Genomic DNA, 55,014 nt, shown 5'->3' on the forward strand with positions numbered 1-55,014 from the left:
CGTGATCGCGGCAGTCAGCGACGTCTTGCCATGGTCAACGTGACCGATCGTGCCAATGTTGACGTGCGGCTTATTGCGCTCAAACTTGCTCTTTGCCATGTGAATTGCTTCCTGTGAACGTGAAGTAGTTTCCCCGGCGAACCGGTTTGGTGTCGCCGTTTAAGGCTTTGTAAGCGAATGCGCAAGACTTAATTGTGAAAGCGCCTGCGCACGCGCTTCAAGCGTGCCCCGAGGCCCGCATATGGTGTGTTGTTTGCGACATTTAAACCCTTGGAAGGATGACATCGACACAAGCCGCGCGGAGCGCCTTCCCGCTATTCTCGATCACTAATTAAGATATTTCCATCACAACTTCTTTACCTGCACCGCCATGATGGCTTAAGGACAATCCATCGCCGGGGGGAGACGGGCGATCCCGATGCGGCGCCGGGCGCGCCATCCCATGCCTTATCTCGTTCCGTCGCTTTCCCCCGCGACCTTTCTATCCGTTTCAGGACCATTCCATGGAAATCTTCACAGCCGCCGGCTTCACGGCATTCTTACAGGTCATCGCGATCGATCTCGTTCTGGCGGGCGACAATGCCATCGTCATCGGCCTTGCCGCCGCCGGTCTTCCCGCCCATCTTCGCCGCAAGGCAATTCTGGTGGGCATCATCGCCGCCACCGTTTTGCGCATCGCCTTTGCCGCCGTCACCGTGCAGCTTCTCGCCATTGTCGGACTGCAATTGTTCGGCGGCCTGCTGCTCGCCTGGGTGTGCTGGAAGATGTGGTCCGAACTGCGCGAAGCTGCCGGCTCCATCGAAGACGAGGTGACCGACGACGAAGCCGATCTGACCAAAGGCCACAAGACCTTCTTTCAGGCCGCAACCCAGATCGTCATCGCCGATGTCTCCATGTCGCTGGACAACGTTCTGGCTGTTGCCGGCGCCGCACAGGAACATGTGACCGTCCTGGTGATCGGCCTCATCGTCTCGATCGCCCTCATGGGGCTTGCCGCCAACTTCGTCGCCAAGCTGCTGCACCGCTATCGCTGGATTTCCTATCTCGGTCTGATGGTCATCATCTATGTGGCACTCAACATGCTCTATCACGGCGTGATCGAAGTCTTGCCCTATATCAAGGCCTATCTGGGCTGAGCCGCCCCGCAGAAACGCCATTTGAAAGGCCCGGAAACGTGAAGGTTTCCGGGCCTTTTTTACGCGCTGCCGAGCGCGATGAACGTCTTCGAAAACCCCTTCGACCCACCGGCAGGCACACCTCGAGAATCACGCGATTCAACCGCTGCAACATCCGGGCAAGGCAGGGAAATCGTAATTTCTCGCCTATGGGTTCTGGCAATTGAGGTCAGCCACAAGCAAGCCTAGGGAGCTAGTAATAAGTCATAATAATAAAAAGAAAGGTAAAGCTGCCAATGGCTTATGACTGGAGCGGCGGTCGTACCCGTCGCCTTCGAAGGGTGAAACTCGGCGTTGTCGCAAGCTCCCTCATCCTTCTCGCGCTGCTGGCGTCGCTCGTTCTCGTCTGAACGCGACGCAAGCGCAGACCAACACTGACCGGCGGCACGGCAAGGTTTCATAACCGCCCTGCCGCCGCTCCTTTAAGCGCTGCCGCTAGCGATCAGGACTTCTTCTTTTCCACGCAGTGAACCGGCTTCTTCATCTCCGGATCCGCCATCAGATCGTAAAGATCGGCCTCCTCACCCTTCGACCACCAGACGTAAACGCCGCCCTGATATCTGGCGCCTGAGCCTGAAATGACATTCGCGGCAACGATGACGCCATCCTTCAGCCCCAGCCGCACGAGGCTGATATCGCCGGCATTGAAATAAACGGCGTCCACCGTGTCGGCGTCGCATTGATAGACAGCCTCGACCTTCTCGATCGTCGTGTCCTTCGGAAGCGGAATCACCAGATCGTCAGCCAGAGCGCTGGAAGCGACCGCCGACGACAGGATTGCAAGACACGTGATGGCGATGGATTTTCTCATGTTGACCCTTTCCTGATCCAGTCGAAACATAAGGTCACGACAGCAAAGCCAAAATTGGGCGGGCCATTCCTGACTTTTGGAATTTGCGGGAACATGAACGACGGGGACATACCGAAGCGTATCGACGACACGTCTATCCGCTGTCAGCTCATGCCGGAAGGCACACCCGGTGCCCTTATCGATACATCCAATAAGCGGCGCCAAGGATCACCGCCCACATCAGCAATGATATGGCCAGCACTGTAAGATAGTTTCGAAATCGTCTGGTCATCCGCCCACATTGCCGGTCGGCCGTCACGGGACAACTCGCACCGTTGAATTGCTGGATGCGGGTCGAACCGCAGGATCAACTCTTTCTACCAAGATACTGAATCACGGACTATTCACAGATTTTACCCGCCCGAAAACGGGGTTGCCCCAGGGCTCCGGATGTTACCGGCTGTAAGAGTTAACTCCCGGCCAAGCCTGACCATCTTGCATGGCCATAAGAAGCCTTGCCCACCTTTGCCCTATCTGGTGGCGGCGATGGAGAGCGCATGAACACACCCTCCCCGGCTGAACGGTTCCCACCTGCCAATATGATTCTGGAATCAGTCTGATGGTCGGGCGACGGCAGTCGGCCGCCGCCCCGTCGCTTGTCAGCTCTTCAGCGCCGTGTTGCACAGGCTCCAGTAGCCGCCGCCCTTCTGAATCCACTTCAGATCGCCGAGCGTGCCGTCATTCTTGTTCTTGTGGTAGGAGTCGACACAGGTCTTCAGGCGTGCCTTGCCAGGCGTTTCGCTTGAATATTTCTTATCGACAGCACTCGGAAAAGCGACGCCCTTCGGGGCCTTTGTCGTCGCTTTTTCGGGTTCTTTGTCGGTTGTAGCCGCGACCTGCTTGTCGTCGGCCGCATCTTCGGCCGCCGCATCGGCACCGCAGAATTTGGCGCGATAGTCGTTCCACTTGACGTCCTTCGCGGACCCGTCGGCTTTCGCCGCCTGATACTTCACGCTGCACTCCTTCATGGTGAGTGCGGCTGCGGGGGAGACGAACGCTGCCGATGCCAGCAGCGCAAAGGATGAGAGAATGACAACCCTGTTAAACATTGAAGACTCCCGTTTGCATGATTGCCGGCCGACTATCAGACCGGATTTTCCGCTTGTCAACGAGCAGTGCGGGAAGGACGGAAAGTCGAATTGACGGGGGAATGAAACGTGTTCAGAGGACACGGCATCTTCCTGATGAAGACGGCATCATGCCGGCTCACATTTGCGCGTGGACGCGTAATGCCCAACAGCCGCAGCAAGCGACCTCTCCAATCCCGCCGCCTCACCTTTTTTCAGTCGCGAAGAATCACGTGTTCGTGTGACGTCAACCCTGTCACGGAACGAATTTCCTAAATTTTCGTTAGCATCCCGAACGAATAACGAGGATTTATCGATGTTGAGGATGCCGAAGACTATCTCCGCACTCGCTCTTGGCGTCGCATTATCTGGCGCTTCTGTCATGCCCGCCCACGCACTGAGCCTTATACAGCCGGCCTATGAACCGCCGGAACAGGCGCAGAATTCGAACCAGCGTGGCTATCCCGCGTCCGCCTTCGCCGCGGGCAAGGGTGAGGAAGCCACATCGAATGGTTATGCCCTGTCGCAGGCGGAGATAAACCACGTCAAATGGTGTGCGGCGCGATACACCTCCTACCATCCGACCGATAACAGCTACATGGCCCCTGCGGGGACGCGCACCCCGTGTCTTTCTCCCTATTAACGCCCGGCTGGGAGAACAGCCTGTTGCGCACGCAGGTCCCGCAGTTCGCTCCAGTTACGATACGCTTTTAGCCGCCTCGTCGATCAATCCGGCGACGGCGGCAGGATGCGACGCAAGGGATGCGTGGCTTGCTTCAAGCGAAATAACCTGACGAGCCCCCAATCGAGCCGACATGAGATGCTGGTTCTCCGGGGAGATCATCCGATCATCGGTTGAAATCTGATACCAGGTCGGCTTCGCCTTCCAGGCAGGCTTTGAGATAGCATTTCCAAAAGTCGAGGCGAGCGGCGCCTTCTGGGTCACCGCCATGACCAGCGCTTCGTCAGCGCTGAGATCCTGGCAAAAACTCTCATGGAACTTGTCTGCGCGCAGCCAGAGATAACCGTCGTCATCAGGCGCAAGATTCGCAACCGCCGCAGGCGGATGCTGCTGAGTGATGCCTCCGGGGCTCTCGCCTGCATCGGGGGCGAAGGCGGCGATATAAACAAGCCCGACAACATTCGGCAGATTGCCGACTTCCGTGATGACAGCGCCACCGTAGGAGTGTCCAACAAGCAGGACGGGCCCATCCTGTTGCGCAACCATCTTGCGGGTGCGCTCAACATCGTCGGCGAGTGATGTCAGTGGTAATTCGACAGCCTTGAGAGTGTAACCTCTGCCGGCAAGATCGACGATTACTTTGCTCCAGTGGGCAGCCCCGCCCCAGAACCCATGCACGAGAATAATCGTCGGCTTCGAACCCATGTGTCACTCCTCGGTTGGAATTACGACACCGGTCGTTGGCCGCTCTTGTCGGACATTCGCTAGCGTCGAGTGATTACTGCACTTGCCGGGACAGGAATAATCGGCGCATCCTGGCCCCGCGAGAGCAATGTAGCATGCTGTTATGGTGCCGGTCGAAATCATATGTAAACACGATAGCGTCACCTGTGGGCTTGGCCCGGCGAGCGCTGATTACGCAACTGCGTGAATTGAGAGTAACATCAGATAGTCGACAGGCAAGCCCATATGGGCTCCTGCTCCAAAAACTCTATCGATGTTGGAAAGAGCCGTTGGATTTCCAGCAAGATTTTTGACGGGCGACTTCAAGTCGTGACATTTTGAGGGCGAGGTCGGCCCGGCTTCCAACCGCTTTAATCAATACCGCGATTTCTAACACCAGAATTGCTGGGTGCCCTACACGATCTCGCGCGCGTCGGAAAACGCTGCAAACAGTATCTAATGAAGGCTTTGATCGTACCGGGAGAGTAAATGGAGCGGGTAGCGGGAATCGAACCCGCGTATTCAGCTTGGAAGGCTGCTGCTCTACCATTGAGCTATACCCGCGGTGGTGATTTTGATCCGTGCAGAATGGTGGAGGGAGTTGGATTTGAACCAACGTAGGCGTAGCCAACGGATTTACAGTCCGTCCCCTTTAACCACTCGGGCATCCCTCCAGCTTTCTGCTAGGATCGAGCTACCAAGCTCTTCAGATTTTGCCGCGGCGAAGCGCCGTTGCGTCGTCTGTGGCGCGTATATGACGGCCTCGTTCGTTTCTGTCAACACGCCCTTTCACGAATTTTCGGGAAAAAATTCAAACATGTTTACAGTCCTGTGGATTATCGCGGGGGCTGGTGCGCGCCTCCTAGCGGAGATATAAGGCGCCATGAGCAAAGACGATCCAAACAACAAATCCACCCGCGATACGCACTACGCCACCCTGCGCCGCGCCGTACGCGACGCCAAGCGCGAAAGGGGAGAAATCCCCACTCCGCCGCAGCAGAGGCGCAGGAACCGCGATGCGGACGACTGGAAGCCGCCGCAGCTTGCACCGGATCAGGTGCATCTTTACGGCCTGCACACCGTGCGCGCCGCACTCACCAATCCCGAACGGCAGATCGTCAAGCTCTCCGTCACCCAGAACGCGCTTGCGCGTCTGGATATCGGCGAGGCGGACGCCCAGCCCTTCCCGGTCGAGATGGTTTCCCCGCAGGATATCGACAAGGTGCTCGGCCCCGAGGCGATCCATCAGGGCGTGATGCTGGAAACGAAGCCATTGCCGGTCAAGAGGCTCGGCGCGCTGAAGGACAGCCCGCTCGTCCTCGTGCTCGATCAGGTTACCGATCCACACAATGTCGGCGCCATCATGCGCTCGGCGGTGGCCTTCAACGCCGGTGCCGTCATCACCACCATGCGCCACAGCCCGACCGAGTCGGGCGTCTTGGCAAAATCCGCCTCCGGCGCGCTGGAACTCATCCCCTATATCCAGGTCACCAATCTGGCGGATGCGTTGGGCGAGTTGCACAAGCTCGGCTTCTTCTCAGTCGGGTTGGATTCAGAAGGCCCCGCCCCCATCGAACAGACCTTCAGCGGCGCAAAAGTCGCGCTGGTACTGGGAGCCGAAGGCAAGGGCCTGCGCCAGAAGACTCGCGAAACCGTCTCGGCGCTCGCCCGTCTCGATATGCCCGGCGAGATCAAATCGCTTAACGTGTCGAATGCGGCGGCCATCGCCCTTTACGCAACGCAGCAATTTCTGGGCAAAGCGTCGTCCTGACGCTTTCCCTTCCTTGCGAAATCACAAAGCGCAACGCATGCTGCGCTTTTTCGCAAGGAGCAAATTTCAACATGACCGAGCAGACCATCAAACCGACCGGCGAGCTGACGCTCAGGACGCTTGCCATGCCGGCCGACGCCAATCCCGCCGGTGATATTTTCGGCGGCTGGGTCATGTCGCAGATGGACTTGGCAAGCGGCATCCGCGCAGCCGAACGCTCGCGCTGTCGCGTGGTGACGGCGGCGGTCAAGGAAATGGCTTTCGAACTGCCGGTGAAGATCGGCGATACGCTGTCCATCTATACCGATATCGCCCGCGTCGGCCGCACCTCCATCACATTGACGGTTGAGGCCTGGGCACAGCGGTCGCGTTTCGACAAGCTGGAAAAGGTCACCGCCGGCACCTTCATCATGGTGGCGATGGACGAAAACGGGCAACCGACGCCCATTCCTCCGGGGGAGTAGGCACGATGGAGGCCGCCGTCAACGCCGCGGAAGCCTATTCGCACATCCGTGCCGTCATGGGCATGGTGGTCGGCCTCAGCCTCGCCCGTCTGCTGACCGGCCTTGCCGGTTTCGTGCAACATCCAAAGAAGGAACGCATCTATCCGCTGCATCTCGGCTGGGTGGCGTTCCTGTTTCTGATGCTTGTGCATTTCTGGTGGTGGGAACACCGGCTTTCCGCCACCGGCCACGTGCTGGGCTTCGGCGCCTTCCTGTTCCTCATCCTGTTCTGCTCGCTGTTTTATTTCCTCTGCGTGCTGCTGTTTCCCACCGACATGAAGGAATACAAGGGATATGAGGACTACTTCTTTTCCCGCAAAAGCTGGTTCTTCGGTTTTCTGGCAGCGCTTTTCGTCACCGATGTCGGCGACACACTGCTGAAGGGACAGGACTATCTTGCAACGCTCGGCCCGGAATATCTCATCCGTACCGCCATTTACGTCGTTCTTTTCACGTCCGCTGCCTTCATCGGCAATCGCCGCTTCCACCGGTTCCTCGTCATCTTCGCATTGATCTACCAGATCGCCTGGATTTTCCGCACCTACGACCTGCTGGCCTGAAGACCGTAACGCCCTGACGCCGTCATTGTGTCGCGGTGACATTTCGCCGCGATTATGGCATTCCGGCCTTATGGGACATATTCGCAGGATCATGCAGGACAGAAGCTCGGCTGGCGCCATCGCCACGCTGGCCGTCCTGCTTTTCCTCCTGCAGGGTCTCGCCAACGGCCTGACCAGCGGCAACATGGCCATGGCCGCGCTTGCGGCGGATGAGGTCATCTGTTCCAGCCACATGCCGGAAGGGCCCGCAAAGCAGGACCCGGCGGGCAAAATTGCCGCCGACTGCTGCGGAACGCTGTGCCGGCTGGCATCGGCCACCATTGCCACTCTTCCGGTTACACCTGTCGAACGCGCAGACAGTGTCGTTACGACAGACGAAGTCGCCTTTTTGAACTTCGATGCGGCATTGCCGCCATCGCCGCCCAATCTGGAATCACGCCCCCGCGCCCCGCCCGCGCCTCCGCAGAACTGAAACACGCCCGGCCTGCCGGCAATCACTCTTCTTGCGGAGACATCCATGTCCGTTACGACCTCTTTCGAGGGCGAGCGCGCGCCTGCGCATTCCTCGTCCATCAATCTTTACCGCGCCGTGTGGCGCTGGCATTTCTATGCCGGTCTCTTCGTCCTGCCCTTCATGATATCGCTCGCCGTCACCGGCGCCCTTTATCTTTTCCGGGACGAATTCGATAACCTCATCCATTCGGATTTGAAGCGGATAGAGGTGGTGCAAAACGCACCGAAAGCGCTGCCTTCCGAAATTGTTGCCGCTGCACTTGCTGCGGTTCCAGGCACTGCCGTCAAATATACGACCCCGACCGATCCCGGCGCATCGACGGAAATCACCGTCAATACGGCGGATGGCAAGCGCGCCGTCTACGTCAATCCCCATACGGCTGAGGTTGCCGGCTCCCTGCCGGATCGCGGCACCGTCATGTGGACGATCCGCTACCTCCACAGCCTGAAATATTTCGGTACCTATGCCCGTTATCTGATCGAAATCGCCGCCGGCTGGTCCATCCTGCTCGTCGCCACCGGCATCTATCTCTGGTGGCCGCGAAAACAGACCGGCGGTGTCGTCACCGTGCGCGGCACGCCGAAAAAACGGGTCTTCTGGCGTGATACCCATGCCGTCACCGGCATCTTCGTCGGCTTTTTCATCGTCTTCCTCGCCGTCACCGGCATGCCCTGGTCGGGCGTCTGGGGCGCGAAGGTCAATGAATGGGCGAATGGCAGCAATTTCGGATATCCGGCGGGCGTCCGCACCGATGTTCCTATGTCCGGTGACCATCTCGATCACGTAGCCAAAACAAGCTGGTCGCTGGAACAGGCAAAAATTCCCGAATCCAGTGCGTCCGCTACCGGCCAACCGATCGGGATCGATGCGGCCATGGCGCGTTTCGACGCCTTGGGCCTCGCTGCCGGTTATGCCGTCGCACTGCCCACCAAATCGTCCGGTGTCTATAGCGGCTCCGCCTATCCTGACGATCTGACGCAGCAGCGCGTCGTCCACCTCGATCAATATAGCGGCGAGCCGCTGATCGATATGAGTTACGCCGATTACGGCCCGCTCGGCAAAGCGCTCGAGTGGGGCATTAACGTGCATCTGGGCCAGCAATTTGGCCTCGCCAACCAGCTCGTGCTTTTGGCCGCCTGTATCGGCATTGTGCTGCTTGCCGTCTCCGCCGGTATCATGTGGTGGAAACGCCGCCCGCAAGGCTCGCTCGGCGTTCCGCCCCTGCCGCAGGAAAAACGTGTGCTACGCGGGCTCCTCGCTGTACTCGCCATCGGCGGCATCCTTTTCCCGCTGGTGGGTGCGAGCCTGCTGGTGATGCTGGCGCTGGACCTGATCGTGCAGTCTCGCCAGAAGCGGCGGGCCGGTTAAAAAGACGTCCTCTAAAATGAAAACAGCCGGGCGAAATCCCGGCTGTTTCCCTCGATATTGACGAAAGCTCGACTTAGAACATCGTATTGTTGTTCGCCGCCGTCTCCGGCACAGGCTGGATCACATCCCAATGCTCGGTGATCTTGCCATCCGTGACGCGGAAGATGTCAACGATGGCCCTGCCGCGATCACCGTCGCTCTTCGTCGAATGAATATGCAGATAGACGAGATCGCCATCCGTGGCGCTGCGGACAATCCGTGCTTTCGACTGCGGGTTTTCCTTAAAGAGCCCCGTAAAATAATCAACGAACGGCTTCTTGCCGTCAGGCACATTGGGGTTGTGCTGCTTGTAGCTGTCGACGACAACGGCAGCGCCCTTCTCCACCTCGTGCTTGTTGAAGACGGTGTCGTAAAATTCGATCACCAGCTTGCGGTTGGCTTCTTCCTGAGCCAGATCGCGATTTGCGGTTTGCGCCAGAACCGGCGCGGCCACCAAAGCGGGCACGAGGGCGAAAGCGGCGATGGCAAGACGACGTGTTACAAAATTCATGGGTAATACCTCTCAATAACCGACGGTGAAACGCTGGCGGGAATGCTGCGGCTTCTCGATTTCATCGACAAGCGCGATGGCATAATCTTCGAAGGAAATACTGCTGCCTTCGTCATTGCTGAGCAGGCTGTCCTTACCGATGCGGAATTTTCCGGTTCTTTCCCCCGGCACAAATTCGGCTGAGGGTGACAGGAAGGTCCAGTCGAGCTGCTTTTCCTGTTTCAGCAGGTCTAGAAACTCCGCACCCTTCGTCGCCTCGGCCTTGTAGGCGGCGGGGAAATCCGGAAGATCGACCACACGCTGGCCGGGCGCGATTTCAAGGCTGCCGGCACCGCCGACCACGAGATAACGCTGAACACCGGAAGCACGCACGGCCTCGATGAGCTTCAGGGGATCGCTGGCAGTGAAGTGCACCGAGCTTATCACAGCATCGTGACCCTTAAGCAGCTCAGAAAGCCCCGCCTGATCGAAGACATCGCCCTTTTTGGCCACCACATTCGGCAGGCTGGCGATCTTCTCAGGAGCGCGGGCAATCGCCGTTACCTGATGCCCCCGATCGGAAAGTTCCTTCAAAATACGGGAGCCGGCATTGCCGGAAGCGCCGACGAGCGCGATTTTAGCCATGGCTTCTGTCCTTTCGTCACAATCGTTATCGGTCCAGATAATAGACCGCGAAAGAGAGCTATGATATCGCAACCATAGCCGCAAGAAGTCAGCGGCGGCTGATCTGGTCACACGGCGATGACCTTGAAGGGTGAAAACGGGCAAGGGGTAAGAAACAGTGTCGGACACGCAAACAAAGGAATTCTTCACCTTCGAGCAGCCCTGCCCGATCCGTGACGTACTGGACCGCATCGGCGATCAGTGGAGCCTGTTGGTTCTGGGAGAACTGCAGGGCGGCGTGCTACGCTTCAATGAACTGAACCGCAGGATCGACGATATTTCCAAGCAGATGCTGTCGCGCACGCTGAAGCGGCTGGAAGAAGACGGCTTCATCCGCCGCACGCTTTATGCCGAAGTGCCGCCGCGCGTGGAATATGAACTCACCAATCTCGGCCGCTCATTTCTGGTACCGATGCAATTGCTTGTGCAATGGGCCGACGAGAACCACGTTCGTATCTGCAAGGCGCGCCTGCAATATTCCGAAAACGACAATCGCAGCTGATCGCACTGCCGGCACGGGCCGGGTCGCAAACCCCATACCTAGGCCAGACGATAGACCTTGCAGACCAGCCCTTCCGGCTGACGATAGGTCGTGAAGCCTATCGCCTCGTAATAATTCTGCCCGAGCCTGTTATCCGCGCCGATGCTGGCATCGATATTTTTCAGGCCGCGAGCCTCCGCCGCCTTTCGGGTAGCCGTAAAAAGCGCGGACCCCACGCCCCTTCGCGCCGCATGCGGACTGACATGGGTGCCGATGATACCCCAGCCTTCCGCCACGCCGTAGGGATTGTCCGCCCGCGCGTAACGCAGCGACTGGAAGCCCAGAATACGCCCGTCCTCGTCCTCGGCGACCGAACACTCGATACGGTCGGCATGCCGGATGTAATTTTCCAGCACCGCACCGATATCAGTCGGTGCCTTTCGGAGGCCTGCCGAGAATATCTCGTTCTGGACCGCCGCCATGCCAGCCGCATCATCGTCTCTCGCAGGCCGTATTTTCATCAATGTATCGACCTCATAGGTTGCGACTGCTGGCATATGGTCCCGGGCCGAGCCTCACCATGCGGATCAGGACCGGAAAATGAAGGATGCCCCAAAAGCGATCAGGGCAAAACCGATCACATGATTGATGGTGATGCTCTCCTTCAGCCAGAAGATCGAGAACAGCGCGAAGACCGCAAGCGTGATGACTTCCTGGATGGTCTTGAGCTGCGCCGTGGAATAGACCTCCGAGCCGATACGGTTCGCCGGCACGGCGAGCATATATTCGAAGAACGCGATGCCCCAGCTTGCGATGATCGCCAGGAAGAGCGCGCTGCCCTTGTGCTTGAGGTGGCCATACCAGGCGAAAGTCATGAAAACGTTTGAGGCGACGAGCATCAGGACAGGCCAGATGTGGGCGGGACTGATCGAGAACGGCATGATGGTTCCTGAAAATAGGGAGGGATGTCATGAAAGGCAGTTTGAAAACGCAACCATCATTCTGCCGGTAGAGATTTGCTCTAGCGCATCGCAGCGAAAACCGGAATCGATTTTCGACAGGTTTCGATAAAGCTGCATTCAGCCGCTATGCAACGCATCCGCCTGAATTTTGTTCCGGACGCTTCGTTTCCTTTTTGTACTCATTTTTTCACGGCCTCCCCTTCCCTTTGCGCGTGACTCCCTCCATATTTCGCGCATGGCCAGATCACCGAAAAATCCCCCGTCCTCGCCCTCCGGCTTTGAGGAAGCCCCGCAATCGTCGTTCGAAGGCGCGCCGCTCAGCGGCAGCGTCGCCGACTGGGTGAAGCAGCTGGAGGCGGAAGCCGAGGCGGGCTCGGTGGAAACCCAGCGCGAAATTGCCTCGAAAGCGGGCAAGCATCGCAAGAAGATCGAGATAGAGGCCCGCAAGGAAGCGGAAAAGGCAGCCTCCAAGACGGCGAAGAACACCACCGCGTCCAAAACCGCGCGTGGCGTGTCCATCGGCGCGTCGAGCGATCCGAAAACCCGTGCCGCCGCTGGTCTTAATCCGGTGGCCGGCATGGACGTCTCGCTGGAAGAAGCCGCCAATCTCGCCCCGGGCGCCGTCACCGCCACCGTGGACGCATTGTCCAAGCTGATCGAGAGCGGCAATCCACTGTTCAAGGACGGCAAGCTCTGGACGCCGCACCGCCCCGCCCGCCCGCCAAAATCGGAAGGCGGCGTCGCCATCCGCATGGCCTCGGACTACCAGCCCGCCGGCGACCAGCCGACCGCCATCGCCGACCTCGTTGAAGGCATCGATTCCGGTGAGCGCAGCCAGGTGCTGCTCGGCGTCACCGGCTCGGGCAAGACCTTCACCATGGCCAAGGTCATCGAGGCGACGCAGCGCCCGGCCGTCATTCTCGCACCCAACAAGACGCTGGCGGCACAGCTCTATTCCGAGTTCAAGAACTTCTTCCCCGATAATGCGGTGGAATATTTCGTCTCCTACTACGATTATTACCAGCCAGAAGCCTATGTGCCGCGCTCCGACACCTTCATCGAGAAGGAATCCTCGATCAACGAACAGATCGACCGGATGCGTCACTCCGCCACCCGCTCACTGCTGGAGCGTGACGACTGCATCATCGTCGCTTCGGTCTCCTGCATCTACGGTATCGGCTCGGTGGAAACCTATACGGCCATGACCTTCCAGATGCAGGTTGGCGACCGGCTGGACCAGCGCCAGCTTCTGGCCGACCTCGTGGCCCAGCAATACAAGCGCCGCGACATGGATTTTCAGCGCGGTTCGTTTCGTGTGCGCGGCGATACCATCGAAATCTTCCCCGCCCACCTTGAGGATGCCGCTTGGCGTATCTCGATGTTCGGCGACGAGATCGATTCCATCACCGAATTCGACCCGCTGACCGGCCAGAAGACCGGCGATCTGCAATCGGTCAAGATTTACGCCAATTCGCACTATGTCACCCCGCGCCCGACGCTGAATGGCGCGATCAAGTCGATCAAGGAAGAGCTGAAGGGCCGCCTCGCCGAGCTGGAAAAGGCCGGACGCCTGCTGGAAGCCCAGCGGCTGGAGCAGCGCACCCGTTACGACATCGAAATGCTGGAAGCGACCGGCTCCTGCGCCGGCATCGAGAACTATTCGCGTTACCTCACCGGCCGCAACCCCGGTGAGCCGCCACCGACTTTGTTCGAATATATCCCTGATAACGCCCTCCTCTTCATCGATGAAAGCCATGTCTCCGTCAGCCAGATCGGCGGCATGTATCGCGGCGACTTCAGGCGCAAGGCGACGTTGGCCGAATATGGCTTCCGCCTGCCCTCCTGCATGGACAACCGGCCGCTGCGCTTCGAGGAATGGGATGCGATGCGCCCGCTCACCGTCGCGGTTTCGGCCACCCCCGGCTCATGGGAAATGGAGCAGTCCGGCGGCGTCTTCGCCGAACAGGTCATCCGCCCGACCGGCCTCATCGATCCGCCGGTGGAAGTACGTTCCGCCCGCAGCCAGGTGGACGACGTTCTCGGCGAAATCCGCGAGACCGCCGCCAAGGGTTACCGCACGCTCTGCACCGTGCTGACCAAACGCATGGCCGAGGACCTGACCGAATATCTGCATGAACAGGGCGTGCGCGTCCGTTACATGCACTCTGACATCGACACGCTGGAACGCATCGAGATCATCCGCGACCTGCGCCTCGGCGCCTTCGACGTCCTCGTCGGCATCAACCTGCTGCGCGAGGGCCTCGATATTCCCGAATGCGGTTTCGTCGCCATCCTCGATGCCGACAAGGAAGGCTTCCTGCGTTCGGAAACCTCGCTGATCCAGACCATCGGCCGCGCCGCCCGTAACGTCGACGGCAAGGTCATCCTTTATGCCGACAACATCACCGGCTCGATGAAACGGGCGATGGAGGAAACCTCCCGCCGCCGCGAAAAGCAGATGGCCTATAATGCCGAACACGGCATCACGCCGGAATCGGTCAAGGCGAAAATCTCCGATATTCTTGATTCTGTTTATGAGCGCGATCACGTAAGGGCTGATATTTCAGGCGTTTCCGGCAAGGGCTTCGCCGATGGCGGCCATCTGGTCGGCAACAATCTGCAGGCCCATCTCAACGCGCTGGAAAAATCCATGCGCGATGCCGCAGCCGACCTCGACTTCGAAAAGGCCGCTCGCCTGCGCGACGAAATCAAACGCCTCAAGGCCGCCGAACTCGCCACCATGGATGACCCCATGGCCAAGGAAGAAGCGCGCGCTGTTGAAGGCGGCGGCACGGCCAGGAAAAGCGCTAAAAACGCTCGCCCCGAGTCGATCTCCCCCCCTGAGGGGAAGATGTCCGGCAGGACAGACGGGGGTGAGCCACCCGCCGCAACCTCCCTCTTCGCCAAACCCGAACTGGACGAGATGGGCCCCGGCTCGGATGCTGGAAAGCCGCTGTTCCGCAGAAACTCGCTGGACGAAATGACAGTGGGCAGAACCGAAAAACCCGTGCGCGGCACAGTGCCCGACAAACCGGAAACCGAGCCCGGCAAACGGTTCTCACCGCTGCTGGAAGGCCAGCCGGAGCGTGCGACGGACGATCCAAGACCGCTGGTGCGCGGCAAGATCGGCGCTGGCTCCTACGAGGATGCCGGCGAACAGAAGCGCAAAAGCCGAACCAAGGGGAAGACCGGCCGTCCCGGCCGCTGATACGCAACGATCAATCAGGCGGGTGGCGATAAATTTGCCCCCGCCTCAGCGTTGTGCGTGGCAGAACAGCTTCCGATCATAGCCGAAGCATTTCCAACATCGGTTCACGGCCGCTTCACGTCCGGAAATGCGTAAAACACAAAGCACGTCGAGCGCCTCCGTTTAACCGGATACCGTTCTAACCCTCGCAGCGGCTGGCCCGCGTTGCAATCTGCGCTGCTCCAAACACCTTCACCAGATCCGCATCGATGGACATCGGAATGTAGTCCTCATTTTCCGCGGGCTTGATATAGGTCGAGAAATAAATCGGCCCACTCGGCAGGGTGCCGGCGACGCAGACGCGCAATATCTCTATCTCCGTGCTGCCGCGGATGCGCGGCCCCTCAATGCGCGAGTGACGCACCTTCTCCTGCAATGCGGTGAGCCGTGCCACATCCTCGGGCTTTATTCTCCACGCGGTTGTGCCCCATCCGGCCCGGTTTTTTGCCTTGAACCGGGCGCGGTCAGCTTCAGACATATCTTCTTCAATCAGCCCGAATGTTTCGACAGTCTTGTTCTTAACCCCATCGGTGGCGCTGCGGATGATCATCACCGCATCACCGGCACGGAGTGAAAGGAAGGTGGGAAGCTGCAACCCCACCCGCACATGCTCGAAATTCATCGTCAGAAAATCGAGTCGCATCAGCTTGGGAATACTGGAAATCGGCGTGGTCATGCAGCCGGAGAGAAATACGATCAAAATAAGCAATGGTTTGAAATGTGATAATGTCAATGTCATCATGAAACCCTGAAGACTGTGGCGCAATATGAACGGCCGCCGCATCGAGTTTCCCGAAGCTGAAGCCATTAGATCGCCCGCAAACTTGCAAGGAGAGCATTACCGCAACATTATGCCCTGACGACGCGGTTCCCACGAACGTGGATTATCGTCTGGGAATAGCAGCAGGGAGACACGGCATGCATCGAAAAAATCTGGCGGCCTTCTGCCTTTTGCTTTCCTGCGGACCGGCCTTCCCCGGACAGATCGAGGATGCAACTTTCCAGAGCGCCGCCCTCAACGCGCCGCTTCCCGTCAATATCTACCGCCCGGACGGCACGCCGCCTGAAAACGGCTGGCCGGTGCTTTATCTCCTGCATGGCCATGATGGCGACCAGAATAGCTGGCGCGATCTCGGCAACATCGAAAAGACCCTCGATACGCTCATCGAAGCAGGCGCCATCCGTCCGCTGGTGGTCGTCATGCCCGGCGTCAAAAACAGCTGGTACGTCGATTCCGCCGCCGTCGGCGGCCCCGGCGACTATGAAACGGCACTGACCGGCGATCTGCGCCACCAGATCGAAAAAACCCTGCCGGTTCGCAAGGATCGTGAAGGTCGCGCCATTGCCGGCCTTTCCATGGGCGGTTTCGGTGCCCTGCATCTCGCCTATGGCCACGAAGACCTCTATGGCGCCGTCGCCAGCCTGTCCGGCGCGATCTGGCAGAACGTGCCCGCCTCCGATCTCGACAAGACACCCGCCGAATTGAAGCTCATTCAGGACAGCGCCTTTTTCCACCAGGTCGACCGCACCACCATCACCAGCGGCATCGTGCTGCCTTCCACCGGTGACCATTTCTCCGGCGCCTTCGGCACGCCTTTCGATGCAAGGCTCTTTAACGAGAAAAACGTCTTCACCCTCGTCGCCCAGCACGTCGCCGAAAGCGAGGATCTGCCCGCAACCTATCTGACCGTCGGGGATGATGACGGCTTCTTCCTCTGGCGCGGCGCCATCGCTCTGCATGAGACCCTACAGGCCGACAAGCGCAAATCCGAACTGCGGGTGACCGATGGCGATCACGTCTGGTCAGTGTGGAAAATTTCGATCATCGACGCGCTGAAGTTTGTGGATAGTCTGTGGAAATAGCGTTAGCGCGTCTCTAGGAAGATGGTTCTTCAATTCCCAAAATAAACATCGCGAACAACACACTCGCGCAAACGCAAGTTGTGGAAGCCGAACTTACGAAGGAAGAAAATCAGCGCTTTAAGTTTCCTCTAATTTAGTTTTAAACTACTTTGAGTCGAAATGAGAAATCATAGGAGCGCAACTTGGTGGCCCTTTCTGAACGTTATTTTGGTGACTTGGAAGCATTTGACGAAGCTAATCAAAACGATTCGTTTTTTGAAAATACGTTTGTATTGCCAAGTTCGCTGAGCATGGAGGCGCTTAAGAACAATCGAAAGTTCATAATCGTCGGCCGAAAGGGTTCCGGTAAAACCTCAGTGCAAATGCACCTAGCCGATACAGTGAAGAAGAAAGGTTACTTCGTTCATCATTTTCGGTTTTTTTATGATCTCCGTACAGACGATTATGCAGACATTGCAAAAACACAAAATGAAATTTCGTTCTCCAGTGTTTTGAGTAACAAAAACCTTTTCCTACATTATGACTTCAGAGACATCTGGGAGAGAGTATTTTTCCAAAAAATCGCCAATACACTGACATCTGAAGGGTACTCAAATAAATTTACTGATTTTGTCGAGCCACAAAGTTCAATTTTATCAAATATATTTGATGGAATCAGCAAGACACTTACCGTTAAAATAAAGCCTAAGATGGGACCAATCGCTGCAGAGATTGGCATCGATCTAAGTAAGCTTGAAAGGCCAGACGAGCTACCGATAAAAGTATTTAATAAGATTACACGCGAACTATTTGCGAAACACTGCATTCAATTTCAAATGTATTTCTTCGTTGACGAATTGGTTTTTTCACGACTAGACGCTAGGGAGGATGAAATTACAATTAGAGCAGCCATGGTTAGAGATATAATTCGAACAGTGTGGGAATTAAACTCTTACTCCTACCAGAATAAGATGGAGTTTCATTTCATCTGCTCGATCAGACCCGAGGTCCGAAATATGATCAACGACCTGGACTCCGAGTCTGGAAAATATCTTGATGGAAAAGACGTTGAACTCAACTGGATCACTCGATCATCAGACAATAGACTCCTTATAGTTGATGTTTTGAGAAAAAAAGTAGAGTATAGTCACTTCAAGAAAACTGCTTTTGACAGTTTTTTTACTGAGAAAATCAAATTCGGTTCAAGACAGTTTTCCGTTGATCAATTTGTTAGAGAAAATATGTGGGGAAGACCTCGCGATGTCGTGAGACTTTTAATAGCAATTCAAAAAAAATCACCCAACGCGGAATTGATTTCAGAAATCGAGATTAAAGCAGGCCTTGATGAGTATTCCAGGATGTCGCTAAAAGAACTAGTGGATGAACTTGGCGTCACCTTTGGCTCTCAGGTAATAGACACACTTCGATTTGGAATCAGGAAAAAAAACTACAAAAGCGTTGATGAACTCTGGAATTCTTTGAACAATACAAAATTAAACGTAAATAGGGACCGATTTATAAAAGAATTATTTGAACTCGGATTCATCGGCGGACATCTCCCAGCGCAAGGGAAGTATTTTTGGTTTCATCGTGGTGAGAGTTACCTAAAACCAGATCATAACATTATCATACATCCTGGCCTCTGGAATGAGTTGAGTATCCGCGGTTAAGTCATAGAAATATCAGAAGTTCGTCTGGAACCAAATCCGCCCCCCATCGTTTCTTCCCCGAACGCAACGTTCAGCATACAAAGGGAAGAAACATCATGAAAATCAAGGTCATCGCGCTCGCTGCCGCGGCAGCGCTCTCCTCTTCCGTGGCTTTTGCCCAGACGGCCACCACGGCCCCTGCCGCCGGCGCGGATGCCGCTTTGTCCGGCCCCGGCATCACCATGGGCACCAAGGCCAACGGCCCGCTGAAGTTCGTGAATGTCCAGAAGACCGATCTCACCGCCTCCCAGCTCGACGGTCTCGACATCTACAATGCCCAGAACGAAAACATCGGCGAAATCGAAGATGTCGTCATCGGTGACGGCAAGGCGGTGATCGGCCTTGTGGCCAGCGTCGGCGGTTTCCTCGGCATCGACAAGAGCTACGTGGTGCTCGACCCGGCCTCGGTCGCGGTCAACAACGACAACGGCACCTGGAAGGCCTATGTCGACACCACCAAGGAAGCGCTGCAAAATGCGCCGAAGCTCGACTACGACAAGCTGGACGACTGATTACCCCTGCAGTCGCAAGCTTGCCCCCGCGATCCGTCATCGCGGGGGTTTTTCCTGCGTTATATTCCGGCGGGGCATCTGGTAATCCCATCGCACAGACCTTGCCTGACAGCCCGCCTCTCGCCTATCTTCGGCACGCAAATCACAAGGATCCATGCGTGCCCGCCAAGACCGTCTCCGCCCTCGCCACCAGCACCGTCATGATGTTGCTAAGCGCCGTTCCGCTGTCCGCGCAATCCACCGGCTGGAAACCCGCAGAGCAGATAAAAACCTATGCCATCAGCGGCAATACCGGCGGTGCACTGTACCAGTCGATCGGCGAACGCGGCCCGACCGCCGGCGTACAGGCGATCGCCCACACGACCTTCAAGCTGACCTGGCGGCGGGATTATCGTCCGCAGCCAGACGGCGCCTGTGTGCTGGCCACCGCAAGGCCCAATCTCACCATCATCTACACCTGGCCGAAAGCACCGGCGCAATTGCCATCCGCCGTTGCCGCCAGCTGGAAAACCTTCATTTCCGGCGTCGAAACCCATGAGCGTGTCCATGGCGAACATATTCTCGACATGGTGCAGAAGATCGAAGCCTTCAGCACGGGTCTGAGGGCAGAAAACGATCCGAAATGCCAGAAGGTGCGCGTTGTCCTGCAGCAACGGCTGGGCGAGCTTTCCAACGAGCAGCGCCAGCGCGGCCGTGATTTCGACCGCGACGAGCTTTCCCCCGGCGGGCGGGTGCACAAGCTCATTCTCGCGCTGGTCAACGGGCCCTGAAGAGCGATTACTCCGCCGCCTCGCCTTTCAGCAGCGGCTCGGACAGCACCATCGTCTCCAGCTCATAGGAATAGCCCTCGAGCATCGTATAGGCCTGCTCGATCGCCTCAATCTGGGCCTCCGCATTGCGGATGGCTTCGGCGATCGACTGGCTGCGGGCGCGCAGCATGGAACTCAGCACATCGGTCTCCGGCTTCCTGCCAAGACGATCCATGTGTTTGCGAACCCGGGTGCGGTGCCGCTCAAGTTCCAGAATATGGAAGCGGCTTTTGAGAATATCGTCAGTGAGCTTGCGACGCATGGCGGCCACGGGATCAAAACTTCCGGGTTCGCGCTCATCCAGAATGAATTCGTTGACCAGTGTTTCCAGCATCAGCAGACCCTTCAGGTCCTTGGCGTCGGCAAGCTGTGGATCGTAACCCGTATCGTCGAACACTTTGCGGCGCACCGGATCCTTCAAAAGCTCGTAAGCCGTTTGCAGGCGGGCGAATTGATCGGCGTCGCCACCGCTGTCGGGATGGGCCGCCTTGGCAACCTTGCGATAGGCCGACTTGACCGCCGCCTCGTCGGCATCACGCTCCACGCCAAGCAAAACATAGGGATCGATCACAAAAACACCTTCAAACGCAAACTGTTACCCGCATGCCCGATACCACCGTCACAAGACCTGCGGGCGGATCATAAGCCAAATCCGCCCCGCACGGCACCCCGCACCGGCGGTTAAACCGGCAAAGCCCACATAAAAGCCTCATGGCACGCCGCAGGACGACCGGCGGAAAAGCCCTTGATGCCGAAATTTGTCGGACCCAAGGCGACTATAATGACAGGCGGGACAAAATTGTGGAAAGCGGCAGCAAAACATGCCGCCACTCCACGCGCCGCCTTCGCGGCAGGCCACCGTAAAACACTTTTGTGAAGGCGTAAGGAGCGCGTTTTCAGGAGGTTATGGTGGAAACTCCCCAACGGGTGTAAGCTCGGCTTTTGGATCTGAAGGGAGGGATGATCCGATGCCGCAAACCATTACCCAGACCGTCACGGACTATGTGCACGCCATGGCCTATGCCGATGAGGGCCTGATGCGTGACGTTTTCGACCCGCGCGCCAGCATCGTCGGTACCTTCGAAGGGGAGACCGAATGGCTGTCGCTGGAGGACTTCGTTGACCAGATGCGAAAAAACGAACGCGGCCTGCCGGATCACGACCCCACATTCGAAATCATGGGCATCGACAAGGAGGGCGACAGCGCCTCGGTGAAGCTGACGACAAGTTTCGATGGCATGGATTTTTACGAATATCTGTCCCTGCTGGAACACGACGGCAACTGGTCGATCGTGCACAAGCTCTACCACATCAAGCGGTAGGTGCCGTCCGGAAAAGCAACGAAAGTGCGGATTGGGGCAGGTTCAAGCTATTGAAAATACTGGTGCCCCCGACAAGGTTCGAACTCGTGACCCCCTGATTACAAATCAGGTGCTCTACCAACTGAGCTACAAGGGCAATCCAGTGCCTTGCCAACTATCAGATTCTGACTTGGTGTAAAGCAAAAACTGATGACACTGCATCAGCGAATAGCTTTTCCACATCACCTGCTCTCGTCGTCCCCTTGACTATCATCGCGGCAAACGCCCGGAAAATAAGCGAAGTATTTACGCAGCGGCGGTAAGATGGCGATGAAACATAACCATTGCAGCGAGAACGACGCCTCAGATGCGCGCGAGCATACAGAAAATACAGCTGACAGGCACGATCGTCATCGCCGCGAGTTCAATACTGCTGGCCACTCTGGCCGCAGTGCCAAGTGTCGCCAATTACCTGCGTTACCGCACCAATGCTGCCCAGCTCACCCGTTTCGAAACTGCACTTCAGTCCGCATGGCTGATCTCGGCCGAGCGCGGCCCTGCAAACAATCTGATGGGCGCATCCGCCCCCGATCCGAAGCTGGTGGAAGGGCTTGCGGCTGCACGCAAGGCGACGGATGACAAGCTGTCGGAACTTGAAGTTTCCTTCACCGAGGAAATCAAGGCCCAGCCCGAATTTGCCAAATCACTCGCCGAAACCCGCCAGAAACTGGCGCAATCCCGCGAAGCCGTGGATCGGGTTGCCGCGCTGCCCCCTGCCACACGCAGCCAAAGCGCCATGTCCAGCGCGATTCTATCGATGTTCAAGGCGGCTGACAGCGTCAACCTGCTGCGCGGCAAGGTGGCACGCGCCGTCATCAAGGTCACGCCTGAAGTGGCGATCGATATCACCATGACCGGCACCGCCGGCGTGATGCGCGACAGGATCGGGCGGCTCGGCTCTTATGTGGTGATGAGCCTGCGGGCAAACAGGCAGGAAAAGCTGGGATATCGTGCCAGGTTTGACAATGAGATGCAGAGCCTGTTGTCGCTGAAAGCGTCGCTGATCAACTACACCGCCGCCTATCTCTCGACGCCGCAACTGGACAAGGCGTTTCAGGATATGGAGACCTATTATTTCGGTCAGGCGCTGCGTTATGCGCAGAATACCATCGTGATAACCATGCCCTCCGCCCAGCCGAGCATTCTTGAATTCTCCAGGAACTATATTGCCGGCATGCGCTCGTCCGATACGCTGCGCGACCTCATTCTCGCCGAAACCCGGGCAAGACTCGAGAAAAGGAAGAACGAGGCTCTGGTCTTTGGTGCAGCATCCCTTCTTCTTGCCGCCTTCGCGGTTCTGGTCCTGCTGCGGCTTACTTCCGTCTATAGAACGGCGCTGTTCCAGCCCATGCAATCCGTCCGGGCGCAGATCGCCGCGATCGCCGCCGGAGACCTTTCCGAAGCCCGTTGTGAAGACAGGGTTGCTCCGGAAGTGAAGAAGATGTTCGAGGAACTCGATTTCCTGCGCGAGCAGCTTCGCCAGAAGGGCGAAATGGAAAACCAGCAGCGCGCGCTGGCCGAGCAGCTTCGCACGCTCTCTGAAACCGATGCCTTGACGGGCGTCTTCAATCGCCGTGCGCTGGAAAGGGCCGTCCGTGCCATATTGAGCGGCGAGGAACAATATCAGTCGCTCGGCGTGATGATCGTCGACATCGACCACTTCAAATCGATCAACGATCGTTATGGCCACGCCATGGGCGACCTCGCGCTGCAAAAGACGGCGGGGCTTTTGCGCAGCGCGTTGCGCAAGAACGATATTCTGGCCCGTTACGGCGGTGAGGAATTCGTCGTCGTGCTGCAGAATGTCAGCCACGCCACTGCGACGGCAACCGCCGACCGGCTTCGCCGCCTGATCGAAGCGCAGATGATCGATGAGCAAAGCGGCCTGTCGCTGACGGCAAGCTTTGGCGTGGTGTGGCAGGAAGCGCGGGCGATAAACAGCTGGGACGAGTTGATCGCAATCGCCGACGACCGGCTTTATGAAGCCAAGCGCGCCGGCCGCAACCGCGTCTGGGCCACCTATTTCCCAAAGGTCGCCAACGGATAGCTGCTGGCATGGATTGGCAAGCTGCCGGCGGCTGGAGCATTTCCAGTCAGAACAGAAATCGTTTCTTACGTCGAAAAATGCGGAAATTCTCTAGATCAGGTCCAGCGTCATCACGACAGGGCAATGGTCGGAAGCCTTGGGGCGATCCCAGCCGGTGCGCGGATAACGCTCCACCTCCTGCCCCGGCGGAAAGATGGTGCGATACGGCTGGCCCGCCCGGATGATTTCAGGAGCCCTTGCCGCGTTGATTTCAGCCAGACGTGGTGAAAGCCAGATGTAATCCAGCTGGCACAGATGCTGCTCCTGCGGCCCACGCGAATGATAAAGCGTCCAGCGATCCATGACATCGCGGCGCATCATCGGATTGGTAACGAAATCATCGGCGGTGAAGACATCGAGCGCGCTCCTCGCCTCCTCGACGGGCGTGAAACTATAGCCATTGCGCCGGTCGCCGGAAATCGCCACCCGCTCCTGATAATCGTTCATATCGCCACAGATGGCGAAATTCTTGTTGCGCGTATTGCCGACGCCCCAGCGGTTTTCGATGATACGGCGCACGGCCATGGCTTCCGCTTCGCGGATCGGCATGGTGGCGAGCCGCGCATCGACCGGATCGCGGGAATTGGTCATGGATTTGAAATGCGTGACGTAAAGTGTCAGCGGCTTGCCGCCGATCCGGAGGTCGATTTCCAGGCAATCCCGTTTGAAAATCTTGTCATCGATCTGGTTGGTGGCCGAAAGCGTCGGATTGAAGAGATCGAGATTGCGATAGGTCAGCGCCGCATGGCTCTTGATGTCGACCACCTCGATCTTGTCACCATCTCGGGTCTGCTCGCGCATGACGACGGCGACATCGATGCCGCGGCTGTCATTGCCCTCGACCAGATATTTCTGCAGGTAGCCATTACCGACCATGCGGTAAAGATAACCATATTCGAAGGCCTGCAGCGCGGCCATGTTATCGACCTCCTGCAGGCAGAGAATGTCGGCATCCGCATCCGCTATGGCGAGCGCCGAAAGCTGGCGGGTATCGTCGGTGGAGGAGACTGTCCGCGCGCTTTCCAGCGCCTGATAGGTCGCCTCGTCCCTGATATCGAACAGCTGGATCGCCCTGTCGCGCCGCGTCTGGTTGCGAAAGCCGGTGAAATCAAAACGGGTGAGAAGATTTTCGATGTTGAAGGTGGCAAGCCGAAGCGACATGGTTCATTCCTATTGCTGGAAGAAAAGCTTAACCGCTCCGACCCTGTCTCGCCAATAGTCTAAAGCCGCCACGCCGCCCTGATAGCAACCGGCAGCCTATCACCAATGGCAACCGCTTCCCGCGAGTAAGCCCTGAGCGCCTGCCCATCCGGCAGGTCGAGACGGAGGGCATAACGCTCGCCCTCGTAAAGGACCGAGGTAACGGTGCAGCTGACACCCTCAGCATCCCGCACCACATCCTGCGGCCGCACGAGAATATCCGCCTGCGGCAGGTGCCTGCCACTCTCCATCGCCGCCCGAAGCGCCGTCCAGTCAAGATCGCGCGAAACCCCTTCCGTTACCGGCAGGGTCAGGATCGCCCCCTGCCCCACCAGCGAACCGACAAGCCTGCCTTCCGGCCGCGCATAAAGCTCCGCCGGCGGCGCCACCTGCAAGAGCTTGCCCTGCGACATGACGGCGACATCGGTTGCCAGCGCCATCGCCTCGGCCTGATCATGGGTAACATAGATCATCGTCGCGCCGGAGCGGATGTGGAATTCGCGGAACGTCTCCTCCATCTCCTGGCGCAGATGCCGGTCGAGATTGGCGAGCGGCTCGTCGAGCAACACCACGTCAGGCTCGGTAACGAGGCAGCGTGCAAGCGCCACACGCTGCCGCTGGCCGCCGGACAACTCGGCGGGGCGGCGATCGGCAAAGCTCTCAAGGCGAACGGCGGCAAGCGCCTGACGCACTTTCGCGCGATATTTCTCACCGGAAATGCCGCGCACCTTCAAGGGGTAACCGGCATTGTCGGCAACCGACATATGCGGCCACAAGGCATATGACTGGAACACCATCGCCATGTTGCGCCGCTCCGGCGGCACCATGCTGCCCCCATCGGCCAGCACGCGTTCGCCAAGCAGGATGGAGCCGTCGGTCGGCTGTTCAAAACCGGCGATCATCCGCAGCACCGTCGTCTTGCCGCAGCCGGAAGGGCCGAGCAAGGCAAGGAAGCCGCCGTCGCGCACGGTAAGCGACACGTCGTCAACGGCAGGCTTCGATCCGGCTGCGAAATTTTTTGACAGGCGGTTGAGGATCAGTTTCGCCAAGGAACCACTCCTTTCGGCAGATAGCGCCCCAGAATTTCGAGCAGCAACATGAGAAAAATCACCATGATGACGACAAGCACCGAAAGCGCGGAGGCGAGATCGAAGCTGCCGCTGTCATCGAGATTGTAGATGAGGACACCGAGCGTCTGCGTGCCGGCCGACCACAGGAGCGCCGAGACCGTCAGCTCGTTACAGGCGATCAGGAAAACAAGAATAACCGAAGCGCCCGCCGCCGGGCCGACCAGCGGCAGAATGATATCCGTGAGCCGCCGCCAGAAACCGGCACCGGACAGCCGAGCGGCCTCTTCCAGCGACGGATCGAATTGCAGGAAGGCGCTGACCATGGGTTTCAGGCTGACGGCAAAGAAGGAGGAGAAATAGGCGAGCAGGATGATCCAGATCGTGCCGTAAAGCGTGATGCCCAACAACGGAATGGGGGCCGCAAAAAGCAGCACGAAGGACACCGAGATGACCACGCCCGGCAATGCATAGGGGATATCCACCAGGGCCGACAGCAGGAACATGAAGCGGCTCTTGCCGCGCACCAGGAAATAAGCGGTCAGCACCGTCACCGCCAGCAGGCAGAGCGATGTGGCGGTTGCCAGAAACAGCGAATTGCGGAAGGCGGTACGGGTGACACTCTGGCGGTAGAGCAATTCCTCATAGGCATGCAGCGTCGCGGTCTTGAGACTGAGCGGCACGCCATAGGCAGGGGCGAGCGAGCTTGCCACCAGTGCCGCGAGTGGCGCAACCAGCATGAAGAACAGCACGAGCCACAGGGCAAACTCAGCCGGCACCCGCCAGCGCGCCAGCCCGAAGGTCGCGGCCTTGCCGGAAAGGCCGATGATGCGATAGTCCCTGCCCTTCATCGCCCGTTCCTGAAGCGCGAGCCCGGCGACCGAGATGATGGCGATCATGGTGGAGAGAATGGCGATATCGCCGAAGGTGCTGGTGCCGAAACTGGCGAAACGGCTGTAGATCAGCGTCGGCAGGGTAAAGATCGACCCCGGTATGCCGAGGATTGCCGGAATGCCGAAATTGCCGACATTGGACACGAAGGAAATCGCCGCCCCGGCTATCAGCCCCGGCGTGGAAAGTGGCAGGATGATATCGAACAGCACACGCCGCGGCGAAGCGCCCGAAAGCTTGGCAGCCTCGATGCCATCCTGCGGCAGCGCAAGCAGACCGGCGCGCAGCGACAGATAGACAAGCGGTGCATGCTGCACGCCGAGCAGCAGCGCGATGCCCGCAATCGAATAAAGCGGCTGCGGCGATCCCATCGGCGGCGCAAGACCGATGGCCTTTAACAGCGTACTCGACGGGCCGGTCATGCCGATCCACGACAGCGCCGTCACCTGCGGCGGGATCATCATCGGCAGCATGAACAGGAAGCTTAAGATCGACTTGCCACGAATGTCGCAAAGCGTCAGCAAAAGCGCGAAGGCGCCGCCAATCGCCAGCGAGATCAGCATGCCGAAAAACGAGGTGGAGAGCGTGTTTAGCGCCGCATCCCAAAGGGCTGGATCAGCGAGAAGCCGCCATATGTCACCATTGAGTGATGAAATGATGCCGGTATAGGCCAGCCGGCCGAGCGGCAGGGCGCTGAGGGCAAAAACGACACTCACCACAAAAGGAAACAGCCAGCGCGGCTGGCTGCTTCCATAGGCACTTGAACGGGACATGCCGCTATATCAGCCCTTGGAGCCGAAAATATCGGAGAAGGTCTTCAGGTCCTGCTCTGAGTTCTTCAGCGCATCAGCAGCGCTGAGCGGCAGAACCTTGATCTTGTCGCGGGCCGGGAAACCTTCCGGCATGCCGGCATCGGCACGAACAGGAATGTAGCCGAGCTTGACGAAGCCCTGCTGGCCTTTTTCCGAAAGCACGTAGTCAACGAACTTCTTGGCGGCTTCCTCGTGCTTGGTGCCCTTGATGATCGCGACCGGCTCGGTGACGGCCGAAACACCCTCTTCCGGGAAAACGAACTCGACCGGCGCGCCCTTGGCCTTTTCGCGGATCGGCATGTAATCGACGACCACGCCGTAAGCCTTTTCGCCCGAAGCGACAGACTTCAGAACCGCACCGTTGCCGCCGCCGGCAATGGCTTCATTGGCCTTCAGCTGCTTGTAATAGTCCCAGCCGAGACCATCGGCAGCAGCAAGCGTCTGCGCATGGATCAGCGCCGCACCCGAGGTCAGCGGGCTCGGCATGGTCACGAGACCCTTGGCTTCAGCCTTGGCCAGATCCTTCCAGCTCGTCGGCTTCATCGCGGCAGCGGTGTTGTACATGATGCCTGTCGTGATGAGCTTGGTGGAGTAATAGAAGCCGTCCGCATCATAAAGCGAAGCATCGATGTTCTTGGCTTCGGCAGACTTGTGGGCCAGCAACTGGCCAGCCTGCTTCATGCGCTCGAGCGTCACGGTGTCGGCGATCAACAGCACGTCGGCAACCGGATTGCCGGCGCTGATCTCAGCCATCAGCTTGGCCATGATCTTCGGCGTTCCGTCACGCACCCATTCGACTTCAAGACCGGGATTGGCGGCCTTGAAACCATCAACGGTCGCCTGCGCGTCCTCGTTCGGCTGGCTGGTATAGAGCACCAGATCGGCGGCATTGGCAGCGGTGGCGATGAAGCCGAGCGATACGATGGCGGTGAAAGCGGAAAGCAGCGTTTTCATGGGTCCAGTCCCTGTTGTTTGGTGGGACCGCTTAAACATGATTGCATAACATGTATGTGACAGGCAGGATTTTTGGGGTGGGTTCTCTTGGGGCCAGCGGGGTTGAGAAGAACAATGTTCCACTGGTAGTCGCGGCTTACCCCCCTCTGCCCTGCCGGGCATCTCCCCCACAAGGAGGGAGATCGGCAAGAGGCTCTCTCACAACTTCATTCTCAAACGTTGAGATGGGCGATACCTCGCCACGGGTCGATCTCCCCCCTTGTGGGGGAGATGTCTGGCAGGACAGAGGGGGGTGAAGCCGCACCCTCCACCGCTGCCGTAAGCCGATGACATCAAATCGCCGGCAGCACTTCACCCGTTTCCGCCTGAGCCGTCGTAATCAACCGGCCAAGTCGCTTCATACCCTCTTCAATCATCGCCTCGTTGGCGCAGGAGAAGCTGATGCGCAGCGTGTTCGTGCCCGAACCATCCGCAAAGAATGCACGGCCGGGAACGAAGGCCACCTTTTCCGTGGCGATGGATTTTGCCAGCAGGGCGGCGCCATCCATGCCCTCCGGCAACGTGACCCAGATGAACATGCCACCTTCCGGCTTCGTCCAGTGCGTACCCTTCGGCATGTACCTGTCGAGTGCGGCCAGCATCGCATTGCGGCGGGCGCTATAGGCGGCCTTGATCTTGGCCACCTGCTTGTCGAAACCGCGCGAGGCGACACGTTCGATGGCGATCTGGTTGATGGTCGAGGAATGCAGGTCGGCGGCCTGCTTCATCAGCACCAGCTTGCGGATAACAGGTGCGGAAGCGACGATGTAACCGACGCGAAGGCCCGGTGCGAGCGTCTTGGAGAAGCTGCCGCAATAGATAGTGCGGGTGTTCTCGATGCCGCCGGAACGGGCAATGTCGAGCGCCATGATCGGCGGAACCGCCTCGCCATCGTAACGCAGCGACTGATAGGCGGCGTCTTCGATGACGGCGATGTCGAGCTCGTCGGCCAGCGCCAGAACCTTTTCACGGCCGGCCAGATCGACGGTCTCGCCGGTCGGATTGGAAAAATCGGCCGAGAGATAGGCGAACTTCACCGCACCGCCATGCTTGGCAGCGGTTTCGCGGTAGGCCTCCGGCGTGCGGTTGCCGCCGGGATTGAGCTGATCGTAACTCGGCTCATAGGCGTTGAAGGCGGAAAGTGCGCCGAGATAGGTCGGCCAGGTGACCAGCGCCGTATCCTTCGGCGACAGGAACAGCTTGCCGAGGTAATCGAGACCCTGCTGCGAGCCGGAAACGATGAAGACATTGTCGGCGGTGCAGTCGATGCCGATATCGACCATCTCGCCCGCCAGCCATTCGCGCAGCGGCTTGTAACCCTCGCTCACCGAATATTGCAGCGCTGCATTGACCTGCGCGCCTGAAAAAATTTCGGCATAAGCCTGCTGGAATTCCTCTGCGGGGAAAAGAGCCGGGTCCGGAATACCGCCGGCAAAGGAGATGATGTCGGGCTGCTCGAGCAGCTTCAGCAGCTCGCGGATTTCAGACGCTTTCATGCGCGAAGAGCGCGTGGCGAAAATTTGTTCCCAATCTAGCATGGGTACGTTTCCTCTTGTGTCGTTTTTATGCGTGCATCTTTACAGAAATGTCGATATGTCAGCAATACTGACTTATCAGTTTTTCGAATTATTTCTGCCTCCCTGCACATTGCCCGCAGCCGGCCCTCCCTGAGGCCCGTTTTTGCGGACAAAGCCAAATACACCCTCCCGCAAAGCTTCACAATCTCACCTTTGCGATTGACGCGGCAAGCTTTTCCGGCTGGATTGCGGCCAAGCGCCGTCACGCGGCGAAAGCATCCATGGGAGTGAGACGACATGCTGAAAAATATCGATCCGGCGCTGAACGCCGATGTGCTGCACGCGCTGCGCGCCATGGGGCACGGCGATACGCTGGTAATCTCCGACACCAATTTCCCGTCCGATTCGGTTTCCCGTCACACAACGGTCGGCAAGGTGCTGCATATCGACAACGTCTCTGCCGCGCGCGCCATGCAGGCGATCCTGTCCGTCCTGCCGCTCGATACGCCATTGCAGCCCTCGGTCGGCCGCATGGAAGTGATGGGCGCACCCGATCAGCTGGAGCCGGTCCAGGCCGAGGTGCAGAAGGAAATCGACGCAGCGGAAGGAAAATCCGCACCGATGTATGGCATCGAGCGTTTCGCTTTTTACGAAAGAGCCAAACAGGCCTATTGCGTCATCACGACAGGCGAAACGCGGTTTTATGGCTGCTTTCTGCTGACAAAGGGCGTCATCCCGCCGAAGTGATCGCCTACTGGTAATGGAAGCGGCACTGAATAATTTCCAGCTTTTGCTCGCTTCCAGACCCGGACACCCGATAGACAAAGCGATGCTCGCCGGTAATTCGCCGCGACCAGTAACCGGCCATGTCGCCCTTCAAGGGCTCCGGCTTTCCAAGCCCCGAAAAGGGTGTGCGTTTGGCATTACGAATAAGGTCGTTGATTTTCTCGACCATGCGGGCATCGGTTCTCTGCCAGAACTCATAATCGTCCCACGAACTCAAGCTCCAGACGAGCTTCATTCTTCGGTCGGATCCCGCTCGACGGTGTCACCGCGTTCAAGCTCTTGCATGGAAGCACGAAGCCGAGACGCATTTGCCGGGTTGGATAGAAGGTGCAACGTTTCCTGCATGCTCTCATATTCGCCTTCGGCCAGAACGACGACGGCTTCCTTGCCTTGACGGGTAACCAGCAGGGGCGCCCGTGTCTCCAGAACCCGGTCGAAATGGGTCGCGAAGTTCTGACGGAATTCCGTAAATCGCACATTTGCCATAGAAGCCGCCTTTCGGAAATATGTACAGATTTATGTACGTATTTGACGACGAAAGTCAAGGTTAGGTAGTTTGGCCCAGAACGAAAAAGGCCGGAGCTTTCGCCCCGGCCTCCATATCTTCCACCAAACAATGAAGCTTAGTTGACAGCCTTGTCGACCAGCTTGTTCTTGCCGATCCAGGGCATCATGCCGCGCAGCTTGGCGCCGACTTCTTCGATCTGGTGAGAGTCGTTGTTGCGGCGGATGCCCTTGAAGCGAGCGCCGCCGGCCTTCCATTCCTGCATCCACTCGGTGGTGAACTTGCCGGTCTGGATGTCGTGCAGAACGCGCTTCATTTCTGCCTTGGTGTCGGCGGTGATGATGCGCGGACCGGTGACGTATTCGCCCCACTCGGCCGTGTTGGAGATCGAGTAGTTCATGTTGGCGATGCCGCCTTCATAGATCAGGTCGACGATCAGCTTCACTTCGTGCAGGCACTCGAAATAGGCCATCTCAGGCGCATAACCGCCTTCGACCAGCGTTTCGAAACCGGCGCGGATAAGCTCGACGAGACCGCCGCACAGAACGACCTGTTCGCCGAAGAGGTCGGTTTCGCACTCTTCCTTGAAGTTGGTTTCGATGATGCCCGAACGGCCGCCGCCAACGCCGCAGGCGTAGGAGAGAGCGAGTTCAAGAGCGTTGCCCGAAGCGTTCTGGTGAACGGCAACGAGGCAGGGAACGCCGCCGCCCTTCTGGTATTCGCCGCGAACCGTGTGGCCGGGGCCCTTCGGTGCGATCATGACGACGTCGAGCGATGCCTTCGGCTCGATGAGGCCGAAGTGAACGTTGAGGCCGTGTGCGAAGGCAATCGCTGCACCATCACGGATATTGCCGGCAATGTCGGCCTTGTAGATGTCGGCCTGCAATTCGTCAGGCGTCGCCATCATCAGCAGGTCGCCCCACTTGGCGGCTTCGGCAACGGTCATGACCTTGAAGCCGTCGGCTTCTGCCTTCTTGACGGTCGGCGAACCGGCCTTCAGGGCGATGACGACGTTCTTGGCGCCGGAATCCTTAAGGTTCAGCGCATGGGCGCGGCCCTGGGAGCCGTAACCAACGATGACGACATTCTTCGCCTTGATGAGATTGAGATCGGCATCACGATCATAATAAACGCGCATTTTATGGTCCTTCCCTAATGCTTGTCTCTCAGTTGTCTGAACCGGAATCTCAGGCGGGTTTGCCGCTGAGTTCCGAATGTACCTTTTCCGTCCCGTAGAGCGTCAGAAAGGCGACGACCGCCTTCTTTGCCCGGGCGGAAAAATCCTTGTCCGGCGCCTCGCCCAGCAGCATGCGCACATGCAGATCCGAAACGATGAGACCGTAAAAACCGCGATACGCCTCTTCAGCGTCATCGAAACGCAGGTAGCCGGAACGGCGACCCGCCTCGATCAGTCCACGGGCGCGGCGGTCGATCTGGCGACGGCCGCGCTCGAGCAGCAGATCGCCGAGCTTGGAACCATCGCGGCTCGCCTGCCCGATGGCCAGACGGTTGAGCGCCAGCGACACGTCACCCGCCAGCACATCCAGCAGATCATGCGCAAAAACCTCGAGATGATCGGCAAGCTGCGGCGCGGAAACGCGGTCGCCTGCCTTTTCGAAGGTGCGGACCTTGCTCTGCTGGAATGTAATCATCGCCGCCAGCAGGCCGTCCCGGTCACCAAACCACTTGTAGAGGCTTTCCTTGGAACAGTTGGCGGCGCGCGCCAGCCCCGATGTGGTGAGCGCTTTCTCGCCGCCCTCGACCAATAGACGCAATGCCTGGTCCAGAACGGCGTTCTGACGCGGCGAAAATTCCTGCGCTGTGATCGGGTCGGAAGCCAAGTCTTTTCCACTCCAGGGGCTCGATTAATGTACCGTACGGTACGGTTCGAGCGCCATTTAAGCGGAGGCTGCTTCCCGGTCAAGCGGATTCTTCGGAGGAGGACGAGAATTGACGCGCTGCGGCATGCAATGCGCCGCAGCATGAAGCGTGGCAGGCGCCGGCATTCAGTTCTCGATGTCGAACCGGCTTCTCGCCTTGCGTATCGCATCGTGATTATCGAGCGCCCATTGAATGACGACTTTAAGCGGCGTGTAGAGCGATGCGCCGAGCGGGGTGATGCTGTATTCCACGCTTGGCGGCTTCGTCGGAAAGACCTTCCGGTGAATATAGCCTTCGCGCTGCAAATCCCGCAGCGTCTGGGTCAGCATGCGTTGGGAAATATCCGGCACCATGCGCCGCAGCTCGCCGAAACGGTAGGGCTTCGATGCTATCGCCCCCAGCAGCAAAGTGGACCATTTGCCGCCGATCTGGCTCATGACGTCCCGCACGGGGCAATCGGCAACACTGGTGGCGGAAAACACCAGCCCGAAGGCCTCGTCCAGCCTGTTTTCCTGCCTCGCGGGTCCGACAACATCCATAAGCATGGTTCCCTTTTGGTAACGATCCGCACAGAACCTGCCTTCTTTACAGCCTCTAGGCAATTCCTATTTTAGTGCTGCTCTCTTTTTGAGACTACCGAAAGGATAAAAATCATGAGCAGAATTCTGGTGACCGGCGCCGCCGGACAGCTTGGACAGGCCGTCATCCGCCACCTCATGGAGACCTACAATGTCCCGGCCGCCAATATCGTCGCCGCCACCCGCGACATATCCCGGCTCTCCGCGCTTGCAGCAAAAGGCGTCGAAGTGCGATGCGCGGATTTCGACGATCCCGCATCGCTTGACGCCGCCTTTTCCGGCATCGACACGCTGCTGGTCATCTCCACCGATGCGCTCATGGTCCCCGGCCTTCGCCTCAGACAACACCAAACGGCGGTGGAGGCAGCCACAAGAGCCGGTATCCGGCATATCGCCTATACGTCGATGCCAAGCCCCGACAAATCGCTCGTCAGCTTCGCACCCGATCATCTGGGAACGGAAGCAGCGATCAAGGCAAGTGGCCTGCCCTACACCGTTCTTCGCAATGCCTGGTATTTCGACAACCACCTGCACGGCATGCCGCAAAATCTGAAAAACGGCCAGTGGTTCACGGCCCGCGGCAACGGCAGGGTCGCCGATATCTCCCGGGAAGACTGCGCCCATGCCGCCGCCGCCGCACTGCTGAAACCGGCGGAAAACCGGACCTATACGCTGACCGGGGCGGAAACATCGACGGCCGACGATCTAGGTTCCCTGATAAGCGAGGTGACGGGCAAGCCGCTTGCCGTGGTGCAGGTCACGCCCGAGCAGCTCAAGCAGGCCATAACAGCGACGGGATTACCTGAGATCATTGCCGGCATGATCGCTTCCGCCGACGCCAATATCGCCGCCGGAAACTTCGACATCGTGACCCGAGACTTCGAAACGCTGACAGGTGTGACGCCGCAATCCGCAGCGGATTTCTTCAGCGCGCATAAATCCGCACTGCTCGGCTGAAATGCCGGCCCGTTCCACCCCGCGCCGGGACGGAACGGGCTTTAAAACAGCGACCTTTGCTCAAGCCCGAAGGGTCGAAGGCGAAACAGCCTGTTCAGCCGCGATAATCTCACGCGAAGCATCAATATCCCGCGACGGCGACAATCCGTAAAAACGGCTATATTCGCGGCTGAACTGCGACGGGCTCTGGTAACCGACACGATGGCCGGCAGTGCCGGCATCCAGCCGCTCTGCAAGCATCAGCCGGCGCGCCTCATGCAGCCGCAGCTGCTTCTGGTACTGCACCGGCGTCATGGCCGTGATCGTCTTGAAATGATGATGGAAGGACGACACGCTCATACCGATATGCTCGGCAAGGTCTTCGATGCGCAGCTGGCGCGCGAAATTCTCCCGCAGCCAGGCAATGGCGCGGGCGATGCGGTTGCCCTGGCTGCCGGCCGCAATGATGTTCATCAGCTGCCCGCCGGCTGGTCCTGTCAGGATGCGATAGAGGATCTCCTGCTCGATCAGCGGTGCCATGGCGGCAATCTCTGTTGGACGATCGAGCAAGCGCAGCAGCCGGATCGCCGCATCCAGAAGCTCCGGCGTGGCGGCGTTGACGACGATGCCGCGCTGCGCATTCGCGGGCTCCGTCGGCGTATCGATCGGCACGCGGCGCATGAGATCGAGCAGCTTCTCGCTGTCGATGGCAAGCGCGATGCAGAAATGCGGCACCTCTTTACTCGCCTCCACCACCCGCCACGCGACCGGCAGGTCGAGCGAGGTCAGCAGATAGTCGCCGGCGCCGTAATTGATGGTATCCGTTCCCAATTGAACACATTTCGATCCCTGTATCACCATCGCCAGACAGGGACGGTAGCTACCGTGGCACGGCGCGCTCGGCGCGGTACGCCGGCTGATGCCGAGGGATTCGATTGCCGTCTGCACCTCACCGTCACGGGTGGCATGTCGTGCGGCGATGGAGGCGATCTCCTGATAGACATTGAACGGCAAGGACATGAGGGGAATCCCTTAACTGAAGGAAGAGATGCTTTAGATGCCACTTATCTAGAAAGCCGCCCTGCTTCCGCAAAGAGCATGCCCGCATATTTTTGCAGGATCGTGCAAAAAGCTCGGAGGATCGCTCTAACGCCGGCTTGCACTTCCATTGCATATTCCGCCGTCCCCAACTCCCGAAAGGATATTCAGATGGCTATTGCAAGAGGTTATGCTGCGACCGACGCGTCGAAGCCGCTTACCCCGTTCACCTTCGAACGTCGCGAGCCGAACGATGACGACGTCGTCATCGATATCAAATATGCCGGCATCTGCCACTCGGACATCCACACCGTCCGCAACGAATGGAAGAATGCCGTCTTCCCGATCGTCCCGGGTCACGAAATTGCCGGTGTCGTCAAGGCTGTCGGCTCCAAGGTCACGAAGTTCAAGGTCGGCGACCACGTCGGCGTCGGTTGCTTCGTCGATTCCTGCGTCGGCTGTGCCACCCGCGATCTCGACAACGAGCATTATATGCCCGGCCTCGTCCAGACCTATAACGATGTCGATCCGTTCACGAAGACCGCAACCCATGGCGGCTATTCCGACTCGATCGTCGTCAAGGAAGGTTATGTCCTGTCGATCCCGGACAACCTGCCGCTCGATGCATCCGCACCGCTTCTCTGCGCCGGCATCACGCTTTATTCGCCGCTGCGCCGCTGGAATGCCGGCCCCGGCCAGAAGGTCGCGATCGTCGGCATGGGCGGCCTTGGCCATATGGGCGTCAAGCTCGGCGCGGCCATGGGCGCGGATATCACCGTGCTGTCCCAGACGCTGTCAAAGAAGGAAGACGGCCTGAAGCTCGGCGCGAAGGAATATTACGCCACCAGCGACGCCTCGACCTTCGAGAAGCTGGCCGGCACCTTCGACCTGATCATCTGCACGGCCGGCGTCGCCATCGACTGGAATGCCTATCTCGGCCTCCTGAAGCCCAAGGGCAGCATGGTCGTGGTCGGCGCACCGGAACATCCGATCCCCGTCCACGCCTTCGCGCTGATCTTCGGTGCGAAGAACCTGTCGGGTTCGATGATCGGTTCGATCAAGGAAACCCAGGAAATGCTGGATTTCTGCGGCGAGCACAACATCGTCTCGGAGATCGAGACGATCAACATCCAGGATGTCAATGAAGCCTATGAGCGCGTGCTGAAGAGCGACGTGCGGTATCGCTTCGTCATCGACATGGCATCGCTCGACGCGTGAGTCTTGGATTGGGGCAAACCCGCTCCATCCACCCGCCGTCACCCCGGACCAAATCCGGGGTCCGGCCAGCCCAAGTCCTTGGGTTGAAAAACTCTTCTCGCCGCGCAGAAGCGCGGCGGCTGGATGCCGGATCAAGTCCGGCATGACGGAGGAGTAGTCTGGCGCAGCTGTCATAACACAAGGGCGGGAAGCCGATGCTTCCCGCCTTTTCCTTTGCCCGCCCGACCCTCAGGCCTCGTCCTTCAGCGTCTCTTTCTGGGTAATCAGTCGCGCACTGTGCTGGCCGCTCAGATAAATCCACAACCAGCTCCACGCCACGGCAAGTCGCGAACGCGTTCCGATCAGGAAGTAGATATGGGCAAGACCCCAGATCCACCATGCCAGCACGCCCTTGAGCTTGAACCTGCCGAAATCGATCACCGCTGCACGTTTGCCGATGGTGGCGAGATTGCCCTGATGGCTGTAGCGGAAGGGTGCAGGCGATGGTTTGCCGTCCAGCCGCGCCCTGATGACCTTTGCAACATAAGCGCCCTGCTGCTTCGCCGCGGGCGCAATGCCCGGCACCGGCTTGCCGTTTTCCTGATTGACGGCGGCCGTATCGCCGATGACGAAGATATCGGCATCGTCTTGCAGATTGAGATGAGGTCCGACGATGGCGCGCCCCGCCCTGTCGGCCGCCGCCCCTAGCCACTTCGCGGCGGGAGACGCCTGCACACCGGCGGCCCAGACAACCGTGCGGCAGGGATAATAAGTGTCGCCCACCGTCACGCCTTCATCGCTGCAGGCCGTCACCGGCGTACCGAGCAGAACCTCGACACCCAGTTTTTCGAGCGCTTCCTTGGCATAGGCAGAAAGATCCTCGGTGAAAACCGGCAGGACACGTGGGCCGGCCTCGACAAGCAGCACGCGGGTCTGGCGGGTGTCGACATTGCGGAATTCCGCCGGCAGCGCCTTGTGGGCCAGCTCAGCGATCATGCCCGCCATTTCCACGCCCGTCGGGCCCGCCCCGATGATGACGAAAGTCAGCTGCGCCTGCCGCTCCTCTTCGCTGGTGGCAAGTTCGGCCCTTTCGAAAGCCAGAAGCAGACGACGGCGGATTGTCGTTGCATCTTCCAGCGTCTTGAGACCGGGGGCGGAACGCTCCCACTCGTCGCGACCGAAATAAGCATGGCGTGCGCCGGTGGCCAGCACCAGCGTATCGAAACCGATCACCTGACCCGAACTTAAATGCACGGTCCGCGCCGCCCGGTCTATGCCGGTCACCTCCGCAAGCAGGGTCGTTACCTCCTTGCGGTCGCGGTAAAGATGGCGGATCGGCCAGGCGATTTCGGATGTCGCCAGCGCCGTGGTCGCAACCTGATAAAGCAGTGGCTGGAACAGGTGATGGTTGCGGCGGTCAATCAGTGTGATGCGGACAGGGGCCCCCTCCAGCCCATGTACCAGTTGTAAACCGCCGAAGCCTCCACCCACGACGACAACATGATGTTCTTGCATATGTCTCTGCCTTCAAAAGCTCGCGCACGGAGCATGCGCAGCCAGAGCATAGGCGAAAAAATTGACTTTGGTTATGAAATAGGCTGACCACAGGCCTGACAAAAACGCCGGACTGTTTCAGCCATGCCATATTCCAACGCATCCGCCGTCAATCCGTGACCGATAGAAACTTCAGCCAGATAAGGAATGCGTTTCATCAGCCTGGGCAGGTTTGCGACAGTCAGGTCATGGCCGGCATTGACGGCAAGCCCGAGTGCCGCAGCATGGTCCGCCGTCTGTCCGAGCTTCTCAAGAAGCGCCTCGCCTTTTTGCGGATCGTCAAAACAACCGCCATAGGGGCCGGTGTAAAGTTCGATACGCGCCGCACCCGTTTCAGCCGCCAGTTCCACCGGCTCGCGTTCCCCGTCACCATCGGCAAACAGCGAAACCCGCATGCCGCCAGCCTTCAGGCGTCCGACGACTTCCTTCAGGAAAATGCCGTGCCTGCGAAAATCCCAGCCATGATCGGATGTCGCCTGCGAAGGATCATCCGGCACCAGCGTTACCTGTTCCGGCTGGGTCTTTTCGCAAAGAACGAGAAAATCCTCGGTCGGATAACCTTCGATGTTAAATTCCGCCTTGGGAAAGCTGTCGTCGATCAACGCGCGTAGCACCGGCAGGTCTGAAAAGCGGATATGGCGCTGATCGGGGCGAGGGTGTACAGTCAGGCCGCTTGCACCCGCAGCGAGTGCCAGTTGCCCGAAATGCGCGACATCCGGCCACGGAAGATCGCGGCGGTTACGCAGCATGGCGATTGCATTGAGATTGACGGAAAGTTTTGCGGGCATGGCGTCTGGCTCCGGTTCGGAATCTGCATCCTGTTTCACGCAGGTTGACGCCGACCGCAAGGAGGCCGATAAAATTTTTTGGAACACGGGAACGAAAACACACAATACACGTTACGGTTCTTATGTAGCGTTTGGCATGATGTCTTGATCAGGAGACAGACCGTTGCGGGGGAACAAGTAACGGACGTCTTTTAAAAGCAGGCGCGCCGCCAAAGAGCGCAAAGGGGGAAACAATGCAGGATGGCCGTATGCCGTTTGAACACGGCGACGAGGACAAATCCAATATAAGGCTCAGCAGCTTTTTACCTGACATAAGCCTGCCCTCTTCCCTGCCCGCCGAACCGGTGCCCATTGCCGATATGGCCAATATCTTCGGAGTGACCCACCGAACGCTTCATTTTTACGAAGAGAAGGCGCTGCTGACATCGAAGCGCATCGGCCAGATGCGGGTCTACACCCATCGCAACGTCCAGCGCATGGCCGTCATCAATGTCTGCCGCGAGGTCGGCATTTCGGTTGCCGCCATTACCGAGATCATGGAAAAACTCGTCCGCTCCCTGTCGCAGGAAGAGGCGGACGACATTTTCCACGCCGCGCTAAGACAACGGAAGAGAGAATTGACGGCAGAGCTTTCAACTCTTCAGCGTCAGGCACAGCAGATTGAAGAATTGCTCGTCATCGATAGCGATGCGGATGGCTTTGACGGTGCGGAACGTGGTCCGGCCAAGGACATTGCCCTCACCGATACCGAACGGAAATGTCTGGAACTGATGGCGGAAGGTTATGCGCCGGTGCGGCTCGCCCGGGCTCTTGGCCTTTCGGGCAGCGATCTCAATGCGCTTGAGGCGAAGATCATCGGCAAGTTCAGTGCCAGCAACCGCTTTCAGGCGGTCGCCAAGGCAGTCCTGCTTGGTGTTATCCGCGCATAAAAGCGTGTCGAGGAAAGTACGTAGCGATTTTCCGCCCGGACAATGCGCAGACAAGGAGATTGAGCCCATGCTCAATCTCAACGAACGATCGTAAGCGTCTCCGCCGCGCGGGTAATGGCTGTGTAAAGCCAACGCTCACGTGAATCCCGAAATGCATAGCTCTCGTCGAAAAGAACCACATTGTTCCACTGCGAACCCTGCGCCTTGTGCACGGTCAGCGCATAGCCGAAATCGAACTCGTCATAACGCTTGCGGGTCGACCACGGAATTTCGGTCTCGACATCCTCAAACGCCGCCTTCAGCAATTTGATCTTGGCCGCACCGCGATCCATATCGTCATCTTCAGGCCGGATCATCAGGTTGATGCCGGGCTTCACCGTCTCGCGCGAGGAGCTCATGACCTGCCAGAGCGAGCCGTTCAGCAGGCCCTTGGCCGGATCATTCCGCAGGCAGACCAGCTTGTCACCGGATTGCGGATAATCGGCCGAAAAACCCTTGAGTTCACGAAGCCGCTGATTGTAGCGGCGGCGCGTGCGATTGGTGCCGACCAGCACCTGATCGGCTTCCAGCACCAGTGACTGCGTCACTTCCGACTTCGAGATCACCTGCGCCGAGCCATAATCGCCGCGCATGATCTCGCGGCCCTCGCGCACATCCATGGCAAGATGGATGATGGGATTGTCCTTCGCCTGACGGTGGATTTCCGAGAGAAGATAATCCGGCTCCTGCTCGGTGAAGAAACCGCCGCCCGATACCGGCGGCAACTGGCCCGGATCGCCAAGCACGAGGATCGGCGTGCCAAAACTCATCAGATCCTTGCCAAGCTGTTCATCCACCATCGAACATTCATCGATGATGATCAGCGCCGCCTTGGCAAGCGGGCTCTGGCGGTTGATGGAAAACATTGGCGCGACCGAGGTCTTACCGGTTTCCTCGTCTTCCACCGTTTCTTCACCGCGCGGACGATAGATCAGCGAATGGATGGTGCGGGCATTGGTCGCCCCGCGTGAACGCAGCACCTGCGCTGCCTTGCCGGTGAAGGCCGCAAACAGCACCTCACCATCGACATTTTCCGCGAAATGTTTGGCAAGCGTCGTCTTTCCCGTTCCGGCATAACCGAACAACCGGAAAACCGGCGTCCGGCCTTCCTTCAGCCAGCGGGAAACAGCCTTGAGCGCTTCGTCCTGTTGCGGTGAAAATAACATGCGCCCTCATCGCAGGATTCGAGCACCCTGCGCAACAGAAAAAGAACGAAAGATGAATCGTGACACCAGAATGCGGCAATAAAACACGGCTGGTTTTTAAACCACGGCGGCTATCATGCCGCCTATGAAGATATTGATTCTCGGCGCGACAGGTTTCATCGGTTCGGAGGTGATGCGCAGCCTCCACGGCAGAGGCCATTCCGTCACCGGCCTGGCCCGCTCCGTCAGACGCGCCAAAGACAAGTGGCCTTTCGCCAACTGGATCTCCGCCGATCTCGCCCGCATGACTCAAGCCCCGGACTGGGACGTGCTGGTCAGGAATCATGACGCCATCGTCAATTGTGCCGGCGCGCTTCAGGACGGTCTTTCGGATGACCTGGCCGCGACGCAGGAAAAAGCCATGCTGGCGCTTTACAAGGCGGCGGTGCAGGCGGGCGGCAGGCTGCTGATCCAGATATCGGCCCGCACGGCGGGAGCGGCAGCCGACCTGCCCTTTCTCGCAACCAAACGCCGCGCCGACGCAGCACTGGCCGCAAGCGGCCTGCCCTATGTCATTCTCCGCCCAGCCCTCGTTGTCGGGCGCAATGCCCATGGCGGCACGGCACTGGTGCGCGCGCTTGCCAGCTTTCCCCTCATGCTGCCACTCGTCAATGGCGCGATGCCGGTTCGCACGGTCGCAGTCGAGGATGTGGCCACAGCCGTCAACGCGGCGATCAATGGTGAAATCCTGCCGGGCAGCGATCTCGAACTCGCCGCAGAAGAGATGCTGACATTGCAGGACGTAATCACCGCGCACCGGCAATGGCTCGGCCTGCCCCCTGCCCCTGTCGTAAACCTTCCGGCTGCCTTCATGCGACCCGTCAGTCTGATGGCGGATGCCGCAGGCGCGCTCGGCTGGCGCTCGCCGCTGCGTTCAACCGCCATGACAGTGATGTCGGAAGGCATCGTGACGGAGGATGAGGCGCGACCGAGGACGTTGTCGCTCAGGCCCCTGACGCAGACACTGGCCGCCCACCCTTCCGGCGTGCAGGACCTGTGGTTTGCCAGATCCTATCTGCTCAAACCGCTGGTCATCCTCTGCCTGTCTCTATTCTGGCTGCTATCCGGCCTCGTACCGCTGCTGAACATCAACGGAGCGGCGACGCATTTTCTGCCCTTCATGCCGCAGGCGCTGGCGGTCGCGCTCACACTCGCCACCTGCCTCCTCGATGTCGCCCTCGGCGTCACCGTCCTGCTGCGGCCGCTCGCCAGAAAGGCGCTCATCGGCATGCTGCTGGTCAGCGCCGCTTACCTTGCAGGCAGCAGCCTGCTGGAGCCGGGCCTGTGGCTCGATCCGCTCGGTCCCTTGGTCAAGGTTCTGCCTTCCATAGCCCTGACACTTGTCGCCCTTGCCACGCTGGATGAACGCTGATGACGCTTGAGGAACTGCTGCGGCTTGCCCATGTCATCGGCGCAACGGTGTTGTTCGGCACCGGCGCAGGCATCGCATTCTTCATGGTCATGGCGCGGCGAACGGCAAACCCGGCGCTGATCGCGCATGTGGCAGGCACCGTCGTTATCGCCGATACGATCTTCACCGCCACGGCCGCGATCATTCAGCCGGTGACGGGTTATCTTCTCGCGCGCATCATCGGCTGGCCGCTGACCGAAGGCTGGATCGCCCTTTCGCTTGGCCTTTATGTCTTCACCGGCATTTTCTGGCTGCCGGTGGTGTGGATCCAGATCCAACTGCGCAATATCGCCAGAGACTGCGCCGCCACGGAACAGGCCCTGCCGGCGCAATGGTTCCGCCTTTACCGCATCTGGTTCGCCTGCGGTTTCCCCGCCTTCTTCGCGGTCCTCGGCATCATCTGGCTGATGCTCAACAAGCCGGATATTCCCCTGTTCGGCTGATGCCGTTCAATGGGCCGCCTGCTTTTCGACAAGCTGCGCCAGCTGCTCCGCAACCGTGTTCCAGCCATCGAAGAACCCCATCTCCGCGTGCTTATCGCGATCCCCGGGGTTTCTGTGCATGGCATAGGCCACATATTCCATGCCCTCCGGGTGATCACGGAAAGTCATCACGGCGGTGAGGAACGGACGGGCGGAGGGGCGGAAACCCGCCGTCAGCGCATCGGTGAAAACCAGACGCTCGCCATCATCCACCGCCAGAAAACAGCCGCTGATATGGTCACCGAATGCCGTGCCGTCCTCGCTGTAGCGCGTCTCAAAAGCGCCGCCGGGGTGAAGCTCCATTTTCTCGACGCGGCACTGGCCGGGATGTGGCACCCACCATTGTTCAAGGCTGTTCCTGTCCACCCATGCATTCCACACAAGCCGGCGCGGCGCCCTTATGATCCTTGAAATCTTCAGGTCGAGATCGGGATTAAAAGTCTCGGTCATTGGTCATTCTCCCCTTTGCCTGACGCTCTATCCTGTTGCGCCATGACGAATTGTTCGAGCCGGTCCGTGCGGCCTTCCCAAATGGCGCGCTGTTGCGACAGCCAGCCATCGAGCATGGAAAACCGCTGTTTCTCCAGCGAGCAGAACCGCACTCGGCCCTGCTTGCGCGTCGCGATCAGCCCGGCCTCTTCCAGCTGGCGAATGTGTTTCATGAAGGACGGCAGGGCCATGTCGAAGGGTTCGGCCAGCATTCCGATGCTCGCCTCCCCGCCGCCCAGCCTCAGGATCACCGCCCTGCGGGTCGGATCGGCAAGAGACTGGAAGATATCGTCGAGCGCGTCTGAATAGTTTTCCATAAGGCTAACTATCACGATAAAATACTTAGCTCAATGGATAAGTTTTAAAATCGCAAAAATCGTGTCGCGACAGGGAATAAACCCGCCGCCTGCGGTGTCTCTTGATCTGTTGGCGGCAAAGCCCGCCCGAACCAAGGAGGATATGTCCATGAAGATCCGCTTTATCGTTCCCGCCCTCATTCTGGCTTTTGCCGGAACGGCCTATGCGGCCCCGGCGGTCGAAACGGTCAAGACCGACAAAGGCAATGTACTTGCCGGCGAAAAAGGCATGACGCTCTACACTTTCAAGAACGACAAGAAGGGCGTATCCAATTGTTATGACAAATGCGCGGTGAACTGGCCGCCGTTTTTCGCAGCCACTGGCGCCAAGGCCGAGGGGGCCTATACGACCGTGACGCGCAAGGACGGCAAGATGCAATGGGCAAAGGACGGCATGCCGCTCTATTACTGGGTCAAGGACATGAAAAAAGGCGACGCCACCGGTGACGGTATGAACGGTGTATGGGATGCCGCAAAACCCTGATGGCATGAATGGCAAAACGCGGGGGAGCCTCTCCCCCGCAGCCGGCACCTTCGAAGCGGAGGTTCTGGCGCTGATACCCATGCTGCGCCGTTATTCCCGCAGCCTTTCCCGCTCGGATGCAGATGGCGAAGACCTTTTGCAGGACTGCGTGGAAAAAGCGCTCGTCAATAAAAGGCAATGGCGCGGAACGGGTTTGAAATCATGGGCTTACACGATAATGACGAATCTTTATCGCAACCGCCACCGCGCCGAGAAACGCCACCCGTCCGAAAGCCTTGATGGCCATGAGACCATCGCCGTCACCGATCAGCTATCCGATACGCTGGAGAATGATCGGCTGCACGGCGCGCTCGCGCTTCTTTCGCCTGATATGCGGGCGGTTTTGATGCTGGTGACGGTGGAAGGCTACAGCTACCAGGAGGCGGCCGAGATGCTATCGATCCCGCTCGGCACCGTCATGTCCAGACTGTCCCGCGCCCGCGAAACCCTTCGCCAGCAGTTGGCGGCGGACAATATCATTCCCCTGCGGAGACCACGATGAAACGGCCCGATGCCATAACCGAAGACGACCTGCACGCCTATGTCGACGGGCTTCTTTCCGACGATGACCGCGCGGCTGTCGAGGCGTGGCTCGCAGAAAGACCTGAAGAACAGGCCCGCGTGCAGGACTGGAAACAGCAGGCCGATATTCTTCGCAATGCCTTCGCCTCCTATGCCGCAGCCCATCCGCACGACGCATCGATGCTCAGCCCACCGAAACCGGACCGTACATGGCGGCTGAAGCCAGCTCTTGCGAAAATAGCGGCCGCCCTCATGATCTTTGCTGCGGGCGCCGCAGCTGGCCGGCTTCTGCCGCCATCCGCCTCCACACCGCAGGACGTGACGCTGGCGTCGTTGACGACGGATATTCCGGCACAGGCAAAATCCGCCTATCTCATCTATGCAAGCGAAGTGCGCCACCCCGTCGAAGTTGGTGCGGGAGAGCAGCAGCATCTAGCGACATGGCTCGGCAAGCGGCTCGGTTATCCCTTTGCGATCCCTGATCTTTCCAAGATCGGATACGATCTCGTCGGCGGGCGTCTCATTCCCGTCAGCGGCAAGCCGGGCGCGATGCTGATGTATCAGGACAAGACGGGCCGCCGGGTGACGGTACTGATCGGCCATAATGAGGAAAACCGCACCACCAGTTTCCGCATGGCGAGCGCCGACGGCATCGAGACTTTCTACTGGATCGACAACGAACTCGGTTACGCGGTGTCGGCCGAACTGACACGCGACGAGGTGCAGGCAATCGCCGAGGAATGTTACCGGCAATTCCCCACGTGAAGGCTGTTATTTCAGCATTGGCCAGAGGCTGATGACGAGCAGCACGGCCATGGTGATGTTGAACCATTTGAGCCGGACCGGCACGGACAGCCAGTCGCGCAGCGCAGAGCCAAAACCTGCCCAGGTGGACACGCTGGGAAGATTGACAGCGGCGAAGGCCACGCCAACCACCAGAACAGTGACGAAATATTGCGCCTCGTTGGTATAGGTCGCCATTGCAGTCACCGCCATTACCCAGGCTTTCGGATTGACCCACTGAAAGGCTGCGGCAGCAAGGAAGCTCATCGGCCGCGATGCGGCCGTTCCTTCATTCAGGCTGCGGGAAGTGCCGATCTTCCAGGCGATCCAGACGAGATATAGCCCGCCGGCGAATTTCAGCCCGGTATAGAGCAACGGCACGGAATGCAGCACCGCACCAAGGCCAAAACCGACGCCGATCAAAAGCGACAGAAACCCCACGCCGATACCCAGCATATGCGGGATGGTGCGGCGGAACCCGAAATTCACGCCTGACGTAAACAACATCATGTTGTTCGGGCCGGGCGTGATGGACGTGGTGAAGGCAAACAACACCAGTGCAGCGAAGGTTTCAACGGTCATGATCTCTCCTGTGAAAGAGACCCTAGCCACACGACCACTATCAAACCAGCCCGGCAGACCGATGGCCGGGGTCAATTTTTTTGATGGATCGATCCCGCCCGTGCCGGGTTTGAGAAGTCGGCACAAAGGGCTATTCTCCCCCGACAACCGCTGGAGCGAAACAATGTATGACGACATTCCTTCCGTTACCCTGCCATCCGGAAAAGAGGTTCCAGCCCTTGGCCTTGGCACCTGGAACATGGGAGAAAACAGATCGTCGGCGCCTCAGGAGATCGAGAGCATCCGCAAGGCGATCGATCTTGGCATGACGCTGGTCGATACGGCCGAAATGTATGCCGATGGCCGATCTGAAGAGGTGGTCGGCACGGCAATTGCCGGCCGCCGTGACGACGTGTTTCTGGTCAGCAAGGTCTATCCGTGGAACGCCAGCGCCAAAGGCACGGTGGAGGCCTGCGAGCGCAGCCTTGCAAGGCTCGGCACCGATCATATCGATCTTTATCTGCTGCACTGGCGCGGCGAACACCCGCTGAACGAAACCGTGGCGGCTTTCGAAAGACTGAAACGCGACGGCAAGATCGGCGACTGGGGCGTCTCCAATTTCGATACCGACGACATGGAAGAACTTTTCGCCGTGCCGGATGGCAAAAACTGCGCCGCCAATCAGGTGCTTTACAACCTGTCACGGCGCGGCCCCGAGTTTTCGCTGCTGCCCTGGTGCCAGGAGCGCGGTGTCCCGCTGATGGCCTATTCGCCCATCGAGCAGGGCCGCATCCTGAAGAACCACGAACTCATCCGCATCGCCAAGGCCTATCAGGCGACGCCGGCGCAACTGGCGCTGGCCTTTCTGCTGGAAAGAGACGGCGTCATCGCCATCCCGAAATCCGCCAGCGCCTCCCGTGTGGAAGAAAACCGCGGCGCGACCGATCTTGAAATAACCGACGAAGACTGGACGGCTCTCGACGCCGCCTTCCCGGTGCCAACGCGCAAGACAGCCTTGGAAATGCTCTGAGAGAACATGGCCTTAAGAGGCGTTCCGGAATCAGGTGCTGAAGCGGGTGAATCGAAATATGAGAACCAGATCGATACCGCGCGTGCACAGAAACCGGCAATGACGGCGCGGCAAACCGCGCCGTCCGGTAGATGCGCTACCCCGTTCTATGATGGTATGCGGTGCTCATAGTCTTTCTTGAGTTCCAGCCATGTATCCCAGAAGGGGCCCGGCTCTTTTTCCTGAAGACGGGCGGCGAGAATATCGAGATGCGTGTGCCAGCCGGCGCTGATATTGAGTTTGCTATTCCGATCCCCCAGCCGGCGGTGGATGAGCGTCAGAAGCACCTGCTTGCCCAGAGCCTGAAGCTCGATCGAAACCTCAGCGCCCTCACCCCAAGTGAAGACCAGGCGATGTGGCGGAACGACGGTAATGATGCGCGAGGCCATCTTGTGTTCTTCCGAAAAACCTTCCGGGCGGTGACCCGGCGGATCGGAAAGCTCGTCATTGCGCCAGACCAGTTCGAACGGTGCATCGGGCGCAAGTTTCATTTCACCGGATGCCAGCCAGCGGCGGCGAAGCTCGCTTTGTGTCAGAAAGGCCCAGACCCGGTCGATCGGCCCCGGCAACAGTCGTTCGATCTTCAGCGTCGCGGGTTCGACAAGTTGGCCATAGGCGTCAGGCACTGCAATATCAGTCATTGTCATTTCCTCCATTTGCAGGGGATTTTCCCTGATCTTCCTCCCTGAGCATCTGCTCAAGAATATCGAGGCGGCTGTTCCAGAACTGCCGGTAGTAATCCAGCCACTCCTGCGCGCTTGCCAGAGGTTCCGGCGCCAGGTGGCAGATATGGGTGCGCCCCCTCACCTCCCGGCGGATAAGCCCGGCATTCTCCAATGCCTTGATGTGCTTGGAGGCTGCTGCAAGCGAGATGTCGAACGGCGCGGCCAACTGGGTGACCGTCCGCTCGCCACGGGAAAGCTCGCGCAACATCGTGCGCCGCGTCGCGTCGCCAAGAGCATGAAAGACAGTGTCGAGTTGTGGAACAGATAATTCAACCATGTTGTTGAATATAGGCTGCCGATCCAGAAAGTCAACCATATGGTTGAATATAACTTCACAGAGCAAATTCCATAAAAAAACCCGCGACGAACCGCGGGCTTGATATTTCAAAGGCACTTGCTTCGAGTGCGGGGATCACATCCCCTGCGAGCCACGATTCATCGCGGCAATACCCGTGCGGCAGATCTCGATCAGGCCGAGCGGCTTGATGATCGCCACGAACTGATCGATCTTCGACGACTTGCCGGTGATTTCGAAGATGAAATGCTCGACAGTCGCATCCACCACCTTGGCCTGGAACGCATCGGCAAGGCGCAGCGCTTCGGCGCGAACTTCACCCGTACCGGCAACCTTGATCAGCGCCACTTCGCGCTCGATAGGCCGTTCCTGTCCCAGCTCGCGGGCACGAACGGTGAGGTCGAGAACCCGGTGCACCGGCACGATGCGCTCAAGCTGCGCCTTGATCTGTTCCAGCACGATCGGTGTGCCGCGCGTGACGATGGTGATACGCGAGAGATGCGCCTCATGTTCCGTTTCCGAAACCGTCAGGCTTTCGATGTTGTAACCCCGGCCGGAAAACAGGCCGATGACCCGGGCGAGAACGCCCGGTTCGTTGCTGACGAGAACCGACAGCGTGTGATTTTCGACGGCAGCCGTTTCCTTCTGGATGAAGTAGGCGGAGCCGGTGGGTTGTAGGTGTGCGTTCATGTCCTTTTCCTCTCCCGGCTCAGACTAGCTGACGGCCCTTGGCGTCGATGGCGTTGGCAACAGCTTCATCCGTCGCCTCATCCGGCAACAGCATCTCGTTATGGGCTTTACCAGACGGGATCATCGGGAAGCAATTGGCAAGATTGGCAACGCGGCAATCGAAGATGACAGGCTTGTTGACGGCGATCATCTCGGCGATCTTGTCGTCCAGCTCCTTCGGGTCGTCGCAATACATGCCAACCGCGCCATAGGCTTCCGCCAGCTTCACGAAATCAGGCATGGCTTCGGTATAGGAGTTCGACAGACGGTTGCCGTGCAGCAGCTGCTGCCATTGCCGCACCATGCCCATATACTGGTTGTTGAGGATGAAAATCTTCACCGGCAGACCGTACTGGATGGCGCAGGACATTTCCTGAATGCACATCTGGATCGAGGCATCACCCGCAATGTCGATAACCAGCGCTTCGGGATGCGCGACCTGCACGCCGATGGCCGCCGGCAGGCCATAACCCATGGTTCCAAGGCCGCCCGAGGTCATCCAATGGTTCGGCTCCTCGAAGCCGAAGAACTGTGCCGCCCACATCTGGTGCTGGCCGACTTCGGTCGTGATGTAGGTGTCGCGTCCCTTCGAAGCCTCATAAAGCCGCTGCAAGGCATATTGCGGCATGATGACATCTTTGGAATTCTTGTAGGCGAAGGAATTGCGGGCGCGCCAGCGCTCGATCTGCGCCCACCAGTCGGCGGTCTGCGCCTTTTCCGGCTTCTTCGGCAGAGCGCGCCACAGGCGAACCATATCTTCCAGGACATGGCCGACATCACCAATAACAGGCACATCGACGCGAACCGTCTTGTTGATCGAGGATGGGTCGATATCGATATGGATCTTCTTGGAGTTCGGCGAAAACGCATTGATGCGACCGGTAATCCGGTCGTCGAAACGCGCGCCGATGCAGACCATGACGTCGCAATCATGCATCGTCATATTGGCTTCGTAGGATCCGTGCATGCCCAGCATGCCGAGCCAGTTCTTGCCGGATGCCGGATAGGCGCCGAGACCCATCAGGGTCGAGGTGATCGGGAAACCGGTCAGCTCGACCAGTTCGCGCAGCAAACGGGTAGCTTCCGGGCCGGAATTGATAACGCCGCCGCCAGTGTAGAAAACCGGCTTTTTCGCCTTGGACATCAGCTCGATGGCGGCGTGAATGGCATTGAGATCGCCCTGGACCTTCGGCTTGTAACTCTTCTGCTGAACGGCGGCAGAGGGCGGCGTGTAGGTGCCGGTGGCGAACTGGATGTCTTTGGGAATATCGACAACGACGGGACCGGGGCGACCGGTCTGCGCGATGCGGAAGGCTTCATGGATAATGCCCGCCAACTCGTTGACGTCCTTGACCAGCCAATTGTGCTTGGTGCAGGGGCGCGTGATGCCGACAGTATCACATTCCTGGAACGCGTCGGAACCGATCAGCGATGTCGGAACCTGGCCGGACAGGCAGACGAGCGGAATGGAATCCATCAGCGCATCCTGCAGCGGCGTTACCGCATTGGTGGCGCCGGGACCCGAGGTGACGAGCATGACGCCAACCTTGCCGGTGGAGCGGGCATAACCTTCGGCAGCGTGGCCGGCGCCCTGCTCGTGACGCACGAGAATGTGCTGAATGTCTTCCTGCTGGAAAATCTCGTCATAAATCGGAAGCACGGCGCCGCCGGGATAACCGAAGATGTGCTCGACGCCATTGTCTTTCAGCGCCTGGAGCACGATCTCCGCACCTGTCATGCGATTGCTGTTTTCCGTATTGTCCTTATCCGTCATTGCCTGTTTCCATCCCGCTTTGGCTTTGGATATCGAGGAGCCCGAGGGCCTGTTTGAAGACATAAAAAAAGGCCCCTTAAGGAGCCTCGTTCAGCGCATGGGTGCTTTCGCCGGATGGTTACACCATCCTGCCCATGCGCCGTCCCACCACGATAAGTACGTTAAGATTTTTCATGGGCCGGAGTGTTAGCCACAAAAGCCCCAGCCGTCAACGCATATTGCGGAAAAAATCGGCGACCGCTTCTTTTATTACTTAAAACCGCAAGTCGACGAAATTTTCGAACGCAATTGATACACCTGTTGTTAAATATAATCTTTTATTATCGAGAGCGCAGGTATTGCCCGAACCACCGCGATCATCCGCATGTCCCGGGATAAGATGTGAGTAATAACGAGTTTCATAAAGCGTCCGGCATGGACGAAACCGAACGGCGATCCGCTCTGCAACCGGCAGACCGCATGCTCGGCCGCGTCATCGCCTGCGACGGCGCCCATGCCACCATCGCCGCGGAAACGGAACCGGGCTCCACCGATGTTGCGCAACTCTGGTCCGTCGGACGGCTGATCTCCATCGAAATGGGCACGAGCCGTGTCGCGGCCCTCGTCTTCGCCATGCGCACCGATGAGAGACAATGGTCCTCGGACAGGTCGAACAGGTTGCTGATCGACGTCGAACTGATGGGAGAGGTTTACCGCACCGATGACGGCAGCGAACGGTTTTCCAGCGGCATTTCCCGTTATCCCTATCTTGGCGCCGTGGCCCACCGCATCCGCACCGGCGACCTTGCCAGGATCTACGACAGCGGCAAGCGTGACAGCTGCATCATCGGCAAGCTGACGCAGGATGATACGATCGGCGCGGCCATCAATATTCCGCAGATGCTTTCGAAGCATTTCGCCGTCGTCGGTTCGACCGGGGTCGGCAAGACCACTGCGGTTTCTCTGCTCTTGAACAAGGCAATCGAGACGGACCCGAAACTGCGCGTCCTCATTCTCGATCCGCACAACGAATTTGCAGCCGCTTTTCCCGATCATTCGGTTGTCATCGATACCGATACGCTCGACCTTCCCTTCTGGCTGATGCGTCTTGAGGAATTTGCGGAAGTGGTTTTCCGTGGCCGCAAGCCTGTGCCGGAAGAGATGGACGTTCTGCGTGACGTCATACCCGAGGCGAAAAAGGCATTTCGCGGCACGGATGGTTCCGCCGTCCGCCGCACCTCCGACAAGAGCGCGATCACACCGGATTCGCCTGTGCCCTACCGCATGGCCGATCTTCTGGCTTCCATCGACGAGCGTATCGGGCGGCTGGAAGGACGCGGTGAAAAGCCGGCGCTCCGTTCCCTGAAAAGCCGCATCCTCTCGGCCATCAACGATCCGCGCTACAATTTCATGTTCTCCAGCAATACGATCAGCGACACCATTCTGGAGACGGTGGCGCATATCTTCCGTATTCCCGGGGAAGGCAAGCCCATTTCAGTGTTCCAGCTCTCGGGCATCCCCTCCGAGGTGGTGAACTCGGTGGTCTCCGTGCTCTGCCGCATGTCGTTTGAGCTGGCGGTGCTGGCGCGCGGCTCGCTGCATATGCTTGTCGTCTGCGAAGAAGCCCACCGTTATGTTCCTGCCGATCCCGAGCGCGGCTTTTTCCCGACCCGGCAGGCGATTGCCCAGATCGCCAAGGAAGGCCGCAAATACGGCATTTCACTTGGCGTCATCAGTCAGCGGCCCAGCGAGCTGGATCAGACCATCCTGTCGCAATGCTCGACCGTTTTCGCCATGCGGCTGTCAAACGAGATCGACCAGAAGATCATTCTGTCGGCCGTACCCAACGCCTCGGCCTCGACCACCAGCTTTCTGTCCTCCATCGGCAATGGTGAGGCCATCGCCTTCGGCGAAGCCGTGGGGGTGCCGATGCGCATGCGTTTTGACCGCGTGCCGACAATCAAATTGCCGAAGGCAAGCGGCACGGTCAGCCACGTACCGCACGAAACACCCGATACCGTCGATCTCAATACTATTGTCACCCGCATGCGCGCCACAGCCCGGCCGGTCATCACCGGCTTCCAGCAAAGCGTCGAAGCGGCCTTTTCCGATCTGCCGGAATCGCTGGTGGCGCCCGGAGAAGCAGACGATATCGATCGCTGGAAGCGAGAATTGGGAACACCCGCAACGGAGGGCTATGAGCCTTATCGCCCGGACATGCTGCCCGGACGCACAGCGCCACCGCCACAAAATCCGGAGAGGATGGACAGCGCCTCCGGTGCCGTCAACGACTTGCGCCGGGCCGGTTTGCAGATGCAGACGCAAAATGGTCCCCCGCCGGCCGATACACGCCCGTCGCTGCGCGAAAGCCTCCTGAAAAAGCCGCTCGGCAGCCTCTATCGCAAGGACTGACGCCAGCCTTCAGGGCTGGATGCGCGTCCAGTCCTCCCCCATCTGGTTGCGGAACCAGGTCATCTGCCGTTTGGCATATTGGCGGGTCGCAGCGGCCGATTTTTCGATCACCTCCGCCTCGCTCATGCGTCCGGCCAGCATCTCGGCGATCTGGGAAACGCCGATCGCCTTCATTGCCGTCGCATCGGGCGCGAGCTTGAGAGCCAGAAGCGCCTCCACCTCCTCCACCGCGCCGCTTTCCATCATGGCCTCGAAACGACGGTTGATGCGGTCATGCAGCACCGGCCTGTCGGGCAAAACGACGAATTTCCGCGCCCGGTCGGGATCAACGATCACCGGGCCGCTGGCTTTCTGGTAATCCCGGATCGATTTTCCGGTCGCTTCGATCACTTCCAGCGCCCGGACGATACGCTGGCCGTCTCCCGGCTGCAGCGCCTCTGCCATTTCGGGATCGCGTCGCGACAGTTCCGTGTGGAGAACCACCGGCCCCTCTTCAATCAGCCGGCCGCGCAGCCTGTCGCGGATTTCGTCCGGGATGACAGGCATATCCGACAGTCCCCCGGTCAGCGCCTTGAAATAAAGCCCCGTGCCGCCGACGATGACGGGAAGACGTCTCTGCCCCTTCATATCCGAAAGCAGCACTGAAATATCCCGCAGCCATTCACCCGTGGAATAAAGGCTGCTCGCCGGCACATGGCCGTAAAGCAGATGCGGCACGCCCTGCATTTCTTCTTCCGAAGGCCGGGCGGTCAACACCCGCAGCGTGTCGTAAACCTGCATGCTGTCGGCATTGATGACGACGCCATTCCGCTCCCGCGCCAGACGAAGCGCAAGCGCGGACTTGCCGCTTGCCGTCGGGCCGGTTATCAGGATCGCATCAAAATTCTCATCAAGGTTTTTCATCATGGCTCTCGTTGCCACGCTTATCGCCAATCCGTCAAATCCTGTTCTGACGCCGGCCCTCGGCGAAGCCGCCGCAAAGGCCGTCAATGCGTCAGGTCTTTACTGGCTGGCGGATGGTGTCGCCTGCGATATCGCTTTGCCTTCCGGCACCAGTGCCGAAGAAGCCCGCAACGCCATTGCCGGCGCGCTGACTGGCCAGCCGATCGATATCGTCATCCAGGAGCAGGATCAGCGCCGCAAGAAACTGCTGATCGCCGATATGGATTCGACCATGATCGGCCAGGAATGCATCGACGAGCTGGCCGCCGAAGTCGGCCTGAAAGACAAGGTCTCCACCATCACCGCTCGCGCCATGAATGGTGAGATCGCTTTTGAGCCGGCGCTCCGGGAACGCGTGGCGCTGCTGAAAGGCCTGCCGGTTTCGGTCATCGACGACGTCATCGAAAAGCGCATCACGCTGACATCAGGCGGCAAGGAACTGATCGCCACCATGAAGGCCAAAGGCTATTACACCGCGCTGGTTTCCGGTGGCTTCACGGTTTTCACCGGCCGCGTCGCAGCGATGCTCGGTTTCGATGAAAACCGCGCCAATCTGCTCGGCGAAGCCAATGGCGAGCTTGATGGCACCGTTGCCGAACCCATCCTCGGCA

59 protein-coding genes and 3 tRNA genes (1 of these 62 only partly in view) are annotated in these 55,014 nt (G+C 58.9%); 27 read left to right on the plus strand and 35 right to left on the minus strand.

Features of this window, described 5'->3' with window-relative positions:
- Positions 1-99 (minus strand): GTP-binding protein (locus tag PL640_RS11920; RefSeq protein WP_141681087.1); only part of this gene is annotated, 99 nt, incomplete at its 3' end.
- A gap of 404 nt (positions 100-503) precedes the next feature.
- Here PL640_RS11920 and PL640_RS11925 point away from each other — a divergent pair.
- A complete protein-coding gene (locus PL640_RS11925; protein ID WP_142840181.1) occupies positions 504-1,136 on the plus strand; it encodes a TerC family protein in 633 nt (210 codons plus the stop codon).
- Between the two features lie 481 nt (positions 1,137-1,617).
- Here the strand turns inward: PL640_RS11925 and PL640_RS11930 are convergent, their stop codons facing one another.
- On the minus strand, positions 1,618-1,986 hold the full coding sequence (locus PL640_RS11930; protein ID WP_271362105.1) for an MliC family protein: 369 nt from the start codon (positions 1,984-1,986) through the stop codon (positions 1,618-1,620).
- Positions 1,987-2,624: 638 nt separating this feature from the next.
- On the minus strand, positions 2,625-3,074 hold the full coding sequence (locus PL640_RS11935; RefSeq protein WP_142840184.1) for a hypothetical protein: 450 nt from the start codon (positions 3,072-3,074) through the stop codon (positions 2,625-2,627).
- Positions 3,075-3,408: 334 nt separating this feature from the next.
- Between PL640_RS11935 and PL640_RS11940 the strand changes: the two genes are divergently transcribed.
- Positions 3,409-3,735 (plus strand): BA14K family protein, encoded by a 327-nt coding sequence (locus tag PL640_RS11940; RefSeq protein ID WP_271362106.1) that lies wholly within the window; start codon positions 3,409-3,411, stop codon positions 3,733-3,735.
- 54 nt (positions 3,736-3,789) lie between these two features.
- Here PL640_RS11940 and PL640_RS11945 read toward each other — a convergent pair whose 3' ends face one another.
- The 3 genes from PL640_RS11945 to PL640_RS11955 all read right to left on the minus strand — a co-directional run bounded on the left by PL640_RS11945 (position 3,790) and on the right by PL640_RS11955 (position 5,171).
- The gene (locus PL640_RS11945; protein WP_271362107.1) at positions 3,790-4,479 is read right to left on the minus strand and encodes an alpha/beta hydrolase; all 690 of its coding nucleotides are present in this window, start codon (positions 4,477-4,479) and stop codon (positions 3,790-3,792) included.
- A gap of 508 nt (positions 4,480-4,987) precedes the next feature.
- Positions 4,988-5,061 (minus strand) — tRNA-Gly (locus tag PL640_RS11950).
- A 25-nt stretch (positions 5,062-5,086) separates the two neighbouring features.
- Positions 5,087-5,171: transfer RNA gene (locus PL640_RS11955), tRNA-Tyr, on the minus strand.
- A gap of 209 nt (positions 5,172-5,380) precedes the next feature.
- Between PL640_RS11955 and rlmB the strand changes: the two genes are divergently transcribed.
- The 5 genes from rlmB (at position 5,381) to PL640_RS11980 (ending at position 9,213) form a co-directional block, all read left to right on the plus strand.
- Complete coding sequence (rlmB, locus tag PL640_RS11960) at positions 5,381-6,268, plus strand: 23S rRNA (guanosine(2251)-2'-O)-methyltransferase RlmB (RefSeq protein ID WP_271362108.1); 888 nt, start codon at positions 5,381-5,383, stop codon at positions 6,266-6,268.
- Positions 6,269-6,339: 71 nt separating this feature from the next.
- Positions 6,340-6,732 carry an acyl-CoA thioesterase gene (locus tag PL640_RS11965; protein WP_142840188.1) on the plus strand — a complete coding sequence of 131 codons (393 nt, stop codon included), beginning with the start codon at positions 6,340-6,342 and terminating at the stop codon, positions 6,730-6,732.
- 5 nt (positions 6,733-6,737) lie between these two features.
- Positions 6,738-7,331, plus strand: a complete 594-nt coding sequence (locus tag PL640_RS11970) for a hypothetical protein (RefSeq protein WP_142840189.1) — start codon at positions 6,738-6,740, stop codon at positions 7,329-7,331.
- A gap of 70 nt (positions 7,332-7,401) precedes the next feature.
- Positions 7,402-7,803 carry a DUF2946 family protein gene (locus PL640_RS11975; protein ID WP_142840190.1) on the plus strand — a complete coding sequence of 134 codons (402 nt, stop codon included), beginning with the start codon at positions 7,402-7,404 and terminating at the stop codon, positions 7,801-7,803.
- Between the two features lie 45 nt (positions 7,804-7,848).
- Positions 7,849-9,213 (plus strand): PepSY-associated TM helix domain-containing protein, encoded by a 1,365-nt coding sequence (locus PL640_RS11980; protein ID WP_271362109.1) that lies wholly within the window; start codon positions 7,849-7,851, stop codon positions 9,211-9,213.
- 73 nt (positions 9,214-9,286) lie between these two features.
- On the opposite strand, the gene PL640_RS11985 is transcribed toward PL640_RS11980, so the two are convergent.
- Entirely contained in the window at positions 9,287-9,763 is a 477-nt protein-coding gene (locus tag PL640_RS11985; protein ID WP_142840192.1) for a nuclear transport factor 2 family protein, read from the minus strand.
- Between the two features lie 12 nt (positions 9,764-9,775).
- On the minus strand, positions 9,776-10,387 hold the full coding sequence (locus PL640_RS11990) for an NAD(P)-dependent oxidoreductase (RefSeq protein WP_271362110.1): 612 nt from the start codon (positions 10,385-10,387) through the stop codon (positions 9,776-9,778).
- 157 nt (positions 10,388-10,544) lie between these two features.
- On the opposite strand from PL640_RS11990, the gene PL640_RS11995 reads away from it, so the two are divergent.
- Positions 10,545-10,928 (plus strand): winged helix-turn-helix transcriptional regulator, encoded by a 384-nt coding sequence (locus PL640_RS11995; protein ID WP_271362111.1) that lies wholly within the window; start codon positions 10,545-10,547, stop codon positions 10,926-10,928.
- A gap of 38 nt (positions 10,929-10,966) precedes the next feature.
- Here PL640_RS11995 and PL640_RS12000 read toward each other — a convergent pair whose 3' ends face one another.
- Positions 10,967-11,389 (minus strand): GNAT family N-acetyltransferase, encoded by a 423-nt coding sequence (locus tag PL640_RS12000; RefSeq protein ID WP_271362415.1) that lies wholly within the window; start codon positions 11,387-11,389, stop codon positions 10,967-10,969.
- Between the two features lie 105 nt (positions 11,390-11,494).
- Positions 11,495-11,848 (minus strand): DMT family protein, encoded by a 354-nt coding sequence (locus tag PL640_RS12005; protein WP_003495099.1) that lies wholly within the window; start codon positions 11,846-11,848, stop codon positions 11,495-11,497.
- A 256-nt stretch (positions 11,849-12,104) separates the two neighbouring features.
- On the opposite strand from PL640_RS12005, the gene uvrB reads away from it, so the two are divergent.
- A complete protein-coding gene (uvrB, locus tag PL640_RS12010; RefSeq protein ID WP_271362112.1) occupies positions 12,105-15,077 on the plus strand; it encodes an excinuclease ABC subunit UvrB in 2,973 nt (990 codons plus the stop codon).
- A gap of 178 nt (positions 15,078-15,255) precedes the next feature.
- On the opposite strand, the gene PL640_RS12015 is transcribed toward uvrB, so the two are convergent.
- Entirely contained in the window at positions 15,256-15,858 is a 603-nt protein-coding gene (locus tag PL640_RS12015; RefSeq protein WP_271362113.1) for a hypothetical protein, read from the minus strand.
- Between the two features lie 176 nt (positions 15,859-16,034).
- On the opposite strand from PL640_RS12015, the gene PL640_RS12020 reads away from it, so the two are divergent.
- The 4 genes from PL640_RS12020 (at position 16,035) to PL640_RS12035 (ending at position 19,949) form a co-directional block, all read left to right on the plus strand.
- Positions 16,035-16,979, plus strand: coding sequence for an alpha/beta hydrolase (locus PL640_RS12020; RefSeq protein ID WP_271362114.1), 945 nt, complete (start codon positions 16,035-16,037; stop codon positions 16,977-16,979).
- A 185-nt stretch (positions 16,980-17,164) separates the two neighbouring features.
- Positions 17,165-18,628 carry a P-loop ATPase, Sll1717 family gene (locus PL640_RS12025; protein ID WP_271362115.1) on the plus strand — a complete coding sequence of 488 codons (1,464 nt, stop codon included), beginning with the start codon at positions 17,165-17,167 and terminating at the stop codon, positions 18,626-18,628.
- A gap of 95 nt (positions 18,629-18,723) precedes the next feature.
- Positions 18,724-19,179: a PRC-barrel domain-containing protein gene (locus tag PL640_RS12030; RefSeq protein WP_271362116.1), complete on the plus strand. Its 456-nt coding sequence runs from the start codon at positions 18,724-18,726 to the stop codon at positions 19,177-19,179.
- 200 nt (positions 19,180-19,379) lie between these two features.
- Positions 19,380-19,949: a DUF922 domain-containing Zn-dependent protease gene (locus PL640_RS12035; protein ID WP_405049194.1), complete on the plus strand. Its 570-nt coding sequence runs from the start codon at positions 19,380-19,382 to the stop codon at positions 19,947-19,949.
- Between the two features lie 7 nt (positions 19,950-19,956).
- Here the strand turns inward: PL640_RS12035 and PL640_RS12040 are convergent, their stop codons facing one another.
- Positions 19,957-20,559, minus strand: coding sequence for a J domain-containing protein (locus PL640_RS12040; protein ID WP_046798137.1), 603 nt, complete (start codon positions 20,557-20,559; stop codon positions 19,957-19,959).
- Positions 20,560-20,956: 397 nt separating this feature from the next.
- Here PL640_RS12040 and PL640_RS12045 point away from each other — a divergent pair, with 397 nt between their 5' ends.
- Complete coding sequence (locus PL640_RS12045; RefSeq protein ID WP_271362118.1) at positions 20,957-21,310, plus strand: nuclear transport factor 2 family protein; 354 nt, start codon at positions 20,957-20,959, stop codon at positions 21,308-21,310.
- 60 nt (positions 21,311-21,370) lie between these two features.
- On the opposite strand, the gene PL640_RS12050 is transcribed toward PL640_RS12045, so the two are convergent.
- Positions 21,371-21,446 (minus strand) — tRNA-Thr (locus PL640_RS12050).
- Positions 21,447-21,656: 210 nt separating this feature from the next.
- Between PL640_RS12050 and PL640_RS12055 the strand changes: the two genes are divergently transcribed.
- Positions 21,657-23,396: a GGDEF domain-containing protein gene (locus PL640_RS12055; RefSeq protein ID WP_271362119.1), complete on the plus strand. Its 1,740-nt coding sequence runs from the start codon at positions 21,657-21,659 to the stop codon at positions 23,394-23,396.
- 90 nt (positions 23,397-23,486) lie between these two features.
- On the opposite strand, the gene PL640_RS12060 is transcribed toward PL640_RS12055, so the two are convergent.
- From PL640_RS12060 to PL640_RS12080, 5 genes are all read right to left on the minus strand, one after another.
- Positions 23,487-24,596, minus strand: coding sequence for an endonuclease/exonuclease/phosphatase family protein (locus tag PL640_RS12060; RefSeq protein ID WP_142840202.1), 1,110 nt, complete (start codon positions 24,594-24,596; stop codon positions 23,487-23,489).
- A 59-nt stretch (positions 24,597-24,655) separates the two neighbouring features.
- Positions 24,656-25,684 carry an ABC transporter ATP-binding protein gene (locus PL640_RS12065; protein ID WP_271362120.1) on the minus strand — a complete coding sequence of 343 codons (1,029 nt, stop codon included), beginning with the start codon at positions 25,682-25,684 and terminating at the stop codon, positions 24,656-24,658.
- Positions 25,672-27,366, minus strand: a complete 1,695-nt coding sequence (locus PL640_RS12070; RefSeq protein ID WP_271362121.1) for an ABC transporter permease — start codon at positions 27,364-27,366, stop codon at positions 25,672-25,674. Before PL640_RS12070 ends, PL640_RS12065 begins: the two co-directional genes overlap by 13 nt.
- A 9-nt stretch (positions 27,367-27,375) precedes the next feature.
- Entirely contained in the window at positions 27,376-28,359 is a 984-nt protein-coding gene (locus tag PL640_RS12075) for an ABC transporter substrate-binding protein (protein WP_149900249.1), read from the minus strand.
- A gap of 332 nt (positions 28,360-28,691) precedes the next feature.
- The gene (locus PL640_RS12080; RefSeq protein ID WP_271362122.1) at positions 28,692-29,936 is read right to left on the minus strand and encodes an aminotransferase-like domain-containing protein; all 1,245 of its coding nucleotides are present in this window, start codon (positions 29,934-29,936) and stop codon (positions 28,692-28,694) included.
- Between the two features lie 276 nt (positions 29,937-30,212).
- On the opposite strand from PL640_RS12080, the gene PL640_RS12085 reads away from it, so the two are divergent.
- Positions 30,213-30,662 (plus strand): RbsD/FucU family protein, encoded by a 450-nt coding sequence (locus tag PL640_RS12085; RefSeq protein ID WP_142840207.1) that lies wholly within the window; start codon positions 30,213-30,215, stop codon positions 30,660-30,662.
- 4 nt (positions 30,663-30,666) lie between these two features.
- Here the strand turns inward: PL640_RS12085 and PL640_RS12090 are convergent, their stop codons facing one another.
- From PL640_RS12090 to PL640_RS12110, 5 genes are all read right to left on the minus strand, one after another.
- On the minus strand, positions 30,667-30,936 hold the full coding sequence (locus PL640_RS12090; protein WP_046798129.1) for a Txe/YoeB family addiction module toxin: 270 nt from the start codon (positions 30,934-30,936) through the stop codon (positions 30,667-30,669).
- Entirely contained in the window at positions 30,933-31,187 is a 255-nt protein-coding gene (locus PL640_RS12095; protein ID WP_142840208.1) for a type II toxin-antitoxin system Phd/YefM family antitoxin, read from the minus strand. The genes PL640_RS12090 and PL640_RS12095 overlap by 4 nt, the downstream gene beginning before the upstream one ends.
- Before the next feature lie 137 nt (positions 31,188-31,324).
- On the minus strand, positions 31,325-32,344 hold the full coding sequence (gene ilvC / locus PL640_RS12100; RefSeq protein WP_142840209.1) for a ketol-acid reductoisomerase: 1,020 nt from the start codon (positions 32,342-32,344) through the stop codon (positions 31,325-31,327).
- Positions 32,345-32,393: 49 nt separating this feature from the next.
- A complete protein-coding gene (locus PL640_RS12105) occupies positions 32,394-33,047 on the minus strand; it encodes a TetR/AcrR family transcriptional regulator (protein WP_080816574.1) in 654 nt (217 codons plus the stop codon).
- Positions 33,048-33,212: 165 nt separating this feature from the next.
- On the minus strand, positions 33,213-33,626 hold the full coding sequence (locus PL640_RS12110; RefSeq protein WP_271362123.1) for a winged helix-turn-helix transcriptional regulator: 414 nt from the start codon (positions 33,624-33,626) through the stop codon (positions 33,213-33,215).
- A 111-nt stretch (positions 33,627-33,737) separates the two neighbouring features.
- Here PL640_RS12110 and PL640_RS12115 point away from each other — a divergent pair, with 111 nt between their 5' ends.
- Entirely contained in the window at positions 33,738-34,622 is an 885-nt protein-coding gene (locus PL640_RS12115) for an SDR family oxidoreductase (protein ID WP_271362416.1), read from the plus strand.
- A gap of 60 nt (positions 34,623-34,682) precedes the next feature.
- Here the strand turns inward: PL640_RS12115 and PL640_RS12120 are convergent, their stop codons facing one another.
- Positions 34,683-35,621, minus strand: a complete 939-nt coding sequence (locus PL640_RS12120; protein ID WP_271362124.1) for an AraC family transcriptional regulator — start codon at positions 35,619-35,621, stop codon at positions 34,683-34,685.
- Between the two features lie 189 nt (positions 35,622-35,810).
- On the opposite strand from PL640_RS12120, the gene PL640_RS12125 reads away from it, so the two are divergent.
- The gene (locus tag PL640_RS12125; RefSeq protein ID WP_142840213.1) at positions 35,811-36,857 is read left to right on the plus strand and encodes an NAD(P)-dependent alcohol dehydrogenase; all 1,047 of its coding nucleotides are present in this window, start codon (positions 35,811-35,813) and stop codon (positions 36,855-36,857) included.
- A 228-nt stretch (positions 36,858-37,085) separates the two neighbouring features.
- Here the strand turns inward: PL640_RS12125 and PL640_RS12130 are convergent, their stop codons facing one another.
- The gene (locus PL640_RS12130) at positions 37,086-38,351 is read right to left on the minus strand and encodes an NAD(P)/FAD-dependent oxidoreductase (RefSeq protein ID WP_271362125.1); all 1,266 of its coding nucleotides are present in this window, start codon (positions 38,349-38,351) and stop codon (positions 37,086-37,088) included.
- A 71-nt stretch (positions 38,352-38,422) separates the two neighbouring features.
- Positions 38,423-39,178 carry a pyridoxine 5'-phosphate synthase gene (locus PL640_RS12135; protein WP_269703041.1) on the minus strand — a complete coding sequence of 252 codons (756 nt, stop codon included), beginning with the start codon at positions 39,176-39,178 and terminating at the stop codon, positions 38,423-38,425.
- A 233-nt stretch (positions 39,179-39,411) separates the two neighbouring features.
- Between PL640_RS12135 and PL640_RS12140 the strand changes: the two genes are divergently transcribed.
- Positions 39,412-40,107, plus strand: a complete 696-nt coding sequence (locus PL640_RS12140) for a MerR family transcriptional regulator (RefSeq protein ID WP_271362126.1) — start codon at positions 39,412-39,414, stop codon at positions 40,105-40,107.
- Between the two features lie 77 nt (positions 40,108-40,184).
- On the opposite strand, the gene PL640_RS12145 is transcribed toward PL640_RS12140, so the two are convergent.
- Positions 40,185-41,312 carry an ATP-dependent DNA helicase gene (locus tag PL640_RS12145; protein ID WP_046798120.1) on the minus strand — a complete coding sequence of 376 codons (1,128 nt, stop codon included), beginning with the start codon at positions 41,310-41,312 and terminating at the stop codon, positions 40,185-40,187.
- Positions 41,313-41,436: 124 nt separating this feature from the next.
- Between PL640_RS12145 and PL640_RS12150 the strand changes: the two genes are divergently transcribed.
- Together PL640_RS12150 and PL640_RS12155 are read left to right on the plus strand one after the other, a co-directional pair.
- Positions 41,437-42,723: an SDR family oxidoreductase gene (locus PL640_RS12150; RefSeq protein WP_271362417.1), complete on the plus strand. Its 1,287-nt coding sequence runs from the start codon at positions 41,437-41,439 to the stop codon at positions 42,721-42,723.
- Positions 42,723-43,205 carry a DUF2269 family protein gene (locus tag PL640_RS12155; RefSeq protein WP_271362127.1) on the plus strand — a complete coding sequence of 161 codons (483 nt, stop codon included), beginning with the start codon at positions 42,723-42,725 and terminating at the stop codon, positions 43,203-43,205. The genes PL640_RS12150 and PL640_RS12155 overlap by 1 nt, the downstream gene beginning before the upstream one ends.
- A gap of 6 nt (positions 43,206-43,211) precedes the next feature.
- On the opposite strand, the gene PL640_RS12160 is transcribed toward PL640_RS12155, so the two are convergent.
- Together PL640_RS12160 and PL640_RS12165 are read right to left on the minus strand one after the other, a co-directional pair.
- The gene (locus PL640_RS12160; protein WP_271362128.1) at positions 43,212-43,694 is read right to left on the minus strand and encodes an SRPBCC family protein; all 483 of its coding nucleotides are present in this window, start codon (positions 43,692-43,694) and stop codon (positions 43,212-43,214) included.
- Positions 43,691-44,050 carry an ArsR/SmtB family transcription factor gene (locus PL640_RS12165; RefSeq protein ID WP_271362129.1) on the minus strand — a complete coding sequence of 120 codons (360 nt, stop codon included), beginning with the start codon at positions 44,048-44,050 and terminating at the stop codon, positions 43,691-43,693. The genes PL640_RS12160 and PL640_RS12165 overlap by 4 nt, the downstream gene beginning before the upstream one ends.
- Positions 44,051-44,192: 142 nt before the next feature.
- Between PL640_RS12165 and PL640_RS12170 the strand changes: the two genes are divergently transcribed.
- Genes PL640_RS12170 through PL640_RS12180 form a run of 3 tightly spaced genes read left to right on the plus strand, consistent with a single transcriptional unit; the run spans position 44,193 to position 45,899 of the window.
- Positions 44,193-44,573: a COG4315 family predicted lipoprotein gene (locus tag PL640_RS12170; RefSeq protein WP_142840220.1), complete on the plus strand. Its 381-nt coding sequence runs from the start codon at positions 44,193-44,195 to the stop codon at positions 44,571-44,573.
- Positions 44,557-45,114 (plus strand): RNA polymerase sigma factor, encoded by a 558-nt coding sequence (locus PL640_RS12175; protein WP_161991236.1) that lies wholly within the window; start codon positions 44,557-44,559, stop codon positions 45,112-45,114. The genes PL640_RS12170 and PL640_RS12175 overlap by 17 nt, the downstream gene beginning before the upstream one ends.
- Positions 45,111-45,899 (plus strand): anti-sigma factor family protein, encoded by a 789-nt coding sequence (locus PL640_RS12180; protein ID WP_142840221.1) that lies wholly within the window; start codon positions 45,111-45,113, stop codon positions 45,897-45,899. The genes PL640_RS12175 and PL640_RS12180 overlap by 4 nt, the downstream gene beginning before the upstream one ends.
- Positions 45,900-45,905: 6 nt before the next feature.
- On the opposite strand, the gene PL640_RS12185 is transcribed toward PL640_RS12180, so the two are convergent.
- A complete protein-coding gene (locus PL640_RS12185; protein ID WP_142840222.1) occupies positions 45,906-46,499 on the minus strand; it encodes a LysE family translocator in 594 nt (197 codons plus the stop codon).
- Positions 46,500-46,662: 163 nt separating this feature from the next.
- On the opposite strand from PL640_RS12185, the gene PL640_RS12190 reads away from it, so the two are divergent.
- A complete protein-coding gene (locus PL640_RS12190) occupies positions 46,663-47,508 on the plus strand; it encodes an aldo/keto reductase (protein WP_271362130.1) in 846 nt (281 codons plus the stop codon).
- Positions 47,509-47,654: 146 nt separating this feature from the next.
- On the opposite strand, the gene PL640_RS12195 is transcribed toward PL640_RS12190, so the two are convergent.
- The 4 genes from PL640_RS12195 to PL640_RS12210 all read right to left on the minus strand — a co-directional run bounded on the left by PL640_RS12195 (position 47,655) and on the right by PL640_RS12210 (position 51,070).
- A complete protein-coding gene (locus tag PL640_RS12195) occupies positions 47,655-48,188 on the minus strand; it encodes an SRPBCC family protein (RefSeq protein WP_269703059.1) in 534 nt (177 codons plus the stop codon).
- On the minus strand, positions 48,181-48,549 hold the full coding sequence (locus PL640_RS12200) for an ArsR/SmtB family transcription factor (RefSeq protein ID WP_271362418.1): 369 nt from the start codon (positions 48,547-48,549) through the stop codon (positions 48,181-48,183). Before PL640_RS12200 ends, PL640_RS12195 begins: the two co-directional genes overlap by 8 nt.
- Positions 48,550-48,684: 135 nt before the next feature.
- On the minus strand, positions 48,685-49,257 hold the full coding sequence (ilvN, locus tag PL640_RS12205) for an acetolactate synthase small subunit (RefSeq protein ID WP_003507555.1): 573 nt from the start codon (positions 49,255-49,257) through the stop codon (positions 48,685-48,687).
- A 19-nt stretch (positions 49,258-49,276) separates the two neighbouring features.
- Positions 49,277-51,070 (minus strand): acetolactate synthase 3 large subunit, encoded by a 1,794-nt coding sequence (locus PL640_RS12210; RefSeq protein WP_271362131.1) that lies wholly within the window; start codon positions 51,068-51,070, stop codon positions 49,277-49,279.
- A 381-nt stretch (positions 51,071-51,451) separates the two neighbouring features.
- Between PL640_RS12210 and PL640_RS12215 the strand changes: the two genes are divergently transcribed.
- Positions 51,452-53,461 (plus strand): ATP-binding protein, encoded by a 2,010-nt coding sequence (locus PL640_RS12215; RefSeq protein WP_271362132.1) that lies wholly within the window; start codon positions 51,452-51,454, stop codon positions 53,459-53,461.
- A 9-nt stretch (positions 53,462-53,470) separates the two neighbouring features.
- On the opposite strand, the gene miaA is transcribed toward PL640_RS12215, so the two are convergent.
- Positions 53,471-54,367, minus strand: coding sequence for a tRNA (adenosine(37)-N6)-dimethylallyltransferase MiaA (gene miaA / locus PL640_RS12220; protein ID WP_271362133.1), 897 nt, complete (start codon positions 54,365-54,367; stop codon positions 53,471-53,473).
- Here miaA and serB point away from each other — a divergent pair.
- Positions 54,366-55,014, plus strand: partial view of a phosphoserine phosphatase SerB gene (gene serB / locus PL640_RS12225; RefSeq protein ID WP_269703072.1) — the 5' portion only. 242 nt of this gene lie beyond the right edge of the window; only the first 649 of its 891 coding nucleotides appear in the window; its start codon is at positions 54,366-54,368; its stop codon lies off the right edge, out of view. The two genes, miaA and serB, sit on opposite strands and share 2 nt — an antisense overlap.

Origin of the sequence: Agrobacterium sp. ST15.16.024 (genome assembly GCF_027956545.1) — a bacterium.
Lineage (GTDB): Bacteria > Pseudomonadota > Alphaproteobacteria > Rhizobiales > Rhizobiaceae > Agrobacterium > Agrobacterium cucumeris.

Coding starts and splice junctions, on each gene's coding strand:
- PL640_RS11925 (WP_142840181.1), top strand. CDS start 504: ATGGAAATCTTCACAGCCGCCGGCTTCACGGCATTCTTACAGGTCATC.
- PL640_RS11930 (WP_271362105.1), bottom strand. CDS start 1,986: ATGAGAAAATCCATCGCCATCACGTGTCTTGCAATCCTGTCGTCGGCG.
- PL640_RS11935 (WP_142840184.1), bottom strand. CDS start 3,074: ATGTTTAACAGGGTTGTCATTCTCTCATCCTTTGCGCTGCTGGCATCG.
- PL640_RS11940 (WP_271362106.1), top strand. CDS start 3,409: ATGTTGAGGATGCCGAAGACTATCTCCGCACTCGCTCTTGGCGTCGCA.
- PL640_RS11945 (WP_271362107.1), bottom strand. CDS start 4,479: ATGGGTTCGAAGCCGACGATTATTCTCGTGCATGGGTTCTGGGGCGGG.
- rlmB (WP_271362108.1), top strand. CDS start 5,381: ATGAGCAAAGACGATCCAAACAACAAATCCACCCGCGATACGCACTAC.
- PL640_RS11965 (WP_142840188.1), top strand. CDS start 6,340: ATGACCGAGCAGACCATCAAACCGACCGGCGAGCTGACGCTCAGGACG.
- PL640_RS11970 (WP_142840189.1), top strand. CDS start 6,738: ATGGAGGCCGCCGTCAACGCCGCGGAAGCCTATTCGCACATCCGTGCC.
- PL640_RS11975 (WP_142840190.1), top strand. CDS start 7,402: ATGGGACATATTCGCAGGATCATGCAGGACAGAAGCTCGGCTGGCGCC.
- PL640_RS11980 (WP_271362109.1), top strand. CDS start 7,849: ATGTCCGTTACGACCTCTTTCGAGGGCGAGCGCGCGCCTGCGCATTCC.
- PL640_RS11985 (WP_142840192.1), bottom strand. CDS start 9,763: ATGAATTTTGTAACACGTCGTCTTGCCATCGCCGCTTTCGCCCTCGTG.
- PL640_RS11990 (WP_271362110.1), bottom strand. CDS start 10,387: ATGGCTAAAATCGCGCTCGTCGGCGCTTCCGGCAATGCCGGCTCCCGT.
- PL640_RS12000 (WP_271362415.1), bottom strand. CDS start 11,389: ATGGCGGCGGTCCAGAACGAGATATTCTCGGCAGGCCTCCGAAAGGCA.
- PL640_RS12005 (WP_003495099.1), bottom strand. CDS start 11,848: ATGCCGTTCTCGATCAGTCCCGCCCACATCTGGCCTGTCCTGATGCTC.
- uvrB (WP_271362112.1), top strand. CDS start 12,105: ATGGCCAGATCACCGAAAAATCCCCCGTCCTCGCCCTCCGGCTTTGAG.
- PL640_RS12015 (WP_271362113.1), bottom strand. CDS start 15,858: ATGATGACATTGACATTATCACATTTCAAACCATTGCTTATTTTGATC.
- PL640_RS12020 (WP_271362114.1), top strand. CDS start 16,035: ATGCATCGAAAAAATCTGGCGGCCTTCTGCCTTTTGCTTTCCTGCGGA.
- PL640_RS12030 (WP_271362116.1), top strand. CDS start 18,724: ATGAAAATCAAGGTCATCGCGCTCGCTGCCGCGGCAGCGCTCTCCTCT.
- PL640_RS12035 (WP_405049194.1), top strand. CDS start 19,380: ATGATGTTGCTAAGCGCCGTTCCGCTGTCCGCGCAATCCACCGGCTGG.
- PL640_RS12045 (WP_271362118.1), top strand. CDS start 20,957: ATGCCGCAAACCATTACCCAGACCGTCACGGACTATGTGCACGCCATG.
- PL640_RS12055 (WP_271362119.1), top strand. CDS start 21,657: ATGCGCGCGAGCATACAGAAAATACAGCTGACAGGCACGATCGTCATC.
- PL640_RS12060 (WP_142840202.1), bottom strand. CDS start 24,596: ATGTCGCTTCGGCTTGCCACCTTCAACATCGAAAATCTTCTCACCCGT.
- PL640_RS12070 (WP_271362121.1), bottom strand. CDS start 27,366: ATGTCCCGTTCAAGTGCCTATGGAAGCAGCCAGCCGCGCTGGCTGTTT.
- PL640_RS12075 (WP_149900249.1), bottom strand. CDS start 28,359: ATGAAAACGCTGCTTTCCGCTTTCACCGCCATCGTATCGCTCGGCTTC.
- PL640_RS12080 (WP_271362122.1), bottom strand. CDS start 29,936: ATGCTAGATTGGGAACAAATTTTCGCCACGCGCTCTTCGCGCATGAAA.
- PL640_RS12085 (WP_142840207.1), top strand. CDS start 30,213: ATGCTGAAAAATATCGATCCGGCGCTGAACGCCGATGTGCTGCACGCG.
- PL640_RS12090 (WP_046798129.1), bottom strand. CDS start 30,936: ATGAAGCTCGTCTGGAGCTTGAGTTCGTGGGACGATTATGAGTTCTGG.
- PL640_RS12095 (WP_142840208.1), bottom strand. CDS start 31,187: ATGGCAAATGTGCGATTTACGGAATTCCGTCAGAACTTCGCGACCCAT.
- ilvC (WP_142840209.1), bottom strand. CDS start 32,344: ATGCGCGTTTATTATGATCGTGATGCCGATCTCAATCTCATCAAGGCG.
- PL640_RS12110 (WP_271362123.1), bottom strand. CDS start 33,626: ATGGATGTTGTCGGACCCGCGAGGCAGGAAAACAGGCTGGACGAGGCC.
- PL640_RS12120 (WP_271362124.1), bottom strand. CDS start 35,621: ATGTCCTTGCCGTTCAATGTCTATCAGGAGATCGCCTCCATCGCCGCA.
- PL640_RS12125 (WP_142840213.1), top strand. CDS start 35,811: ATGGCTATTGCAAGAGGTTATGCTGCGACCGACGCGTCGAAGCCGCTT.
- PL640_RS12130 (WP_271362125.1), bottom strand. CDS start 38,351: ATGCAAGAACATCATGTTGTCGTCGTGGGTGGAGGCTTCGGCGGTTTA.
- PL640_RS12135 (WP_269703041.1), bottom strand. CDS start 39,178: ATGCCCGCAAAACTTTCCGTCAATCTCAATGCAATCGCCATGCTGCGT.
- PL640_RS12140 (WP_271362126.1), top strand. CDS start 39,412: ATGCAGGATGGCCGTATGCCGTTTGAACACGGCGACGAGGACAAATCC.
- PL640_RS12145 (WP_046798120.1), bottom strand. CDS start 41,312: ATGTTATTTTCACCGCAACAGGACGAAGCGCTCAAGGCTGTTTCCCGC.
- PL640_RS12150 (WP_271362417.1), top strand. CDS start 41,437: ATGAAGATATTGATTCTCGGCGCGACAGGTTTCATCGGTTCGGAGGTG.
- PL640_RS12155 (WP_271362127.1), top strand. CDS start 42,723: ATGACGCTTGAGGAACTGCTGCGGCTTGCCCATGTCATCGGCGCAACG.
- PL640_RS12160 (WP_271362128.1), bottom strand. CDS start 43,694: ATGACCGAGACTTTTAATCCCGATCTCGACCTGAAGATTTCAAGGATC.
- PL640_RS12165 (WP_271362129.1), bottom strand. CDS start 44,050: ATGGAAAACTATTCAGACGCGCTCGACGATATCTTCCAGTCTCTTGCC.
- PL640_RS12170 (WP_142840220.1), top strand. CDS start 44,193: ATGTCCATGAAGATCCGCTTTATCGTTCCCGCCCTCATTCTGGCTTTT.
- PL640_RS12175 (WP_161991236.1), top strand. CDS start 44,557: ATGCCGCAAAACCCTGATGGCATGAATGGCAAAACGCGGGGGAGCCTC.
- PL640_RS12180 (WP_142840221.1), top strand. CDS start 45,111: ATGAAACGGCCCGATGCCATAACCGAAGACGACCTGCACGCCTATGTC.
- PL640_RS12185 (WP_142840222.1), bottom strand. CDS start 46,499: ATGACCGTTGAAACCTTCGCTGCACTGGTGTTGTTTGCCTTCACCACG.
- PL640_RS12190 (WP_271362130.1), top strand. CDS start 46,663: ATGTATGACGACATTCCTTCCGTTACCCTGCCATCCGGAAAAGAGGTT.
- PL640_RS12195 (WP_269703059.1), bottom strand. CDS start 48,188: ATGACTGATATTGCAGTGCCTGACGCCTATGGCCAACTTGTCGAACCC.
- PL640_RS12200 (WP_271362418.1), bottom strand. CDS start 48,549: ATGGTTGAATTATCTGTTCCACAACTCGACACTGTCTTTCATGCTCTT.
- ilvN (WP_003507555.1), bottom strand. CDS start 49,257: ATGAACGCACACCTACAACCCACCGGCTCCGCCTACTTCATCCAGAAG.
- PL640_RS12210 (WP_271362131.1), bottom strand. CDS start 51,070: ATGACGGATAAGGACAATACGGAAAACAGCAATCGCATGACAGGTGCG.
- miaA (WP_271362133.1), bottom strand. CDS start 54,367: ATGATGAAAAACCTTGATGAGAATTTTGATGCGATCCTGATAACCGGC.